This window comes from Roseivirga sp. AWQ4_251 (assembly GCF_056158225.1).
The window spans coordinates 1,207,138-1,264,808 of sequence record NZ_JBSWSW010000001.1 but is presented as its reverse complement, the minus strand read 5'-3'; the positions used below and the strand labels follow the sequence as shown (position 1 = coordinate 1,264,808).

49 protein-coding genes (2 of these 49 only partly in view) are annotated in these 57,671 nt (G+C 39.7%); 24 read left to right on the top strand and 25 right to left on the bottom strand.

What is annotated here, in order from left to right:
- Positions 1 to 272, bottom strand: partial view of an alpha-L-fucosidase gene (locus ACXACJ_RS05680; protein ID WP_475133308.1) — the 5' portion only. The gene continues 1,768 nt to the left of window position 1, outside the view; 272 of the gene's 2,040 nt are visible here — the first part of the coding sequence; the start codon lies at positions 270 to 272; the stop codon falls past the left edge of the window.
- 300 nt (positions 273 to 572) lie between these two features.
- Between ACXACJ_RS05680 and ACXACJ_RS05675 the strand changes: the two genes are divergently transcribed.
- Positions 573 to 1,268 carry a hypothetical protein gene (locus ACXACJ_RS05675; protein WP_475133307.1) on the top strand — a complete coding sequence of 232 codons (696 nt, stop codon included), beginning with the start codon at positions 573 to 575 and terminating at the stop codon, positions 1,266 to 1,268.
- 81 nt (positions 1,269 to 1,349) lie between these two features.
- Here the strand turns inward: ACXACJ_RS05675 and ACXACJ_RS05670 are convergent, their stop codons facing one another.
- From ACXACJ_RS05670 to ACXACJ_RS05630, 9 genes are all read right to left on the bottom strand, one after another.
- Entirely contained in the window at positions 1,350 to 2,501 is a 1,152-nt protein-coding gene (locus ACXACJ_RS05670) for an alpha-hydroxy acid oxidase (protein WP_475133306.1), read from the bottom strand.
- Positions 2,498 to 2,845, bottom strand: coding sequence for an L-rhamnose mutarotase (locus ACXACJ_RS05665; RefSeq protein WP_475133305.1), 348 nt, complete (start codon positions 2,843 to 2,845; stop codon positions 2,498 to 2,500). Before ACXACJ_RS05665 ends, ACXACJ_RS05670 begins: the two co-directional genes overlap by 4 nt.
- Positions 2,846 to 2,858: 13 nt before the next feature.
- A complete protein-coding gene (gene fucP / locus ACXACJ_RS05660; RefSeq protein ID WP_475133304.1) occupies positions 2,859 to 4,166 on the bottom strand; it encodes an L-fucose:H+ symporter permease in 1,308 nt (435 codons plus the stop codon).
- Between the two features lie 9 nt (positions 4,167 to 4,175).
- Complete coding sequence (locus tag ACXACJ_RS05655) at positions 4,176 to 4,955, bottom strand: L-fucose dehydrogenase (protein ID WP_475133303.1); 780 nt, start codon at positions 4,953 to 4,955, stop codon at positions 4,176 to 4,178.
- Between the two features lie 30 nt (positions 4,956 to 4,985).
- Positions 4,986 to 7,340, bottom strand: coding sequence for a glycoside hydrolase family 95 protein (locus ACXACJ_RS05650; protein WP_475133302.1), 2,355 nt, complete (start codon positions 7,338 to 7,340; stop codon positions 4,986 to 4,988).
- Between the two features lie 92 nt (positions 7,341 to 7,432).
- Positions 7,433 to 8,266 carry an amidohydrolase family protein gene (locus ACXACJ_RS05645; protein ID WP_475133301.1) on the bottom strand — a complete coding sequence of 278 codons (834 nt, stop codon included), beginning with the start codon at positions 8,264 to 8,266 and terminating at the stop codon, positions 7,433 to 7,435.
- Complete coding sequence (locus ACXACJ_RS05640; protein ID WP_475133300.1) at positions 8,263 to 9,117, bottom strand: fumarylacetoacetate hydrolase family protein; 855 nt, start codon at positions 9,115 to 9,117, stop codon at positions 8,263 to 8,265. Before ACXACJ_RS05640 ends, ACXACJ_RS05645 begins: the two co-directional genes overlap by 4 nt.
- A 54-nt stretch (positions 9,118 to 9,171) precedes the next feature.
- The gene (locus ACXACJ_RS05635) at positions 9,172 to 9,948 is read right to left on the bottom strand and encodes an SDR family NAD(P)-dependent oxidoreductase (RefSeq protein ID WP_475133299.1); all 777 of its coding nucleotides are present in this window, start codon (positions 9,946 to 9,948) and stop codon (positions 9,172 to 9,174) included.
- Positions 9,945 to 11,255 carry an L-fuconate dehydratase gene (locus tag ACXACJ_RS05630; RefSeq protein WP_475133298.1) on the bottom strand — a complete coding sequence of 437 codons (1,311 nt, stop codon included), beginning with the start codon at positions 11,253 to 11,255 and terminating at the stop codon, positions 9,945 to 9,947. Before ACXACJ_RS05630 ends, ACXACJ_RS05635 begins: the two co-directional genes overlap by 4 nt.
- Positions 11,256 to 11,441: 186 nt before the next feature.
- On the opposite strand from ACXACJ_RS05630, the gene ACXACJ_RS05625 reads away from it, so the two are divergent.
- The 10 genes from ACXACJ_RS05625 (at position 11,442) to ACXACJ_RS05580 (ending at position 18,683) form a co-directional block, all read left to right on the top strand.
- Positions 11,442 to 12,260 (top strand): AraC family transcriptional regulator, encoded by an 819-nt coding sequence (locus tag ACXACJ_RS05625; RefSeq protein ID WP_475133297.1) that lies wholly within the window; start codon positions 11,442 to 11,444, stop codon positions 12,258 to 12,260.
- Between the two features lie 81 nt (positions 12,261 to 12,341).
- Positions 12,342 to 13,916 carry an ArnT family glycosyltransferase gene (locus tag ACXACJ_RS05620; RefSeq protein WP_475133296.1) on the top strand — a complete coding sequence of 525 codons (1,575 nt, stop codon included), beginning with the start codon at positions 12,342 to 12,344 and terminating at the stop codon, positions 13,914 to 13,916.
- A 77-nt stretch (positions 13,917 to 13,993) separates the two neighbouring features.
- Positions 13,994 to 14,905 carry a DMT family transporter gene (locus tag ACXACJ_RS05615; protein ID WP_475133295.1) on the top strand — a complete coding sequence of 304 codons (912 nt, stop codon included), beginning with the start codon at positions 13,994 to 13,996 and terminating at the stop codon, positions 14,903 to 14,905.
- Positions 14,906 to 15,622, top strand: coding sequence for a pseudouridine synthase (locus ACXACJ_RS05610; protein WP_475133294.1), 717 nt, complete (start codon positions 14,906 to 14,908; stop codon positions 15,620 to 15,622).
- Between the two features lie 95 nt (positions 15,623 to 15,717).
- Complete coding sequence (locus ACXACJ_RS05605; RefSeq protein WP_475133293.1) at positions 15,718 to 16,047, top strand: ArsR/SmtB family transcription factor; 330 nt, start codon at positions 15,718 to 15,720, stop codon at positions 16,045 to 16,047.
- Positions 16,048 to 16,051: 4 nt separating this feature from the next.
- Positions 16,052 to 16,498, top strand: a complete 447-nt coding sequence (locus tag ACXACJ_RS05600; RefSeq protein ID WP_475133292.1) for an SRPBCC family protein — start codon at positions 16,052 to 16,054, stop codon at positions 16,496 to 16,498.
- 21 nt (positions 16,499 to 16,519) lie between these two features.
- Positions 16,520 to 16,996 (top strand): SRPBCC domain-containing protein, encoded by a 477-nt coding sequence (locus ACXACJ_RS05595; RefSeq protein ID WP_475133291.1) that lies wholly within the window; start codon positions 16,520 to 16,522, stop codon positions 16,994 to 16,996.
- Positions 16,997 to 17,026: 30 nt separating this feature from the next.
- On the top strand, positions 17,027 to 17,470 hold the full coding sequence (locus ACXACJ_RS05590; protein ID WP_475133290.1) for a VOC family protein: 444 nt from the start codon (positions 17,027 to 17,029) through the stop codon (positions 17,468 to 17,470).
- Positions 17,471 to 17,641: 171 nt separating this feature from the next.
- Entirely contained in the window at positions 17,642 to 17,833 is a 192-nt protein-coding gene (locus tag ACXACJ_RS05585) for a hypothetical protein (protein WP_475133289.1), read from the top strand.
- A 76-nt stretch (positions 17,834 to 17,909) separates the two neighbouring features.
- Positions 17,910 to 18,683: a Tat (twin-arginine translocation) pathway signal sequence containing protein gene (locus ACXACJ_RS05580; RefSeq protein WP_475133288.1), complete on the top strand. Its 774-nt coding sequence runs from the start codon at positions 17,910 to 17,912 to the stop codon at positions 18,681 to 18,683.
- 154 nt (positions 18,684 to 18,837) lie between these two features.
- Here ACXACJ_RS05580 and ACXACJ_RS05575 read toward each other — a convergent pair whose 3' ends face one another.
- Positions 18,838 to 22,278 (bottom strand): amidohydrolase family protein, encoded by a 3,441-nt coding sequence (locus tag ACXACJ_RS05575; RefSeq protein WP_475133287.1) that lies wholly within the window; start codon positions 22,276 to 22,278, stop codon positions 18,838 to 18,840.
- A 479-nt stretch (positions 22,279 to 22,757) separates the two neighbouring features.
- Between ACXACJ_RS05575 and ACXACJ_RS05570 the strand changes: the two genes are divergently transcribed.
- The 8 genes from ACXACJ_RS05570 to dinD all read left to right on the top strand — a co-directional run bounded on the left by ACXACJ_RS05570 (position 22,758) and on the right by dinD (position 28,192).
- Positions 22,758 to 24,020 (top strand): AAA family ATPase, encoded by a 1,263-nt coding sequence (locus ACXACJ_RS05570; protein ID WP_475133286.1) that lies wholly within the window; start codon positions 22,758 to 22,760, stop codon positions 24,018 to 24,020.
- On the top strand, positions 24,017 to 24,250 hold the full coding sequence (locus ACXACJ_RS05565) for a hypothetical protein (RefSeq protein ID WP_475133285.1): 234 nt from the start codon (positions 24,017 to 24,019) through the stop codon (positions 24,248 to 24,250). Before ACXACJ_RS05570 ends, ACXACJ_RS05565 begins: the two co-directional genes overlap by 4 nt.
- A 151-nt stretch (positions 24,251 to 24,401) precedes the next feature.
- Positions 24,402 to 24,983, top strand: coding sequence for a DUF3885 domain-containing protein (locus ACXACJ_RS05560; RefSeq protein ID WP_475133284.1), 582 nt, complete (start codon positions 24,402 to 24,404; stop codon positions 24,981 to 24,983).
- Between the two features lie 167 nt (positions 24,984 to 25,150).
- Positions 25,151 to 25,624, top strand: a complete 474-nt coding sequence (locus ACXACJ_RS05555) for a hypothetical protein (protein WP_475133283.1) — start codon at positions 25,151 to 25,153, stop codon at positions 25,622 to 25,624.
- 140 nt (positions 25,625 to 25,764) lie between these two features.
- Entirely contained in the window at positions 25,765 to 26,289 is a 525-nt protein-coding gene (locus ACXACJ_RS05550) for a hypothetical protein (RefSeq protein ID WP_475133282.1), read from the top strand.
- Between the two features lie 162 nt (positions 26,290 to 26,451).
- Positions 26,452 to 26,925 (top strand): T6SS immunity protein Tdi1 domain-containing protein, encoded by a 474-nt coding sequence (locus ACXACJ_RS05545; RefSeq protein ID WP_475133281.1) that lies wholly within the window; start codon positions 26,452 to 26,454, stop codon positions 26,923 to 26,925.
- A gap of 35 nt (positions 26,926 to 26,960) precedes the next feature.
- Positions 26,961 to 27,176 carry a hypothetical protein gene (locus ACXACJ_RS05540; protein ID WP_475133280.1) on the top strand — a complete coding sequence of 72 codons (216 nt, stop codon included), beginning with the start codon at positions 26,961 to 26,963 and terminating at the stop codon, positions 27,174 to 27,176.
- A 176-nt stretch (positions 27,177 to 27,352) separates the two neighbouring features.
- Positions 27,353 to 28,192: a DNA damage-inducible protein D gene (gene dinD / locus ACXACJ_RS05535; protein ID WP_475133279.1), complete on the top strand. Its 840-nt coding sequence runs from the start codon at positions 27,353 to 27,355 to the stop codon at positions 28,190 to 28,192.
- 165 nt (positions 28,193 to 28,357) lie between these two features.
- Here dinD and ACXACJ_RS05530 read toward each other — a convergent pair whose 3' ends face one another.
- A complete protein-coding gene (locus ACXACJ_RS05530) occupies positions 28,358 to 31,021 on the bottom strand; it encodes an ABC transporter permease (protein WP_475133278.1) in 2,664 nt (887 codons plus the stop codon).
- On the bottom strand, positions 31,018 to 31,347 hold the full coding sequence (locus tag ACXACJ_RS05525) for a PadR family transcriptional regulator (protein WP_475133277.1): 330 nt from the start codon (positions 31,345 to 31,347) through the stop codon (positions 31,018 to 31,020). The genes ACXACJ_RS05530 and ACXACJ_RS05525 overlap by 4 nt, the downstream gene beginning before the upstream one ends.
- 643 nt (positions 31,348 to 31,990) lie before the next feature.
- Between ACXACJ_RS05525 and ACXACJ_RS05520 the strand changes: the two genes are divergently transcribed.
- The 3 genes from ACXACJ_RS05520 to ACXACJ_RS05510 all read left to right on the top strand — a co-directional run bounded on the left by ACXACJ_RS05520 (position 31,991) and on the right by ACXACJ_RS05510 (position 35,337).
- Entirely contained in the window at positions 31,991 to 33,520 is a 1,530-nt protein-coding gene (locus ACXACJ_RS05520) for a reverse transcriptase domain-containing protein (RefSeq protein ID WP_475133276.1), read from the top strand.
- 1,201 nt (positions 33,521 to 34,721) lie between these two features.
- Entirely contained in the window at positions 34,722 to 35,063 is a 342-nt protein-coding gene (locus tag ACXACJ_RS05515) for a hypothetical protein (protein WP_475133275.1), read from the top strand.
- A 13-nt stretch (positions 35,064 to 35,076) separates the two neighbouring features.
- On the top strand, positions 35,077 to 35,337 hold the full coding sequence (locus ACXACJ_RS05510; RefSeq protein WP_475133274.1) for a hypothetical protein: 261 nt from the start codon (positions 35,077 to 35,079) through the stop codon (positions 35,335 to 35,337).
- Between the two features lie 110 nt (positions 35,338 to 35,447).
- Here ACXACJ_RS05510 and ACXACJ_RS05505 read toward each other — a convergent pair whose 3' ends face one another.
- Entirely contained in the window at positions 35,448 to 36,542 is a 1,095-nt protein-coding gene (locus ACXACJ_RS05505; protein ID WP_475133273.1) for a 6-bladed beta-propeller, read from the bottom strand.
- A gap of 12 nt (positions 36,543 to 36,554) precedes the next feature.
- The gene (locus tag ACXACJ_RS05500; protein WP_475133272.1) at positions 36,555 to 37,577 is read right to left on the bottom strand and encodes a 6-bladed beta-propeller; all 1,023 of its coding nucleotides are present in this window, start codon (positions 37,575 to 37,577) and stop codon (positions 36,555 to 36,557) included.
- 547 nt (positions 37,578 to 38,124) lie between these two features.
- On the opposite strand from ACXACJ_RS05500, the gene ACXACJ_RS05495 reads away from it, so the two are divergent.
- Positions 38,125 to 39,165 (top strand): hypothetical protein, encoded by a 1,041-nt coding sequence (locus ACXACJ_RS05495; protein WP_475133271.1) that lies wholly within the window; start codon positions 38,125 to 38,127, stop codon positions 39,163 to 39,165.
- Positions 39,166 to 39,552: 387 nt separating this feature from the next.
- On the opposite strand, the gene ACXACJ_RS05490 is transcribed toward ACXACJ_RS05495, so the two are convergent.
- The 10 genes from ACXACJ_RS05490 to ACXACJ_RS05445 all read right to left on the bottom strand — a co-directional run bounded on the left by ACXACJ_RS05490 (position 39,553) and on the right by ACXACJ_RS05445 (position 56,620).
- Positions 39,553 to 40,314, bottom strand: coding sequence for a GntR family transcriptional regulator (locus tag ACXACJ_RS05490; protein WP_475133270.1), 762 nt, complete (start codon positions 40,312 to 40,314; stop codon positions 39,553 to 39,555).
- Positions 40,315 to 40,427: 113 nt separating this feature from the next.
- The gene (locus ACXACJ_RS05485; protein WP_475133269.1) at positions 40,428 to 42,401 is read right to left on the bottom strand and encodes a sialate O-acetylesterase; all 1,974 of its coding nucleotides are present in this window, start codon (positions 42,399 to 42,401) and stop codon (positions 40,428 to 40,430) included.
- A gap of 130 nt (positions 42,402 to 42,531) precedes the next feature.
- Complete coding sequence (locus ACXACJ_RS05480; protein WP_475133268.1) at positions 42,532 to 44,319, bottom strand: class I mannose-6-phosphate isomerase; 1,788 nt, start codon at positions 44,317 to 44,319, stop codon at positions 42,532 to 42,534.
- Between the two features lie 10 nt (positions 44,320 to 44,329).
- Positions 44,330 to 45,265, bottom strand: coding sequence for an ROK family protein (locus ACXACJ_RS05475; RefSeq protein ID WP_475133267.1), 936 nt, complete (start codon positions 45,263 to 45,265; stop codon positions 44,330 to 44,332).
- Between the two features lie 14 nt (positions 45,266 to 45,279).
- Positions 45,280 to 46,602: a sugar porter family MFS transporter gene (locus ACXACJ_RS05470; protein ID WP_475133266.1), complete on the bottom strand. Its 1,323-nt coding sequence runs from the start codon at positions 46,600 to 46,602 to the stop codon at positions 45,280 to 45,282.
- A 66-nt stretch (positions 46,603 to 46,668) separates the two neighbouring features.
- A complete protein-coding gene (locus tag ACXACJ_RS05465; protein WP_475133265.1) occupies positions 46,669 to 47,871 on the bottom strand; it encodes a DUF4185 domain-containing protein in 1,203 nt (400 codons plus the stop codon).
- A 207-nt stretch (positions 47,872 to 48,078) separates the two neighbouring features.
- Entirely contained in the window at positions 48,079 to 48,930 is an 852-nt protein-coding gene (locus ACXACJ_RS05460) for a hypothetical protein (protein WP_475133264.1), read from the bottom strand.
- A 19-nt stretch (positions 48,931 to 48,949) separates the two neighbouring features.
- Positions 48,950 to 50,416 (bottom strand): RagB/SusD family nutrient uptake outer membrane protein, encoded by a 1,467-nt coding sequence (locus ACXACJ_RS05455; RefSeq protein ID WP_475133263.1) that lies wholly within the window; start codon positions 50,414 to 50,416, stop codon positions 48,950 to 48,952.
- A gap of 18 nt (positions 50,417 to 50,434) precedes the next feature.
- Entirely contained in the window at positions 50,435 to 53,581 is a 3,147-nt protein-coding gene (locus ACXACJ_RS05450) for a SusC/RagA family TonB-linked outer membrane protein (protein WP_475133262.1), read from the bottom strand.
- 276 nt (positions 53,582 to 53,857) lie between these two features.
- The gene (locus ACXACJ_RS05445) at positions 53,858 to 56,620 is read right to left on the bottom strand and encodes a GH92 family glycosyl hydrolase (protein WP_475133261.1); all 2,763 of its coding nucleotides are present in this window, start codon (positions 56,618 to 56,620) and stop codon (positions 53,858 to 53,860) included.
- A 328-nt stretch (positions 56,621 to 56,948) separates the two neighbouring features.
- Between ACXACJ_RS05445 and ACXACJ_RS05440 the strand changes: the two genes are divergently transcribed.
- Positions 56,949 to 57,671 carry the beginning of an AAA family ATPase gene (locus ACXACJ_RS05440; protein WP_475133260.1) on the top strand. The gene runs 1,203 nt beyond the window's last position, so the window shows 723 of its 1,926 coding nt (coding positions 1-723); it begins with the start codon at positions 56,949 to 56,951; its stop codon lies beyond the right edge, outside the window.

Genomic DNA, 57,671 nt, shown 5'->3' with positions numbered 1-57,671 from the left:
AAACTTTGCGGGTTGAAGTCCTGCAAAAACTCATCGTAGGTTTCCAAAGGAATTTGGGCCGTAGTTCGAATCCATTCCGCATGGTTGGTTTCTCCATTCCATTCGCCAGCAGGAATTGCATAAAGCCCCCAGTGAATAAACATCCCAAAGCGGGCATCACGCCACCATTCCATTCGGTCTTCTGGTTCTTGAACTTGCTCCTGTTGCTTAGGTTGACAGGAAAGTATGGTCAATAGAAAAGTAAAAAGCAGTAGAAATGCCGATTTTTTCATGGTGAGTTTTGGATTAAGGTTGAAGGATGAATTTAAGGAAATGAAGTGGGATATCGTTGATAGCCCCACCCTTTTATCCCTCCCCAAGGAGAGGGACAATACTTCATCGCCAGCCCCTTGCAATGGTACATTTAATTGCAGTCACTACCGTCTTCCCCCATGGGGGAAGATAAGAGATGGGGCTCTTGTAATTATTCTTCTAAATGTTTTTCTTAATTGTAGAATGCAAGTGATAATTTTCCATTTCAATTTTATTGTAAATTCAGCAAACTCACGATAGCCAAAACCTAGAGAAATTAAATGTTAGCCAGTCACAAATTCACCATCAAAAAACATATTGAACAATCGAGCTTTGATATTTCGCTTTTCAGGTTCGAAACGGATGATAAATTTAAAATCATTCTTAACAACACCGATTTGAGATTTGAAGTCGAGCAACGTCATAACAATTTTAATCTATTTAATATTTGGCATACTCAATTCAAGCCTGATTACCCGCTTGTTGGCCCACTCGGACAAAACAACAATTTAGAAAATCTGATCAAGCAAATCGACTACTGGCTAAAAACGGTTGTAAAGCCATATATTAACGAAATTGAACTAACTCAAAAGTGGAGAAAGTTTGAGAGCAATATTTTTGATAACTCTTCAGACTGGACGGAAAACTATGAACCCTTGGACTATAATGATATTCATTTCTTGAAACAAGCGGTTGAAAAGATTAAAGCTGACATTCGAACTGAATTTTCGCCATCAATTGAACTTTCGAACGCAATTGATAAGAAACTTGATTATATCATAGAATCGACAAACCGAACAAATAAATTTGATATTAAGGGAATCATTCTGAACACAATACTTTCAATTGGAATTAATCTAGGTGTTGACACAGAATCGGGCAAACAACTTGTTGATATCTTTAGGAATGCATTCGCAGAAATTCCAACACTTTTTGAAATTGCAAAACTCCTACTGACAGAGAATTTCGGAAAATAAAGCACCCCTAACAGACACTTATCCGCCATGTTTCAAAGTGCTTTCTAACTAACTCTAAGTACAGTTCATTGCAGTGACGGGTTAATGGTTATTAAGGTGAGCACGTAAATTCTCTACTCTTTCGCAGCAAACTTGCTCCATTACTTGCTGCAACTGAGTTTTTAATATTGAAATGGTATGGTCTCCTCCTTTGGCTCCCAATGCGCCAACGCCATACATAAAACTTCTTCCCATAAAAGTAAATGCCGCGCCACTAGCCAATGTGCGAGCTACATCTGGCCCAGATCGCATTCCGCTGTCCATCATAACCTTAATTTTATCACCATACTGAGCAGCGATGCGGGTTAAAGGCTTTATAGTCGACTCCCCAGCATCCAACTGACGTCCGCCATGATTTGAAACAATTACACCATCCAAACCCAACTGAATTGCACACTCGGTATCGGCTTCGCTGGCTACTCCTTTCAAAACCAATTTTCCTTTCCAACGGTCCCGGATCTTGCTGATTCTATCATCGTCTAACCTGCCGGAAAACATACGATCCATAAAACCACCCAAGCCTCCTAAGCCCAAATCTTTGGGCATATAAGGTTTTAATGAAGCAAAATTCGGCTGACCGTATTTTAAGGTTTGAAGCCCCCAAGTCGGATGAGTCATTACCTGAATTACGTTATTTAGGGTCAACCTTGGCGGCATTGAAAGTCCATTTCTAATATCTCTTGGACGAAATCCAAAAGTTGGCACATCGCACAAAAGCACCAGCACAGGACATTCGGCAGCTTCGGCCCTAGCAATAAGGTCATCACGGTATTTTTCTTCCGCAGGATGGTAAAGCTGAAACCATGCGCGGCCTTCTGTCAATTCTGAAATTCGTTCTATGCTGCTTGTGGTGACCGTGCTAAGAATAAAAGGTATGTTATGCTGAAACGCTGCCTTTGCAAGTACTTCGGGGGCATTAGGCCACATCAGGCCTTGTAATCCAACTGGAGAAATACCAAAAGGGGCATCGTATTCATGACCAAAAAGTTCGGTCTTCAGTTGGCTTCCATTGTAAGGTTTTATGTACTGCGGAATCAAACTGACTTCTCTTATTTCTGCTGTGTTTCTGTGCAAATTGACATCTTCATTGCAGCCACCATCCAGATATTCAAAGGCGAACTTAGGCATCCGCTTTTGTGCCTTTTTCCTGAGATCGTCAACGGAAGGGTATTTCGGATTATATTTCCATTTCATGATTCAAGAGAATTATTGAGTTCGAAAATCCTTTCCATAAGCATCCACTTTTCTCCCTTTTCAGCCATGGGTAATGCCTGTTGATATTGCCACATCAATTTTTCCCATTCTTGAACTTTGGGGTTATCCTGATCCATTTTTGCCTTTTGCTCAAAAGAGAAACCTTCTTGTACCCACATGATCATAAAAAGCCGATTGCCTAACAGGTAAATTTCCATCTCTGCAATACCCGAGGCCTTAATACTCTGTATAATTTCAGGCCATACCTGCCTATGATGTTCTTTATATGCTTCAATCAGCTTTGGATCATTTTTCAAATCCAAAGTCAGGCAATACTTCTTCATAACTCAATCCTTTTCAAGCATATTTTCTTCCCACCCAGGCGCCATACCAACCGATATAAATGAAGCAAACAAGAGGGAGTACAAATGAAAAATTAACTTCTGATGTCCCTAAAATGGTAGTGTCATTAACGGCCACTCCACCTAAATCAATGATCATTCCTTGCCATTTGGGCATAAGAGCGCCTCCAACAATGGCCATGACCAAACCAGCAGCTCCAATTTTCGATTCTTCTTCATTTAAACCATTGAGCGCCACACCATAAATGGTTGGGAACATAATGGACATAAACAGTGAAATCGCGACTAGCGCGTACAAGCCAAACACACCTTGAACATACATGGTGAGAACGGTGCTTATGCCTGCCAAAAAGGCGAAATATTTGAGTAAATGCCCTGCATTCACAAAACGAAGCAGGTAAGTACCAATGGCTCGGCCAACCAAAAACATAATGAAGGCTCCAAACTGATAATTCGCTGCCATTTCGCTGGAAATGCCAATGGCTTCGGCATATTGATAAATGTAGGTCCAGCACATGATTTGCGCCCCTACATAAAGTACCTGCGCCAAAACACCCATTACATATTTCTTATTTTTTCGTAGTGCTTGAAATGAGGAATTCAAACTTGGGATTGCCCCTTCTCCCCTGCTTTGAGGCATTTTACTCACCGCTATAAGCACAAAAATTCCAATTAAAACCAAGCCTAGAATAACATAGGGATTTCGGATAACCATCAGGTCGGAAGTTCTTATGAGGGTTTTTCTGGCTAAATCAAGAGAGTCAAAATTAGTAATATCATCGGACTGAAGTTTTTTGAGTACAAACTGCTGAGCCACAAGCAAACCACCCAATAGCCCAACAGGGTTAAATGCCTGAGCTAAATTTAATCGCTGAGTAGCCGTTTGGGGAGAACCCATAGCCAGAATATAAGGGTTGGCCGTGGTTTCCAGAAAAGCCAAACCAAATGTGAGAATGTATAAGCCGAGGCAAAAAAACCAGAATTGCTCAGTTATCGCAGCCGGATAAAACAAAAGAGCCCCGAAAGCATAAAGCGCCAATCCAATCAATACGCCAACTTTATAGGAATATTTTCTCACGAAAAGTGCCGCGGGTAAAGCCATACAAAAATAGCCTCCGTAAAAGGCCATTTGTACCCATGCGGCCTGCGAATTGGTGAGTTCCAGAACCTTCTTAAAGGCTTGAACCATGGGATCTGTAACAGCATTTGCAAAACCCCACAAAGCAAAAAGCGAAGTAATGAGAATGAAAGGAATAAGATTCTTCCGTTCTACGATTTTGGATTTATCAGTTGAAAAAGTCATAGGTGAAGTTTAGAGAATTCGGTCTAAATGTGTGTAGCCGCCATCCACATGAATATGCTGGCCAGTAATATGGCTGGCCCTTTCTGAAAGAAGAAATAAAACCATGTCGGCAATTTCTTCGGCTTTGGTCATTCTTTTCCCTAAAGGAATTTTACGGGCAATGGATGCGGCCTTTTCTTCTGGGTTGTCAAAAGATTGAAGCCATTGTTGGTACAAGGGTGTCATCACTTCTGCCGGAATTACTGCGTTTACTCTGATACTATATTTGAGCAATTCTACAGCCCATTCTCGGGTAAGCGCTAATATTGCACCTTTTGAGGCTGCATAACCCGAAGTGCTTCCTTGGCCCGTTATAGCTGTTTTTGAAGCAATATTTACAATCGCGCCTTGAGTTGCCTTTAAATAAGGCAGTGCAAAATGGCTGATATCAAAAAAGTGATTAAGGTTTTTATTTAGTGAAATTCTAAACGATTCTGGAGAGCCATTTTCCAGCCCTACGCCATCGTTTACGCCTGCATTGTTCACCAATCCATGAATGGAACCCAGTTTATGAATCGCTTGATAAACCGCATTTTCACAAGCTTTAGAATCGCATAAATCCGCTTGAACAAAGAGAGCTTTCCCTCCCTTATTTTCAAGTTCTGAAACAAGTTTATTGCCTGCTTCTTCATCTCTGTCTATAATAACAGCTCTTCCAGATTCAGCGCAGATCTGTTGAACAATTGCAGCCCCGATTCCCTTGGCTCCACCCGTTACGAGGTAAACTTTATCTTTCAGATTCAAATCCATTTCAACTCGATTAATTCATCAAAATAGCACTTATTTCTCAACCAGTTGAGCATTGAAAACATAAGCTTCGCCAGCTTTTAATTCCATCGATTTTGCGATACCATCATAAGCAAACTCAAATGTTCCTGATTTCTCAGGGACAACTCTAGCCTGAACTAAAACTCCGTTTTCCCATTTCAAATCAACCGTGAGATTTCCTCTTGCTTTTAATCCCTTCACCTCTCCATTAGCCCAAGCTTTGGGCAAAGCAGGCAAAAAATGAATGGATCCGGCATGCGATTGCAAAAGCGCTTCCGCCACACCCGCAGTAAATCCAAAATTTCCATCAATTTGAAAAGGAGGATGCATATCGAAAAGGTTGGACACTATAGATTTTTGCATGTGCAAGTTCACATGCTTTTCTACTTCCTCTCCTTCCAAAAGCCTGGCAGAAAGATTAATGAGCCAAGCGCGGCTCCAACCTGTTCCCGCTCCTCCGTGATCTAATCTATATTCGGCAGATTTTTTGGCGGCTTCAAATAGTTCCGGAGTCTCTTTTGTAATTGTATTACCCGGATAAATGCCATACAAATGCGACATATGTCTGTGCCCTTTCTCAGGCTCATCATAAGGTCTATCCCATTCCAAAATTCTGCCGTCAGGCCCAATCACGGTTCCTGACCTTAAGCCTTTTAGCTTTTCTTTTACTTCTTCAGTAAAATCATCTTCTATTCCCAACTCCTTAGCTGCCGCCAGAGCATTTGTAAATACTTCAGCTATGATTTGTTGATCTATGGCTGTGCCTAAAACCGTGGCTGCGGACTTTCCATCTTCCGCGATATATGAGTTTTCTGGAGAAGTAGACGGTGCTGAAACCCAAGTGCCATCACGAGGGTCTTTCATCAGCCAATCGAGGTAAAATAGCGCTGATTCTTTGATAGCGGGATAAGCTCTTTCTTTTAGAAAATCTTTGTCTTTAGTGAATTGGTAATGATCCCAAAAGTGCTGCATTAGCCAGCCACCACCACCAACCCACGCTCCCCAATAAGGTTGCTCGGCTCTCATCCAGGCCGGAGCCCAAAAATCCGTGGCCTGATGCGCCACAAAACCTCGCATACCATATTGTTTCTGCGCTGTAATTTTACCTCGCTCAATCAGCCTTTCGGTAAAGTCGAAAAATGGATCGTGTAAGTCGCTCAAATTGGTTACTTCCGCTGGCCAATAATTCATTTGAAGGTTAATATTCAGATGGTAATCCGCATTCCAAGGTGCTGAAAGAGCTTCGTTCCAAATACCTTGTAGATTGGCCGCGCTTGTTCCTTGTCGCGAACTTGAAATCAACAGATATCGCCCGTATTGGAATAATTTTGTCACTAAATCTGGATCCTTTTCTCCTGCCTGAACTCGCTCCAAACGTTGGTCAGTCGGCAAGCTATCTAGCGCATGTCCATCCAAGTTCAAACTCACGCGATTAAATAAATTCTGATAATCTTTTACATGAATTTTTAATATATTTTGAAAAGAAGAACCAGATAGTTTTTCTAAATTGGATTTATTTTTGGACTCAAAATCATCATGGTAGAATGAAGTAGCACAAACCAAATAAACCACCGCGCGCTTCACTCCTTTCAAAATCAGCTGCCCATTTTCTGCACGCACTTCGCCTCCATCATTCTCCACTTTCAGTCGGGTTTGAAACTTCACTCCATAATCAAGCGGAGCTGGCTTGGAATAATGAACAGCCTGATACTGAGTTACCATGCCGTCCATTTGAATTTCATTTTCATTAGGGTTAGAAATGGAAACTGTGGGGTGACCGTCATCTTGTGGCCTGTTCAGTCGCATGGAGAAATTCAATCCATTTTCATCTGTAGTTTTCAACTCCAAAACCAGTGCATTATCTGGCTCGCTGGCAAACATTCGTTCTGTAAATTCTGCACCGTTTGCTGTATACTTTACGGTAACTAATGAGGAATCCATATCCAGCTGACGATGGTAATCTGAAATTTCTCTTTCTTCAAAATCGATGAAAAGATCGCCCATGGTTTGATGAGAACGCAAAATGCTTTTGTGAGAAAATCGGTCTACCCATTCTTTATCAGCTTCATGAACCTTCCCTTGAATCAGCAGATTCCTGACATATTCCAAATCCTTCCAAGTACCTTGTGATTCTCCCCAATCTGGCCCACCAGGCCACATAGAATCTTCATTCAATTGAATTCTTTCATGCAAAGGATCACCAAAAATCATGGCTCCTAAGCGGCCGTTACCAATGGGCAAAGCTTCTTTTGACCAATCCTTTGCTGGAGTTTTATACCAAAGAAGATTATACCTAGGCTGTTCTGGTGCTTGTGAGCAGCCATAAACCAAAATAAGGCAAAGCGAAAGGATCCAAGATTTATTCATAGGTAGTTTGCTTTTAAAAAGTGAATTGAAACCGACTTTAGTGAATCGTTTGCGCAATTGAGCATATTTGAAAAATGAGAGTTCATCATCTTCTAAGGAGTCAACTTGTAAAACTTCGTAGCATTTTCTCCCCAAAACTTTGCCCTATCCTCTCGAGAAAAATTCATTAAGTATTCTTCCATAAGCACGCATGTAGTTGTATAGCTGCCTGCCAACTTACACACGGGCCAATCTGAGCCGAACATCACCCTATCGATACCAAATGCATTAAAAACGACATCGATATACGGTCGGATTTCATCCATTTTCCAACTGTGCCAATTCGCCTCGGTAATCATTCCCGAAACTTTACAGTAAACATTTGGCAACTGAGCAAGCTCTTGAATAGCTTCTTTCCATGAAAAAAGAATCTGGTGTTTAATCAAGGGTTTTGCAAGATGATCGACTACGAAAGGTTGATTAGGAAACTGCTTTACAAGCCCTATAGCAGCCCTTAACTGTTTAGGGTAAATGAGCAAGTCGTAGGTTAATCCAAACGAAGAAAGTGCAGAAATACCGTTTTTAAATTCAGGGTGAAGCAAAAAGTAAGGGTCGGGCTCAGCTTGAACAATGTGCCTTACTCCCTTGAATTTTGAATGAGCAGAAAAATATTCAAGTCTCTCAGAAACATTCTCAGCTCTCAAATCAACCCAACCCACAACGCCTTTGACAAAGGGATTCTGATCGGCCAAGCTCAGCAAAAACTCCGTTTCTTCCTCAGACTGATCGGCCTGAACAGCAACACAGCCATTCATTTCATTCACTTCAATTTCTTGCCTAAGTTCTTCAGGTAAAAAATCGTGCTTCAACACAGCCATGCTATCATCAATCCAAGCGTCTCGCTCGGGATCGTAATGCCAGAAATGTTGATGCGCGTCTATTCTCATTGGTATTTGACTACTTTTTGTTTCGCTACACCTAAGCCATCAATTCCCAATTCCATTTCATCACCTTCAACCAAATATTTCTGGGGATTTAGTCCTAAGCCTACTCCAAAAGGGGTTCCGGTAGAAATAACATCTCCCGGTAGCAAAGTCATGAATTGGCTGATATAACTTATCAACTCTGGAATTTTAAACACCATATCATTCGTATTGCTGTCTTGCATGGTCTTGCCATTCAATTTCAGCCAAAGCGGAAGGTTATGCACATCGGTAATTTCATCGGTTGTTGCCAGCCACGGACCAAGCGGAGCGAATGTATCGTTGCTTTTGCCTTTCACCCACTGGCCCAATCTCTCCAATTGAAATTCACGTTCGCTGATGTCGTTGTGAAGTACATAACCAGCCACATAATCCATGGCTTCAGCCTCTTCTACATAAGAAGCTTTTTTACCAATGACTACTGCCAGCTCTACTTCCCAATCCGTTTTCACACTTCCTTTGGGAATAATCACATCATCGTTTGGACCACAAATGGCAGTTGTGGACTTAAAGAAAAGGACTGGTTCGGTTGGCACTTGAGCGCCACTTTCTTGCGCATGTTTGGCATAATTTAACCCAACACATACAATTTTAGAAGGCCTACTAATCGGACTTCCGAGCCTTTCATCATCAGAAATTCTAGGGCAATTGTCAACGTTTTTAGAAAGCCAACTGATAAGCCTTTCTATGCCGTTAGTTTCAAAGAATTTCTCATTATAATCTTCACCAAAAGCGCTCACATCTACTCTTTGACCACTTTTCATGACGATTCCTGGCCTTTCTTCACCAGCTATTCCGAATCGGATTAATTTCATTTTGATTTATTTTTTCCAGTCTACTTCGACATTATGAAAAGCACAAGCAAACATTTATGTATTCAATTTTATAAAACCACCATCAATAGGATAATCCGTTCCAGTGATGAATGAAGCTTCATCGGAACATAGAAAAAGCGCCAAATTGCCAATTTCTTCCGGCTTACCCATTCGGCCAATAGGTTGTGTGGCTGATAATTTTTCGAACATTTCCTGTTCTTTGCCCGGATAGTTTTGAGCCAAAAATCCATCTACAAATGGTGTATGTACCCTTCCTGGCGAAATACAATTACAGCGAATGCCATAGTTCACATAATCTTTGGCAACGGAAAGTGTCATTGTAAGCACTGCTCCTTTACTCATGGAATAGGCAAATCGATCGGAAATGCCTACGGAAGATGCCACGGAAGCCATATTCAGAATAACTCCGCCCCGCTCCTTCATATGAGGTACACAGGCAAACATGCCATTGTAAACTCCTTTTACATTTACCTTGTAGATTCGATCGAAATCTTCTTCGGAAGTACCTTCAAGATTACCCACATGGGCAATTCCTGCATTATTGACTAGAATATCAATTCGAGTTTCAGATGCAATTTCGTCTACAAGCTTCTGAAATTCGGCTTGATTAGAAACATCGCACAAATGACTTTGCGCTTGGCTTCCAATGGCTTTAATGAGTGCCACCACTTCATCCGCTGCCTGTTGATTCAAATCGATTACATGAACCATGGCGCCAGCTTCGGCAAAAGTCAGCGCAATCGACCTACCGATACCGCTTCCTGCACCGGTTACTATGGCGCATTTTCCTATTAAGCTAAATTTACTCATAACGCTAATTCTTTTGACCAATAAGCTCCATCAGGATAAAGATAAGTTTCTAGCGACACCTTCTTCATAGTAATGCTATAACCCGAATCTTTGGGTGCTTGATAAGCTGCATTCTTTATTATAGTGGGTGATTCAAAATGCTCATGAAGATGATCCACATATTCCACAACTCTACCTTCCATAGTTCCGCTAATGCAGAGGTAATCGATCATAGCCAAATGCTGAACATACTCGCAAAGACCAACGCCACCGGCATGCGGACACACCTTTACCCCGAATTTTGCAGCCATTAAATACACTGCTAAAACCTCATTAACACCTCCCAAACGGCAACTATCTATTTGGCAATAATCCAAAGCCTCAGCTTGCATAAACTGCTTAAACATGATTCTATTCTGGCAGTGTTCTCCTGTGGCTACATGGATTGGAGCGATGGATTCTTTAATGCGTTTATGTCCTAAAACATCATCAGGATTTGTGGGCTCTTCAATCCACAATGGCTTGAATTTCTTCAAAGCATCCATCCATTGAATTGCTTCTTCCACATCCCATTTTTGGTTGGCATCCATCATTAAATGCCTTTCATATCCAATTTCTTCTCTAATGATTGTCGCCCTTCGGATGTCATCTTCCAAATTGCTGCCTACTTTCATTTTAATGTAAGTCCATCCGTCAGCAATGGCCTCTCTACACAGACGTCTGATTTTTTCATCAGAATAGCCCAACCATCCTGCTGAAGTTGTGTAAGCTGGATAACCGTTTTCTTTTAAGAAATTCAGTCTTTCGGGCTTAGATTCTTCCTTTGATTTTAAAAAACTCAAAGCTTCTTCCTTCGAAATGGCATCAGTTATATAAGTAAAGTCAATGCAGTTCAATAGTTGATCTGGACTCATATCACTTACCAATTTCCAAAGTGGTTTTTGCTCCATCTTGGCCCATAGATCCCAAATTGCGTTGATCACGGCTCCCAAAGAAATATGCATAACACCCTTCTCTGGCCCAAGCCAACGCAATTGGCTATCACCATTCAGTTTATGCCAGAATTCACCCATATTGGCAGTGATAACTCCCATCCTTTGACCAACCACCATGGGCATAAAGGCTTTGATGGCCTGTACACAAATATCATTTCCTCGGCCAATTGTAAAGGTCAGTCCATGGCCTTCCAATTCTGGAATGTTGGTTTTTAAGATGAGATAGGCTGCTGAATAATCGGGGTCAGGATTCATGGCATCGGATCCATCTAGCGTTTTGCTGGTCGGGAAACGAATATCCTTCACTTCATAGCCAATGATTTCACAATCCATATAAGGTGTTTTCGCATTTTATAAGAAGCAAGATCAACATCTCCGATTCAAAAATCTACGCAACCATATTCCTTTCCTAACACTATATTTGCATTATTCTATTCAATATGATTTTCATTCGATAACTTACTGTTTGTGAAAGCTACATTACTGCAAAGAGGCTTAGTCCCGAACAAATCTTTTAGCTTGGCAAAGCACGATTTTGATCATTTTCTCAAAATCTGGCATTACCACACTGAACTCGAGTTGGTTTATATTGAAGAAAGCGAAGGCACTCGATTCATTGGGGATAACATTGAACGATTCGATAAAGGAGAGCTAATTCTGATTGGAAGCAACCTGCCTCATATGTTTCAGAATGATACTTCTTATTTTGAGCCTGGTTCTCAACTTCGCGCTAAGGCAGAGGTTATACATTTTTCTCCTGAACTTTTACTTACCGGCTTAGCAAGCATTCCTGAATTATCTTCATTTAACGATTTGATAGAAAGGGCAAAACTAGGCCTAAAGTTTTCTGAGGCTACCAGCCAAAAAGTAAAGCGATTGATTCTTGAGCTGAACCCGCTCAACGAGCTGGATCGCCTTCTCAACTTCTTCCAAATATTGAGTGAATTGGTAAAAGACGAAAATGCTTCTACCCTAGCTTCACCAGGTTTTGTTAATCACTTTGACAAAGCGAATGACAAAAAATTGGACAAGGTTTATGATTATGTAATGCACAATTTTCAGCAACAAATTGAAGTCGAAGAAATGGCCACGTTGGTACATATGAATAAATCTTCCTTTTGTCGCTTCTTTAAAAAAACCACTCAAAAAACTTTTACCGAATTCCTTAATGAAGTACGAATTGGTTTCGCCTGTAAAATGCTTCTGGAAAGGCAAATGAATATTTTGGAAGTCAGCTACCATTGCGGCTACAATAATATTTCGCATTTCAATCGCCAGTTTTTAAAGAAAATGGGCATGCCACCTTCTCTTTATTTGAAGCATCGCACCAATGAATAAAGCCATTTTCTTCCGTTTGAATTTTTAGGTTTTTAAGATTATTCCTGCTTAATCTCTTAGCTTTGTAGCCACTAAAGAAGCATGCAGAAAACCTTTTTTTTAATACTCATTTTGGCCGTAGCAGTATCGTTCGCAAATATCAGCGGGCTCGATGTTTACGCTTTAGACGAAGCCAAAAATGCAGAAGCTGCAAGGGAAATGTTCGAAAGTGGAGATTATGTAGTCCCTCACTACAATTACCAACTCAGAACCGACAAACCACCTTTGCACTACTACTTTATGGCAGCAGGTTACTCCATTTTTGGGGTAAATGCTTTTGGAGCACGGTTCTTCTCTTCTTTAATGGGCGTTTTAACAATTATGATCACCTTTCTTTTTGCCCAAAAGCATTTTGGAGAAAAGGTAGGTCGAAATGCGGCACTGGTTTTAATTGCTTCAATACACTTTGCCTTGCAAATCCACATGGCCGTTCCCGATCCTTATTTGATCTTTTTTCTGACTTGGGCCTTCTTTGCTTTTTACGAAGCTTATGTAGAAAATAACAAATGGCAACTGCTCTGTTTTTACTTTGCTGTGGGCTGTGGATTACTTACCAAAGGCCCTATTGCCATGGGGTTGACAGGCTTAACTTGCCTAATTTTTCTATTTGCCAAAAAGGATTTTAAATGGAAAACCATTTGGAGAATGCAGCCATTTGGAGGGGTTATTCTTTCGTTATTAATCGCCTTACCTTGGTATTGGGCAGTACACAAACAAACCGATGGGCTTTGGACAGAAGAGTTCTTTTTCAAGCATAACTTTTCAAGGTTTTCCGATTCTATGGAAGGCCATAATGGAAGCCCATTTTTGACATTGATTTTCGTTTTTGGCTTGGGTATGTTGGCCTTTCTTCCTTTCAGTTTTCAAGCGCTTGGGAAAGCATGGAAAGATAGAAAATCAAATAGTGCTTTATTATATGTGTTGATTGGAGCGCTCGTAATCATTGTATTTTTCGCCATCAGCAGCACTAAGTTGCCCAATTACACTACGCCTTCTTATCCTCTTTTGGCTATTCTGATCGGGTACTATATCAGCAAAATCGACAACAGCTATTTTCAAACCATAGCCAATAAATTCCGTCTCGGATTTTATGGACTACTTATGGTGGGCTTTCCCATCGCAATATATTTTGGATTGAAGGGAGACAAAAGCTTATCTCACCTAAAGGATTTAGCCTTTTATTTTACTCCGCTTAGTGCCTTGGGCTTATATATTTTAAGGCGAACCATTTTCAAGAATAATATCGAAAAGGTCTTATGGCTGAACATCGCCACATGGACGGTGATCAGTATGTTGTTTTTCTACATCATTTTCCCACAAGTAGATGCTGAAAATCCTGTTCAGAAAACCCTTCCTCAAATGGATACTTCTGCAGAAATCATTGCTTTTAAAAGGCTAAATCCAGCATTTGTTTTCGCTTTGCAGAGAGAGGTTCCCATGTATAATACTAAGGAAGAAATTCTGGATTATATGGCTGCGCATCCTAATGGCTACATTATCTCTAGAACACAATATAAGGAAGAGCTCGAAACTATTCCCGGCCTAACTTTTCAAGCCAAAGCCAGAGACACTTTTGAAAATCCCACGACTCTAATTATGCGCTGGGGAACTCCCTAAAGTCCGGTTAAGTTAAAATGCATGTTCCGGTGATTTAGCTATGCATCCAATGTCTAAATTCGGGGCAGAAATACCCTATGAAAAACTCTAGCAATTTACTTTTATTTGCCATTCCGGCCCTTATTTGGGGTTCAACTTGGTATGCCATCACCTTTCAACTTGGCGCGGTAGATCCACTAATGTCCGTGATGTATCGATTTGCTTTAGCAGGCATTTTATTACTTGCTTATTGTAAGGCTTTGGGTAAACCTCTTCGTTTTCCAGCCAAAGTTCACTTGAGAATTGCACTTCAAGGTATTCTTCTCCATGGCTTTAACTATTGGTTGGTATATCAGTCCGAAGAACATTTAACCAGTGGTTTGGTAGCGGTTGGTTTTTCATTAATTATTTTCTTCAACATTATATTTGGAGCGCTTTTTCTAAAACAGCCTATTACGGCTCGTGTCACTTTGGGAGCTGTCTTTGGGATTCTTGGCACCATGGTCATTTTCAAAAAAGAACTGATGGCATTCCATATGGGAGATGACTCATTCACAGGGCTTATTTTGTGTGTGTCCTCTGTAATGATTGCGAGCTTGGGCAATATTGCTTCAGCTTATAATTCCAAGTTGAAAATACCCGTGATGCAATCCACAGCCTTTGCCATGATTTATGGAGCTTTAGCCATGTTGATTGTTGGCGTTTCTTTAGGTCGTCCGTTTACCATCGATTGGTCAACACCATATGTAATTTCAATGCTTTATTTGGTGGTTTTCGGTTCTGTTATAGCTTTCAGCACATACTTAACTCTTATCGGAAGAATTGGAGCAGGAAAAGCAGCTTATGCCATTGTGGCCGTGCCCTTGGTAGCGGTAACCATTTCCTCCATTTTCGAAGGCTTCGTGATTACAGAATATACCTTTCTTGGCATGTTTATGTTGATTATCGGTAATATTTTCGCTCTTTATAAAAAGCGAGCGCCTAAAGCACAAAGTATCGCAAAAGCATAAATGGAAGAACCAGAGCAGTCGATTCACCTCAATGAACCTTTAGAAATTCTCTATCAGGACGAAGACCTTGTGGCCATTAATAAACCACATGGTCTTTTGGTGCATCGTTCGCCCATTGCCAGAAATACCGATACGTTTGCGGTTCAAGAACTGCGAAACCAAATAGGTTTGCATGTTTCCCCTGCTCACCGATTAGATAGAAAAACCTCGGGAGTTTTGGTTTTTGCGCTCAATTCAGAGGCCCTCACCCATCTTCAACAACAGTTCGAAAATAGAATTCCTAAGAAGATTTATCACAGCATTGTGCGCGGTTATACTGAAGCTGAAGGTATAATAGATTACGCACTCACCAACGACAAGGGAAAAACTCAGGATGCTATTACTCGCTATAAAACTTTAGCGCAAACAGAAATACCTGTGCCGTTTGGCAAGCATCAAACCTCTCGATATTCTTGGGTAGAAGTTTATCCAGAAACCGGACGGATGCATCAAATCAGAAAGCATTTCGCCCATATACTACATCCAATTATTGGTGATAGGCCTCATGGCTGCAACAAACAGAACAAGCTATTTCTAGAAAAATGGAATATGGGAACCATGCTTCTTCACGCCAAACAACTGACTATAAATCATCCCAAATCAGGTGAGCCCTTGATTTTTACAGCCAATCATTCTTCAGAATTTGAAAGAATGCTATCCACTCTTGCTTTCAAATAATTAAAAGAATCACTCTTTTTTTCTATTAAGCTATTGCGTAACCGAATAGTTACATTTAAATTAGTAACCATTCAGTTACAAATTATTTGAGAGAGATGAGAAGAGACGTATTTCAAGCCATTGCCGACCCCACAAGACGCGAAATCATTGGCTTACTAGCCAACAAAACCATGAATTTGAATGCTGTAGCCGAAAATTTTGACATCAGTCGCCCAGCCATTTCAAAACATATAAAAATTCTGACGGAATGCGGTTTGGTCATTATCAATCAAGAAGGCAGAGAGAGATACTGTGAAGCTCAATTAGAACCTTTAGAAGAAGTGACTACTTGGGTGGAGCAGTACAGACAATTCTGGGAATCGAGACTTGATTCTTTAGAAGGTTACTTAAAGAAGATTCAAGCAAAAGATCAAAAACAACCTTAATAAAATGGATACAAAAGATAGAGAACTTATCATTTCTCGCGTGCTGGATGCACCTGTGAAATTGGTTTGGGAAGTATGGAAAAACCCTGATCACATTAAGAATTGGTGGGGACCCGAAGGCTTTACGAACACCATTCATAAAATGGAATTCTGGCCAGGCGGCACTTGGGAATTTGTAATGCATGGCCCAGACGGCACGGATTACAAAAACAAGAGCATTTTCAAAGAGATCATTGAGGGTGAGAAAATTGTGTTCGATCATGTATCTGGCCCAAAATTCACTACCACAGTTATTTTTGAGGCTCAAGGAGAGAAAACGTACATCCACTGGCACATGCTTTTTGAAACCGCGGAGCAATTCCAACAAACGGTTAAAACCTTTAAAGCCGATGAAGGACTTAAACAGAACATTGTCCGTATGAATGCCTACTTGCTCCAAGTTCAATCTTAAAATCTGCCCTAATTTTTGAATATGAAAACAATCACAAACAAAGGTTTCACCATTCATGAAAACCAAATTGAATTCACTCGCCTACTCGATGCGCCAAGAAATTTGGTTTGGGAAGTATGGACAAAACCTGAACACATTTCGGCTTGGTGGGGACCCAACGGCTTTAAGGTCACCAACCAATCTATGAAAGTAGAAGCTGGTCAATTCTGGCTTTTTAAAATGGCCGGTATGGGCTTCGATTTTGACGAAAAAATAGAGTACATAGAAGTTATAAAACCAGAACTTCTTGTTTATAAACATTACGGACACAGTCCTGAATACGACTTTACGGTAAATGTTTCTTTTGAAGAAGTGGAAGGGAAAACCATGCTCACCATGACTTCAGTATTCAAATCGAAAGCCATTTTAGATGAGCTCAATGAGAAAGTTCATGCCAGCGAAGGCGGTACTCAAACTCTCAACAAACTGGAAAACTATTTAAAAGACTATCACAATTAACTTCAAAATAACTTCAAAACCTAGATCATTATGGCTCGCGTAAGCACTTATCTCAATTTTCCAAACAACACCGAAGAAGCCTTCAACTTTTACAAAGCAGTATTTAAAAGCGAATTTGGTGGCCAAGGCATTCTTAGAATGGGTAGTGTACCCGCTCAAGAAGGAATGCCTACCCTTTCGGAAGAAGACAAAAACTTAGTAATGCACGTTGAATTACCCATTACTGGAGGTCACGTACTCATGGCAACCGATGCTCCCGAATGTTTGGGTTTTAATGTGAATTTCGGCAACAACATGCATATTAATCTGGAACCTGATACTAGAGCGGAGAGCAAACGTATATTTGATGAACTTTCTGCAGGCGGCAAAATCTCTATGAATTTGCACGACACCTTTTGGGGCGCTTATCATGGCAGTTTCACCGATAAATTCGGTGTGCAATGGATGATTAATTGTAACGAACCAGCTCAGTAAGTATTCGGCAACACCATATCAGCTGCTTCAAAGATCGCTCTGAAATTTTGAAGCAGCTTCACGCTACCTTCAACCCGATGAAAAACCGATCAGCTTATGAATGGTTGATTCGGCTGCTATCCATTCCTACCTTCTTAGCTCAATCATTCTTTTATTCAAAACAAACACAACATGGGTATATTCTGGGATATAATTCAGCAAGGTCAAATTCACGAGCAAAATAACAGGGCCAATTCATTAGAAGGCAGAGTTGCCTATTTAGAATCAGAGTTGAAAAGAACCCAGGAATTACTGGATAGAACCTTAAGAGTTTTGGAAGAAACCGTTGGCAAAGACATCAACGGAGATGGCAGACTGGGCTAATCCACTCAAAACTTAAGTCACTGGTTTTCAAAATACTGACATCAGCTGTTCACCTATTGTTCACCCTACTATTGAGTTGTCGAACCTATTGTTGACCCGCGCTTCTGCTTTTGTTTTCACTATGACGCTTTATTTGCACCGTGAAAAACTCAAAGTAGCGAATTCGGTGAAAAAGCCAATAGAGTCTTCCAGAAAGCATTTTTTCAATCAAATGGCCCCAGTTGAAAGTTCTTCAGCTGGGCTTTCATCGATTCCACACAGTCTATTTGCCGATTCGGGATATATTGTTGGCCCTGAGACATATCGCGAGGCAGAACAATGGTTTAAACAGATCAAGGGGAGCCATCGCGTGGTTATCGATGCTCCTGAACATCACGATGGGTTTCCGTTTATTCATTCTTGGGTGTTTTATAAAACCAATAATGAATCTGGCTCGGCTGATAATGATTTGACAGCCGTGGTTGTTTTGCGCCATGATGCAATCCCATTTGCTTTCAAAAGCTCAATCTGGGAGAAATATAAATTGGGTGAGAATTACAAAATCACCGATTTGCAAACACATCGCCCTTCGCTTCGCAACCTTTACTTCGAACCTCAAAAAGGAGACTTTCCATTAGAAGCGATTCAAGGCATAAAAGAACAGCAAAATCGTGGGGTTCTTTTTTGTGTTTGTGGCTTGGCCTTAAAAGTAGACAGTGCAGGAATTGCACATAAAATGGGGTTAAAAGCCGAAGAAGTAGAAAAGGAATGGCTAGCAAATCTTCTACCTAATATTCAAGTGGTTCCTTCAGGTGTTTGGGCATTGGGGAGGGCTCAAGAAAACCGTTGCGGCTATATTTTCGCAGGTTAAAATTTCATAAGGCAAAACGGTATCAGTTCTGATTATCTCCAAATAACAGCAACTGATGCACAATGCTTACTCATCGAAATCTTTATAAAGAAAAAGCCAGCATCGAAATGAACTGAAGTTTCGATGCTGGCTTTATTATGAAATCGTTAGAGCTTTACTTTTTCAAGCCTGGTAAGTTCATTGGCTTTTCGGTATGCCAATGGAAAGGTCCAGCTTTTTGCTTTCTCGGGTAAACCTCATCAAGCGTGTTTCCATCGTAAAGTCTACCATTTTTCATCACGAATTTGATGGTGTTGGTATTACGAATATTCTCCAATGGGTTTTTATCCAAAATCACTAAATCGGCCAATTTACCAACTTCAATAGAACCTAAATCTTTATCTAAACCGATAGAAGTTGCTCCTAAAATGGTAGCTACTTTCAGGGCATCCAAGTTTTTCATCCCTCCAGAAGCCACTGACCATAATTCCCAGTGATAGCCCAAACCTTGAAGTTGACCGTGGCTACCAATACCCGCTAAGCCACCCGCTTCAACTACGGCTTTTACACCTTCTGCATGCTTCTTAAATACATGCTCCTCGTCCATAAACCACCCTGGTCTTCTTCGTGATTTAGCAGCCAATTCATTGTAAGGCGTGAAATAGCTAAGCTTTTTATCGTGGTATGGATTCTCTCTTGAGTAATAATAATTTTCAGCCCAAGGCCCACCGTAAGAAACCAAAAGCGTTGGCGTATACGCCATTTTTGACTCCGCTATGGTATAAGTTACATCTCTGTAAAGTGGCGCAATTGGTAAGGAATGCTCGTGACCAGGATAACCGTCAATCATGTTGGCCATATTCAATTTAAAGTCCAAACCACCTTCAGTAGTTGGCATAAGTTCCTGCTCTTTAGCCGCTTGAATTACCCATTGGCGCTGCTTTCTATTTCCTACCAAATACATTTTAATGGTTTTGGTATGGAAATATTCAGAATACTGCTTCAATACTTTTCGGGTATGTTCCAAGCTCTTTAGGTTATAAGACCAATAACCCACGCCAGGCCCTGTAGAGTATACCCTTGGGCCAGGAATAGAACCGGTTTCAACCATATCGGCATAAGTAAGCACATCGGTAGTTGCGGTTTGAGGATCGCGAGTTGCCGTTACACCGTAAGCTAAGTTTGCAGCATAAATCCACACTTCATTCTTTTCAAGCCCCCAAGCAGGCCACATGTGCGCGTGTGTATCTACAAAACCCGGAACGATTGTTTTACCTGAGACATCAATGGTTTCGGTTCCTCTTGGCACAGATAAAGTACCTGAAGCTCCTACCGCTTTAATGCGGGCATTCTCAATTAGAATATCACCATTTTCAATCACCTGATCGCCATTCATGGTCACGATTCTAGCGCCTTTCAATAGTGCACGGCCTTGAGGAATATCCTTTTTAACATGCACTTCTATTTTAAACTCATCGGCTTCGAAAACAGCTTCTTCTTTCTTCTCATCCTTTTTTTCTTCAGCTTTTTCTTCCTCTTCTTTCTTATCTTTTTTAGCCTCAGCTTTCTCCTTTTTAGCCGCAGCTACCGAGTTTGCAAAAGCTTCTCCTTTTGCTAAGTCATAGATAAAATGAGCGTTTCCTAAGCTCCAATGCACCTTTTTAGCATCAGCCGACCAATAAGGAAACTCCCCTCCTAGTTCCGTTAGTTTTTTAGCAGGAAATTGAGCCGACTCTGGATTAGCTACCGAAATGGTTGGTGTTTGACCGATTTTCGGAACGGTAACCACATAAATATCATTGTTGATTTGCGCCATGGCTTTATCTCCTTCTGGCGCCATATAGATTAGTGAAGCTCTTGAAGGTGGGTTGTTTTCTCTCCACATTTCAGCCTCGTTGAGAGCCGTATTGTTTACAGCACTTCCCAAATGATCATCTGCTGGATTTGAACCATACACGGTAATACCGGTAATGTTCACCAAATTCTTCTCATCAGTTCCATCCCAACGCACAGAAGTTAAACCTCTTCCGCTGCTCAAATAAATTCGATCATCACTTTTCACGAAGTGTGGATTGCCACGACCATTTGTTTTCATGATAAAGTTGATGTTTCCGCCATCTGCACTAATCCAGCACAAATCTTCGGCAGCTCTAGGTGCGCTTGGACCTTCAGCATCTTTCAAGTTTTGGGCGCTACCTTTGGTGAAAACGATTTTGCCGTTTTTATTCCAAGCCGGAGTCATGTAAATAGCCGATTCTTGAGTCAGTTTTACTGGCTTTGGACGACCCTCTACATTCACTTTATATAAGTGCCCACCATCAGATTCAGACCAAGTTACAAAAGCAAGTGACTTACCGTCTGGAGACCAAGTTGGCATAGCTTCTGTCATGGCAAAATCAGTAACACGCTTTGGACTTCCTGAAGGAATCTCCATAGTATAAAGTCTATTCAAAGCCGTAAAAGCCAATCTTTTTCCATCAGGCGAAGGAACTGCATCTCTGATTTGAGTTACAATCATGTCTTCATCGTCAGAAATAGGATAGTCAAATTTCAATCTTGGGCCCATATCCAAAGCCACATCTACATCCATTGGAATATGAATCGCGCTTCCGCCAGCCACAGGAATTCTCCATAATTTTCCACCGTAAGAAGCCACTAATTCTTTACTATCTGGGGTGAAGGACATGGCGGGTAAAACCCCTAGAGGCGCGATAGATTCTTGCTCATCGCGCTGAACCGGATAGGCCAACCAGCGCTCATCTCCGCTCTTCAAATCACGCAGTACCAAGCCTGTTTCATCTTCATAGCGAGATCCATACACCATATATTTTCCATCGGGCGAAAGCGTTGGTGTGAAAGCCGAGCCGTATCTTGAAGTAACCGTTGAGTTTTCTCCATTTTCTCGATCATAAACAGCCACCTGATATTGAGGGAATTGCGCATTGTAATTCCAAGCTCCATTTCTTCTAGAATAATAGATATAACGGCCATCAGGGCTGAAAGCTGGTTCAACGGTTTTTAAACCAGAAGGCTCCTTAATAAGCTGAAAACCACCACCACCATCTTTGTGGTACATGTAAAGTTTCATATTTCTTCGGCCACGAGAAACCACCAAATACTCACCATCAGGCGACCATTCAGCCGATTGAAAATTCTCATTGTTGCTCTTTGTGATTTGTTTAGTTTCCTTGGAATCGAGTTCCATAGTCCAGATGTTGTCATTTCCGCTTCTATCGGACGTAAAAACAATACTTTTTCCATCGGGGCTGTAGCGCGGATGGGTATCATAAGCCATTCCATCGGTTATTCGGGTGGCTTTTCCTCCACTGAAAGGCATGGTGTAAAGATCGCCCAACATATCGAAAATGATGGTTTTTCCGTCAGGACTAATATCAATGGAAATCCAAGTCCCTTCTTTCGTATTGAATTCCAGGGTTCTTTCAGCCTTCAAAGGAAGGTCTTTATAAGTGGTTTGGCCGGTGGTATCTTGCTCTTCTTCCTGCCAAGGTGCGGCATTTAAAGAAAAAGAACTTGCCCATACCAACATGGCCAAAACGCTACTTTTAACTCCCAAACGGAGTCGGGTTGTGTTGTTGTAGAGTTTTGATTGTTGCATACCGAATAGGTTTTGATTGTAAACTGTTGGGTAAGATAATGATAAAAGAAAGATTAGACAGAAAAACCTACAGGTATGTAATGACTTACTTAAGAACAAAACAAAGTGGAACCTCCTAGAAGAAGAAGCATCTTATTCTCCCCTTCCATTCTAGAAGAAAGCCCGGCAATGAGAAGGATGGCAGAAATGCACATGGCTAAAGATAGGGATTAGCTTGAAAGGTAAATATGTATTATTGGCCACCCTATTGACTGTATAATGAAACTTTTTTACTATCTATATAGAATATAATGATACAAATTTATGTCATTAGCTAACGTTAGCAAGCATTAAAAAAACGACAAGTTAAGTCTGTGTGAAATTTTCACGTGATATTTTCACGCGAAGGTTTTAATCTTTATCTTTGCACAAAAAACAATATGCTTCTAAAGTTCTATTGCTCGAATTTCAAGTCCCTAAAGGATGAAATTGCTTTTAGCATGTTTGCGGGTTCTTACAAAAGACACGAGAACCACCTTATCACATGGAAAGATAAATCAGTATTAAGGAGCAGTGCAATCTATGGTACTAATGGCTCAGGAAAAACTAATATTTTCCTCGCATTACAGTACGTTCATAGATTGGTTACTAAAGGGACTAGGGACATTGACGAGCGTCTAAACGTTCCTGTATTTAAACTATCCGAGTGTAAGCATCTGCCAACCTACTTCGAAATTGATTTTTTGGTTGAGAACAAACGATTTAGCTATACACTTGAAATCAAAGAAAATAAAATCGTTCGGGAAGACTTATTCGAATATGGTAACGAGAATAAAATAATCCTATTCAAAAGGTCACTCAGCGGTAATACCACAAAACTCACAATACTTCCAAATCGGAATAAGTCACCCAAGGAAAAACTTAGAGAAGAAATTTATGCGGAAGAATTAAGAGACAATCAATCTTTCTTTTATGAAGGAATAAATAAGAAAATAAAAGAATTCAACCAACCTCATTCTTGGTTCAAATCCCTACTGCGCTTCATTTCATTTGATGACCATCAGCCAGGGCTAGCTTCTACTTTCCTAGAAGATGATGAGTTTCTAGAAGCATCAAGGAAATTTATAAAAAGAGCAAAAGTTGGAATTACGGACTTCAATTTAGTAGACTACTCTTTGGACGAGTTAAAAAGCCTAGGTTTCGAGCTCCCTTCACGTATAGAAGAGGACTTATTGGAAAGAGATAACATGGAGATTGAGTTCAATTTTGACGGTGATTTGTACAGCTCTTTCAAAAAAGAAGGTGAAGTGAGATTTGTCAAAATTTCCACGATTCATAAGAACCAAAATAATGAAGATGTAGAGTTTAAATTCGCTGAAGAATCTAAAGGAGTACAAAGACTATTTCAACTTCTACCTGCAATTTATAGATCTATTCATAAGGGTGAAGTTTTTATTGTAGATGAAATTGAAACTAGTTTTCACCCTGTTTTAATAAAGGAAATAATTGAATTGTATTTAGACTCTAAACCCCAGAAATCAGGACAACTGATTTTTACTACACATGAGTCACACTTATTAGACCTAGGTCTATTTCGTCAAGATGAAATTTGGTTTTGTGAAAAAGACCAAGAAGGGTCAACGAAACTGTATTCATTAAGTGAATTTAAACCCCGTTTTGATAAGGACATTCGAAAAGGGTATTTAGAAGGACAATTTGGATACATTCCTTTCTTAGGTCATGAAAAACAATTAACACTATGAGTGAAGAAAGAACAGACAAAAGAATCGAAGGAACCAAAAATCCAAAAATCGACTTGCCAAGTTTCGTTTATTCAAACTACAAGGATATTCTTGCTGTAATAATTTTCATTTTCTGTGTTTTAACTCTAACCTTAAGCGAAAATGCTCGAGAAAGTGAAAAACTTTCTACTGTGCTTATCTCGTCAATATCCGCTTCTTTAGGTTTTTTGTTTGGGAAGAATATTGAATAAAAAAAACGCTTGCCAACAATGGGTAAAAAACATAGGGCGGACAGAGGTTTCCGCAAGTATTCGGCTCTTATCCAAGTTCGTTTTGGGCAGACAATCAATCGCTTCGAAAGCCCTACATTTCTTAGCCGTAGCCGTTGTAGCACATTAAAAAATGACCGAAATCGAATTCATAGACTATTGGAATAAGGAATATCCAGAATCGTTTCCAATCAATCACGAATTGAAATGGATATATCCCGACAGATGGATTAGAATTCATAGCTTGCCTGAATCAAAACGATATGCCGAATCTGCGGACGACTACAAAATCATACTTGACCGACAAAACCAACTCATTAATGACCTGATTGGCGAAGAATCAGAAGTAGCAATTTCCTTCGGACTTTACACAAACGACATAACCCTTGACAATTACAATGAACTGACTGACTTTGGAGAATTTCTAAAAGTCTTGACCATTGACTTACACAAGGAAAGGCCTGAAGAATATGAAGATGAAATGTACTTTGATATTTATGTCAAAACGGAAAATTGGAAAAACGGAAACAGAGATGACATTCTCAAAGCAATTGCTGATGATGAAATAAGAGCAATGTTTATCAGTCCTTCAAAGAAATGTGTTATTGCACCTTATGACGGTGGAATTGATGTGATTGTTGACTCGACTGAAAAAAGAGATAGACTTAAGCATAAATACAAGGATTGGCTTTCTGAAAGAGAAGATGGAATGTAGAACAAAAACGTGCTACAACAATCGCTAAAATTCACACGGGGCAACTCGTAAACCGTTACTTACATAGCCGTAGTTTGCTTTTTCACGGTTGGACAGAAACGCACTTCGTAGATCCGTGTTACTTTAACGGAAACGTTGTGCTTCATGCAAAAAAACGAGATAAATTAATGAACGAGTACCAAGGATATTTTGCGGACTGTTATGTCTTAACTGATAAAAGGACTGAATCTTTTATTGAAGAGTTCCTTAACCATTTCGTTCCTGAAAGAAGAGAGTCGGCAGACGAATATGAAATCCCACAGTATGCTTACAATCACATAGAAAAATTCGGAACAGCTCGAGAAGCAGTTAAATATTTGGTCAACAACAAATTGGTGAAACACACTATATATTGGGAAAATCCAATAAAATCTGAATTACGTGGGGCTGAGATTTTCTTCACGGACGATGGATACGTGATTATGGGACTGTACTGTGAAACAAAATACCCTAATATCGACATAGAAGACAAATATTTCAAGGAAATCAAAGAATTCTGTGGAAGTGATGAAGGTTATATTACCTATGAAGACACGCCACCACATAACAGTGAAGAATTTAGAGAAAGATTAAAAAGAACGAAAGCACAACATCGGCTATAGCAAATGCGGGTTGTTGACTGCTTAAAAATGAAGAGATTACAACTAAACAACATTCAATCTGGTGGGTAAAGATTCGGTTTCAAAATCCCGCGCCTGCTCATAGTCAAACCGTTGTGTACAGTTAAAACTAACCTGAACGAATGGGAATATTTGGTAAATTATTTAATAAGAAAAAGGAAGTAATTGACTTTCCACCAAAACCGAAATGGAAACCGAATCTACCAATTGATTTGAACCAAGTTTTGGAAAAAGCCAAATATTACACAGGAGAAAAACTACAAATAGCAGTATTTGAATTTGGAACAATAGTAATTTTCCCTGAAAGAGTTTCGGACATAAACTCATCCGCTTTAAAAACACTTGACCTGATCTTTAATGCTCATCCTGACTTCAATCCTAGAACAACGAATGATGGAAATTATTTGATTGAATATTCTCAACCTGCATTTACAATAGTATTTAAAGAAGAAATTGAAAGACACTGGAATTATATTGAAGAAAATCATCTGGACGGAATTTGTACGGACGAAGTTCTAATTAACTCAATCGGAGAACAAAACGTATTTAACGAAATCGGAAAAATTTGTCTGTTTGGTCGAAGCAAAATGTTTATGGATGCTCAAAACCCGAAAGTAGTTTTGACATTTGACAATATGAAAAAATAACTGTACCCAACAACGGCTATAAGTAATTGCTTGTTCTCGCCTACTTCTAAAAATCCTCGCGGATTTTCAGTTTGATGCGTACCTGCAAAGTTTCGTGCAAACCCACGCAACTGTTCATAGCCAAACCGTTGGCAATTATGCTATTTCGAACAAAATCACAAAATGGAAATAAGTTGGAACGACCTTATTGTTGACATTAGACATATCGAAAGATCAAGATTGATTGAAGATTGGACTTGGTTTCTTCAAGGCGATATGACACCAATTCTCGTCTCCAGCATAGGTGACATGTTCCTCTCTGATAATGATGGAAAAATTCATTGGCTTGATGTCGGAGGAGGAGAGCTTAAATTCGCTGCATCTGATACTGAGGACCTGAAAGTCAAAATGAAAGACGATGAGATTGCAAATGAATGGTTCATGTTTGACTTGGTGGCTGAAATCAAGAAATCAGGACTTGAACTTCAACCGGGAAAACTTTTTGGATACAAAAAACTTCCAATTATCGGAGGAGAGTACAACGCAACGAACTTTGAGCTAACTGACATTGAGGTCCATTTCTCTATAAGTGGACAAATTCATAAACAGATAAAGAACCTTCCCGATGGAACCAAGGTCAATATAAAGCTGAAATAGACAGTTGTCGAATACATTCCCTAGTTTTATCCCCTATGAACCAATTCGTTACCGAATTTCTTGCTCCGCTCAATCATCCTTTTGCGGCTGAGATTGACACACTTCGCCAGATCATTCTGGATTCTCAGGCTGGCATCGAAGAAAACATCAAATGGAATGGACCTAATTATGTATTTCAGATAGACGAAAAAGGGAATGTATTAAGGAATTCAATTGAATTTAGATTAGTAGTCGACAATAGAAATAAATAAAAAACACCTTACAACAACGCATATAGCTTATGGTGGGTGGACGGCTAAAAGCAAGGTTTTCGCTCCATATTGGGCTTTCTTCTTGGCGGACAAGAAAATGCTCCTAAACCGCCACAAGTTATATGCAAACCGTTATAGCGCATTAAAAAAACAACTGAAAAACATAAATTTACACGATGAAATCCGAAATTATAAAATCCTTATCAAACAACTTTGAAGACCATTCTCAAAGCACAGAAAATGGAATTGAATTTTGGTTTGCTCGAGATATTCAACAGCTATTAGGATATACTGAATGGCGAAATTTTCAAAAAGTAATTGTAAAAGCTAAAACTTCTTGTGAAGCTACTGGAAATCACATTTTAGACCATTTTGTTGACGTCAACAAAATGGTAAAGATTGGTTCTGGAACTGAGCGAGAAATAGAAGATATAATGCTTACTAGATATGCCTGTTATTTGCTAGCACAAAATGGCGACCCACGAAAAGAACAAATTGCTTTTGCTCAAAATTATTTCGCTGTTCAAACCAGAAAACTAGAAGTAATTGAAAAAAGAATTAAGGATTGGGAAAGACTTCAAGCTCGTCAAAAACTCACCTTATCTGAAAAGGAATTATCTGAACTTATTTATGAAAAAACAGGGAATGATAGAGATTTCGGTATAATTAGAAGTAAAGGAGATCAAGCATTATTCGGAAAATCTACACAACAAATGAAAGACCAGCTTGGTGTTCCAAAAGGAAGAGCATTAGCAGACTTTTTACCTACCATTACCATTAAAGCAAAAGACTTCGCTACTGAAATAACTGTATTTAACACAAAAGAAAAGGGTTTATCATCGGAAAGACAAATATCAGCAGAACATATTACTAATAACCGAGGAGTAAGAGACATCTTACTAAAAAGAGGAATAAAACCTGAAGAATTACCTGCGGAAGAAGACATTAAAAAACTTGAAAGAAGAGTAAATTCAGAACCTAAAAAACTCGGAAAAAACCCAGACAAATTAAAATAACGCCTCACAACAATGGCTATAAATAATGCGGGCTTTGGTGATTTAAGTAAACTTTTACTCTACTCATCCGCCAAAAACAAGTTTCAACGGTTTATTTATGCCGCTCTAATTTCTTCTCTTTAAATCCCCTGTCCTGCTTTTAGCCTCTTAACCGCATCGGCAAGACTACTCCGACCTTAACACCTTCACCGGATTACTCACTGCGCCCTTCAAAACCTGTGCGCTGACCGTTAGCAAAGCGATAAGCAGCAGAACCACTAAAGGCAGCAGCAGAAAATCCCATTGCATGCCTATGCTAAAGGCAAAGTCGTTTAACCATTGACTGATGCCATACCAGGCCAAAGGCAATGCGATTAATGACGAAACCAAAACCAGCTTCACAAACCGACCTGATAACAGGTACACAATGCTGTTGACCGAGGCTCCCAGTACTTTGCGAACTCCTATTTCCTTCATTTTTAAAGCTGTGGTGAATAAGGCCAAACCCCAAAGTCCAAGACAAGAGATGACAACCGCCAGACTAGCAAATACCGCGAAAATCTTCCCGAATAGTTGATCTGCTTTGTATTGCGTATTGAATGAATCATCCAGGAAGTAGTAATCGAAAGGCTCATTTTCTACCAATTCAGAATAGATTTCTCCGAGTGCATCGATAGATTCAGGAATCATATTAGCAGTCAGATGAATGGATAGGTTATTAGGAACCACCTCATCAGGCATAAACAGGTAAGGCTGAAATTCCGTGCGTAGCGACTCCCAATTATAGTTCTTCAACACCCCAATAACCGTTGCCGTATCGCTTTCCAAAACCAGTTTCTGTCCAATTGCTTCTTCGGCTGTTCCCAAATCATAAGCCGCCAAAGACGATTCATTGATAATGATGGACTGCATACTAGAAGGGATTTCTGGGTTGAAATTGCCTCCTGCAACAAATGGAATTTCATAGGTAGGAATAAAATCTGGGTCGACATACACCACATAACCCAACTTGATATCGGTTTGTGGAGCACCAGACTTTCTCACATCTGCTCCCCAATTGGCACCAGCACCGGGAATAGAACCAGAAGTTGTTATCGCTTCCACTCCAGGCAACTGCTTCGCTTTCTCTTTGAAAACCTTCATTCTTTGCTGAGCAGTTTCCCAATCTAAAGTACCAGGCCCACGGACAATCAGCATTTGATCCATTGCCAGACCCTTGTCCTGCGACTGCATATAGTTGATTTGTCGGTACACGGCAAAGGTCCCGGCCATCAAAACCAAGGAAGCGGCAAACTGAAAAACTACCAGTGCTTTTCGTAAAGAAATACCTTTTCCATCTTGCTGATTGCCTCCCTTTAAAGCCTTCACCGTCTTGAATGAAGACAGTACAAAAGCGGGATAGACACCCGAAGCCAGCGTACCCAAAACAAACAATCCGACCAGAATAAGCCACAATCGATAATCATCTGAAGCGAATTGAAGATCTTTATCTATCATAGCTCCCATCTTTGGTAATAAGACCGAAGTAAGCACAACGGCCAACACAATGGCAATAAAGTTGATCAAGACAAACTCAGTAAAAAACTGCATCATCAATCCACCTCTGGAAACACCAATGGCCTTTTTAATACCCACCTCACGCGCTCTTTCCATCGCTCTGGCAGTGGATAGATTGATATAGTTGATCCAGGCGATAATGAGGATAAAAACTGCAATCACCCCCAAGGAATAGACAGAACTGCAACTCACGGTTTCCACATTCACCAAAACATTGGTCTGGAGGTGAATCTCTTTTAAAGGTTGAAGATGAAAGCGAATTTTCAATCCATAAGTCTGCCACTGTGGATCTAACTGACGCGCACTGAAATCCGCTAGTTTTGCTTCAGCAGCAGCCAAATCAGCTCCCGGATTCAATTGAATATAGCTGTAGAAGTTGTTCATTCCCCAACCATTTTCACGCGTATACTGCTGGGTTTGTAGCAGATTGTACATCGACACCAGCATCTCGAACTTGAAATTCGAATTCTCAGGAACATCTTCCATCACAGCAGTTACGGTGTAATCACCATGCAGCCGACCTCCTGCCAAAGACAGCTGTTCACCTACCGGATTCTTGTCTCCAAAGTATTTTTTGGCGATAGATTCTGTCAATACAATGGAATTCGGTTGATTGAGCGCAGTGGTCAAATCACCAGAAATTCCTTCAAAAGTGAAGACATCGAACAAAGTGGAGTCTGCTGCCAACATCCGATTCTCATGGAAAACCTTCAATTCACCTTCTTTCGGTTTATAGGTAATGGTTGAGTTGATATCATAAGTCCGCACAAAGTTCTTTACCTCGGGCAGTTCATTGAGCAATGCGGGGCCAAGGCCATAAGTGGTCACGGCCACAAGCGGAACATCAGCCGGTTTGTCGCCATTGCGCTCAATGGTTCTGTAAAGCCGATAGATATTGTCCTTATTGGCATGAAACCCATCATAGCTGAGCTCGAAGTTCATATAATGAAGGATAATGAGGCAGGCGCACAGCCCCAATGCCAAGCCTGAAATGTTGATCAGGGAGAAGGAGGCCCTCTTCTTCATATTTCTGAGGGCGAGAATGAGATAACTTTTTAACATAACCATGTTGTTTGATGAGTTTGACCTTTTGGATTGATGGAAAAATTTGATGTATTCCGGACGAAAATGAGCCAGCACACTTCTGACAAATTTCATTCTGGCTTTTGACTCCGATTTTTCAGCCTCCATCTGGAATAATTCCAGCAGATCCCCTTCTATTTCATCGAGGAAATCGGCTCTGCAAAACCACTGCAGAAAGCGAAAGGCATATTTGGGTGGATTCTTTTTCATCCGTTGAATGAAATGCCGGGAATGAGTTTGTACAGGTTGGTTCTGAGGTTGTATTGATCGTCCAGCACCTTTTTGCCTAAGGCTGTAATCACATAGAATTTCTTGCGTCTGCCTCCCCTTTCATCCGTAATGCCACCAAAATGCGATTTTACGTAACCTTTGTCTTCCATGCGTTTGAGCGTAACGTGAACGGAGCTGATGTTAAAACTCTTTTCGGCATGTTGTTCCAGCGCTTCCAGAATGGTGACACCATAGGCTTGATCGTGGAGAGCGGCAACGGTTAGCAGCACCAATTCCTCAAACTCCCCCATCGACTGATTTTTCATATTGATTTACTTAACAAACCTAAATATAATAGATTAGTTTCAGATTTGTTAAGGAAATTATCCAATAATTCATTTTCGACAATAAAAACCTATCACAATACATTCAGAATGGGCAAGTATAAACTCTGAAGGTTAAAATAAATTAGAAATTTAAAGTATCATTTACGTATATCCCTTCTACCGCTCTTAATCATAAGAATAAACCAACCTATACATAGTGAAGCTCCCAGTAAAAAAATTTTGATTTTTTTACGATAATATATTATCCTTAAATAATAATATAAGTAAATTTATGCACCGGGGACAGATGAGATGGTCGAAACGTTACGTTTAGCTACAATGTGCCACGTCTAGGAAATATGCTAGCTGGAAAGGCAAATACCATTTTCCAAATAGTTCGAAAGAATTAATGAGGAAGCTGTTAACAACAGTGTTAAAACTGTTGCTTGCTTGAAGTTGAATCCCTTTAAAAGCAGTGTAAGCATTCTTGTAATGTTTAAAGTTGTTAATATAAAGGTAACAATTTCTATACCTGAATAGAGTAGCGTTGCCCAACTCTGAAAAGAGGGAAAGCTTCGGAGTTTAAACACTCGAGCATGTACGTTTTAAACCTGCTACGTTACCTGTCCCCGTTACATTATCTATGCAGCAAATTGAAGATTGGTTCAAAATAAAAAGATACCCTCACATAGGCATGCCTGTTAGGGCTAAAGATTACTTTAAAGTAAAAAAATACGTTGAGAACCCAGATAAAATAAGAAAACACAGTTTTCTTCCATTTATCCATAGAACTATCTCAACTAGAAAATTCAGAGCTAACAAAGAAAACCTAAATAAAACTCCAAATGGGAAACGTTTTAGGTTCAAAGACACACCTAAAGAAAGACCCATTTTCTACGCCTCTCACATTGATGCGATGATTTTTTCTAAATACAATTCAATTCTAACATTGGCATATGAGAATCTTCTTAAGACCGAACCTTTCAATGAATCAGTAGTCGCATATCGAAAAATCCCCATTGTAAAAGGACAAAAAGGTAATAAGTGCAATATAGATTTTGCAAAGTCCGCATTTGAATTTATCAAAAAAAATGAAGCAAATCAGTTGACGGTTATTGTAGCGGATATAACCTCCTTTTTTGATAATCTCAATCACAATATATTAAAAAAAAAGTGGGCTGAAGTACTAAATACAACATCCCTGCCAGCTGATCACTATAATATTTTCAAAACCCTCACCAGAATCAAATATGTATATTCAGAACAACTATTTGATGCCTGTAATCAAACGATATTAGCAGAAAGGGGAGTTCCAAACTCTTCAACGAAGAAAGAAATAGTAAAAAGAAAAATTAAAGACATCAAATACTTAAAAGAACGTGATGCTGTAAGTTATTGTGAGAAAGAAGATTTTCTTAGAAATCACCTGAACCTTATAATTTCAAAAAACAACAATAAAGGAATACCACAAGGAAGCCCAATAAGTGCAACACTAGCAAATATTTATCTTCTTGACTTCGATAGAGAAATACACAGTGAGATTGAAAAAATTGAAGGATTCTATCAGAGATATAGTGATGATTTAATTATCATTTGTAAAAGAAATCATGAAGAATCAATCATTAAAATTCTTAAAAATCTGATAGAAGGTGAAAAAGTAAAACTTTCCATTCAGCCAAGAAAGACAAAGCTATATCACTTCGAAAAAATCGATCAAAAACTTCAGTCTATGGGTGTAGATATAGAAACGGGAGAAATATACAATAATAGAGCGCTTGAATATCTAGGGTTTTCGTATGATGGTCAACGTGTGTTGATCAAAACTTCTGGGTTTTCAAAATTTTACAGATCGATGAAAGGTTCCTTTAACAGAGCTATTGCCTATGCATTGTACAGTAAAAACCCTGATAAACGTCTTTTTAAATCTAGATTATATAAACGTTTTACTTATAAGGGAAGAGAAAGAAGACTGATTTATCGGCAATCAAAACATAACCCTGAAACTTATCATCGCACTAAAAAATATGATTGGGGTAATTACATGAGCTATGTCTACAAGGCTAATGATAGTATGAAGACTATCAACCAAAATGATGAAATCAAAAAACAAAGCCGTAGAATCTGGAAACAATTCCACAAACTCATGAAATTTCATGAAAGGAAATTAAAATGAGTTTCAGTTCGATCTCGCTTCTATATAGCCTGTAACTTAGAAATCCTGTTCTACTGTGAGTTTAGCGTCTTGTTAAAACCTTACCCAAAATCCCCCCTACCTCTAGTCATGTCGAGGCATGAGACATCTTATCCATAAGCACAGAAAATCTTTATAACCGAACAAGATTCCTCATGCTTCGGAATGACGGTTTATATAAGCGAACAACTGTCTAAAATACTGAAGTATTGGGCATATAAACTACCCTCTATAATCCCCGTAACTACCTAAAACCTTACTCCAGTTAGTCAAACCTACTCTGCCCTTTGTCATGTCGAGGCACGAGACATCTTATCCATAAACTCAGAAAATCTTTATAACCGAAGAGGGCTTCTTATGCTTCGGAATGACGGTTGATATAAGCGAACAACTGTCCAAAATACTGAACTATTGAAAACATAAACTGCCAACTCTAATCCCCGCACCTACCTAAAATCTTACTCCAGTTAGTCAAACCTCCTCTACCCTTTGTCATATCGAGGCACGAGACATCTTATCCATAAGCACAGAAAATCTTTATAACCGAAGAAGATTCCTCATACTTCGGAATGACGGTTTATTTAAACAGTCTGGCATTAGCGAGACACTAAGATTAGGTGAAATTTCTGAAACACTTATGTTTGAGAAGAAATCAGGAGGAAAAAAAGGACATCTTTATGATATTAGCTAATGTTAGATTACAACTATGTAAGTCAAATAAGTCAAAATGAAATACATAAATATTACCTCAGGTTATCGTTGTTAAACTTGATTCTTGTGCTGACTTTTCTATTTATTTTAACTGAGGAACCCATTTCCGAACGAATAGAAACTGCTGTATCCGTCTACATAGATTTTCACTTATCATATCAAATAATTAGTCGATTTTATATTTGGGCCTATGAAGCGTTTGTTGACGAAGAGGCCAGGAAAAATTATATGATCAAATTCTTCATTGTCTTCTCTTTTGCTATTATTATTCTTCCTTTTTGTACGGCAGCATTAATTTTTTATTCTGCTTTTTTCGAACAGACATATCATTATCTCTTTAATCTTATTTTCCTTTCGGGAATTGTCCTTGGTGGTTTATCAATGAAATCTAAGTTTAAAGCTAAGCTTATACCAACCTAAGTAGTTCTTTTGTCTAGGCGTCTCGCTAAGACCATAACAATCAGCATTAACCATGACTAGAATCACTTCCACAATAGTTATATCCCTATTATTTCTTTTAAACAGCTGCACAGACATACGTTTTGATTCTGATGAATGGAAAAATTGGAAAGAAAATGAATCAAATATGCACATGAGATGGGATATGACCGATGACCTAATCAAGAATTACCATTTAGTTGGTAAAACCCACCAAGAAATTGAAGAACTCTTAGAAAAACCTAGTAATGGGTCAAGTTCAAAGGACTCATTCTACTACAGTCTGGGTCCATGTAGAAGAGGAATTGATTATGGTAGTTTACATTTAAGATTCAAAAATGGTCAAGTTGACCAAGTCAAGAAGTACTGCAACTAAGACTGATTATTGTTTGAACTACCGCCCCACCATATTAAATATCTCGACCGGAATTTCCATAGTGTGGATTTTGGTGTACACAACCCTGAATTTCAAAGTTTTGTCGGCAAATGAAGGATGGGGAATCGTTGCAATGATTGGCCTTTTGGGAGTTTCAATCATAGCAGGATTTACGGATTTAGTCCTTCAAAAATTCATAAAGGATAAAAGAGCACTAAATGTAACAGGATTGATCGTGGTAATGGGATTAGGGGTTTTGGTTCTCATCGGATAATAATTCTGATTCTAAAACCTTACTCCAGTTAATCAAATCTCCTCCTCTATCCTTTGTCATGTCGAGGTACGAGACATCTTATCCATAACACAGAAAATCATGAGGCGATATCAAAAAGAATCTGTTTTCAGTTTTACGATAAATACAAATGGGTTCTCTTCTCCCGTAACCCCATCCACTTTATCAACAAGCTCCATCCCTTCCTTTATAAAATAAAACTCCTCATTATTTAAATCCCAAGGCATAAGTTTTGCTGAACCTGTATTCCAAAAATCATCTTGAAAGTATTCCTTTCCAATATAAGTTCTATTGGTAGACAATTGTACAATAGACATACCTGAATACTTTTCTATGTTAAAATCGATAATAAGATGATTTTCAGTTCTGAGCATACTTTTTACAAAAAGGTGCTCTTTTAATCGATCTTCTATGCCAAAATTGAGTTTTAATGATGCCAATCTCTTTTTGTCTTTAATCTGAAATAAAGTGTCTCTTACAAATGGTTCTTTCATGATTTCAGGGGCATAGACATATAACTTATCCTTTACTTCAGAAAGAAGTTGATCACCTTTCCCATTCGACAGGGTAGCAGTGCCCTTATCCATTTTAACGGATTTAATTAGTATGGTATCACTGAGCAAAAAATCTTGATCAAATTTGACTAAATATGAATCATTAAGCCATTTGGTTTTATCAGCAGTTGGCATTCCATAAGTAGTGAAAACACCATGTAAAACCCCATTAATCATCTTCAAGGCATTTAAACCATTGATTTTTGATTCTTTGATAAACGTGCCTTCAAGATCAAAACATATTATTTTTCTACTTATGCCCGAGGCTAAATAAATATGATTCCTTTTCCTATCTAAGGCAATATCTGTAATGTTCAAATATTCGCCTGGCCCCTGGCCCTTGCTACCAATCTGCTTAATAAATTTTCCATCCTTAGAAAACTTGAAAACCGCGTTAATATCTGCAATGAAAATTGATTGTTCGTTATGCTCAATATCTTGTATTCGGTTAAGCATATTGCTATCCAGCGTTTCAAGGGCAATAGAATCTACTCTTATTGCTACAGAGGAAAGCTTAATTTCTTTTGCCGTTTTTACAGGCACATCAATCAAGGTAAGATTACCATCTTTTTCAGCATCGGAACAGCTCAAAAGAAAGCTGAATAATATATTAGCAACTATGAAATAGCGCATAGAATTAATGATTTATTTGAGTGTAGCAATTATCAAAACCTTAAATCTTGATGGATAATCGCTTTTAATTCTTTCAATGTTTGAGACATCTTTAAGGAAAAAAATTTTATTCTCAACATCGCCATAGATTGGCCTAGATTGGTAAAGTTTGATAAACCCATTATTGCCAAGGTCATCAATAATTCCTGCGTCAAATTCGTCTAAAATAAACAAAGATTCACCCGATTTTAAATTCGTAAACTTGATAATATTTTGTCTCGCTCTTTGATTTCTTGCAGAAAATATGAGCCAATCCTCAATAATTTTGGTAGTCCCCCTTACGGTATATCTTTTGTCTATTTCCAATTGATACTTAACCTCAATGTGGTCATCCTCAATCAAAAGGAAGTTGTGGTCAATATAATTCCATAACAGCAAATCTGATCCTTGTTTAGAAAAATGCATGACTTTACCTACACCAAGATCAGTATAGTCTTTAAATTTCCTTAATGTTTTAATCTTAATACCAGATTCATCACTTTGTATAAGGCTGTATTCAACAGGTTCTCCTAAAGCACTATTGTTAATTTCAACACCATAGTGCATTTCATTATGGACTATCTGATCTTTTTCAATGGCTTTGATTCTCCTAAGCAGGTTGCCTTGAAAATTATACTGAGAGATTGTTTCACCATTATTAATACCTATGATTTCATTTTTCTTATCAAAAAACAGTGAGTTCAATCCTTTAATTTTTTCTCCCACTTGTCGAATGAATTTTCCATTTCTTTGAAACTGTAGAATAGTGGAATTACCTACCACATTGTTGCTAGTGAAATTCAGGGCAAAAATATAATCTTCATTTAGTGCTAAATCAAACAATGATCCGTCTTCCATTTCTGCCGGAATTTCTAAAACGATAGATTCCGAATTAGTCGCAACCTTAGAAAGATTGAATGTCTCTAGTTCACTAGCTTCTACCTTTATTGTATCTTGAAAACCTTGAAGCGAATAATTAACAAACAAGAATCCTATGATTCCATAAAAAATCTTCATATTCCTAAATTCATTTTTTTATCAATCTTAATTTAGGCATGTTATCTAACATTGAAAATAACTATAAATTATTAAAAATTTAACTAGTTAATTCCTGCTAGATTAGACGATTTTTAATATCAATTCCATCGCATCGCGGATGATCCTTACCATAACCCTCTAAGACCACTACAGAGCAAGTTCGAGGCACGAGACATCTTATCCATAAGCACAGAAAATCTTTATAACCGAAGAAGACTTTTTATGCTTCGGAATGACGGTTTGTACAAGCGAGCTACTGTCCAAACCGCAAATTTTAAAATTGTCTCCATTTGGAAAGTCTTCAAGAAAAGACGGAAAACGTCTAATGATTACCAATAATTTGAACAGATTTTCAGCATCAATAATCAATTGAATATTTATAAAAATAGATCTACTTAAAAAATAATTACAACTATAGCACATGTTTAGGCTAAAGTAACACTAACCATTATCGATTTATTCATCTATATTAAAACCACTAACATTACCATTCCTTCATCAGGAAGTATAACTCAATTAATAATAGATGAATAAGACTACATTTATACTCTTGCTTATCACTCACACAGTTTATTCTCAAAATTTCGCTTCAAAAACCTTTAGCAAAAGAATAGAGAAATATGACCTCAAGTGGAATTTTGAAAGAAAATACCAAACAGACCTAGCCCCTCTTGACTCATTCGAAATTAAACCGGGCATATACCTAGAGATGGCTTTATCAGATAATGAATTATGGTTCAAAGACTGGCATAACATGAATTTTCTAGTCCACGATCTCGAAAGTAAAGAAGAAACATCTATTGGAACTTCTGGAGGCGGACCCTTTGATGAAAATGGTCAAATCATGTTTTACACGTTAAGTGATTCAAACGTTCATCTATATGACTTTGACAAAAGATCATTCAAGCAATTCAATCGAACAACATTTGATTTAGTCAGTAACCATCAAATTAAAGATTTTGCCATTTATAGAGGAGCACATCTAGACAAAAGCAAGTATTTAATTAGATATGACAACAGTGCACAAGATAGATCGTTTTCATTTGCCACATATGATGTTGAAAAGAAAAGCTTTATAAAGGAATATTCTATTGCCAATCTACTTGGAATCGAAGAAGCTCCTGATTTAGAAATGGCACTAAGTGGTCGGTTTGTCCCTTCTCAGGACAACAATTACATTGTTTACTTTTGCCACTATGGGGGAAGATTCTTCACTTTTAAAGGTAACGGAGAACTTCTTTATACTTCAAAAACCTTAGATGAAACCCCTCTACCAAAAGTAGAAAAACGCAAGTTTGGAAACAGTGGCTACGCTCCAAGACCTAGCTTAGGAGTCGATTTCTTCTTAGATGCAGCAGTTAACAACAAGTACATAATGCTACTCAACATATTAGAACAAGAAGACGGTCACGCAATCGACTTCTACAATCTTAAAGATGGTTCTTACTCTCACTCCTTTCAAATTGAAAATTATCAAGAGCAGAGAGCAACGCTCATAAGTGCCAGCGACAACGATTTATATGTGATGTTTGAGGAAAACAGTGTCAAAAAGTATCCAATTAATTAAAAAACAAGTCAATTGTTGATCTCGGTGATCTCCTATCATGTCGAGGCACGAGACATATTATCCATAAGCACAGAAAACCTTTATAACAGAAGAAGATTCCTTATGCTTCGGAATGGCGGTTTATATAAGCGAGCTATTGTCCAAAATACTCAACTATTGAACAAATAAACTGTCACCTATAATCCCCGCACCTCACTAAAATCTTACTCCAGTTAACCAAACCTTCTCTGCCCTTTGTCATGTCGAGGTACGAGACATCTTATCCATAAGCACAGAAAATCTTTATAACCGAAGAAGATTCCTTATGCTTCGGAATGGCGGTTTTCGGAAACAATCAACTTGCCAAGAAATGGACATCAACCAAGGCTTTTCCTTTCTGGCTTAATATTATCTTTTGATATCTATTTCATAAGTGAAGCTATCTCCACGATAGTAACCTACATTGTATTCTATCGGGCGATTTCCTGGATCACAAACCAAACGCTGACGATATAAAATCGGAGCACCAACCTTGGTTTCGAGTTTTTCTGCCAAAGTTTTATCCGCTGAAATGGCATTGATACGCTCTTTGGATATGGCTACAATGGTGGAATAATCCTTCTCCAAAATTTCATACAGATGGCGCTGAAAATCTTCGTTGCCCGTTAAACCAACTCTTGGGTGAAAGTAAGAAACGAAATAAACGAAAGGCCCTTTGGTAACTCCTCTCAGCCTTTCGAGTTTTAAAACTTCCCGGCCTTCTTCCAATTGAAGCAATTCAGCCACATGTTTATCGAGCTTACACCAAGAAACCTTAATATCATAATTGATAAACTTCACCCCTTTATTTTCCATTTCCTCACTGAAACTGAGCCAACTGCTCAATTTGGTGCTTACGGGGTTGTTTACCGCTCTTGTCCCCACTCCTTTTTTTCGAACCAAAAGGTTTTCGTGTTCCAATTTGTTGGTGGCTTGGCGAATGGTATTTCGGGAAATGCCTAAAGTTTTGGCCAAGTCAACTTCCTTAGGAAGCAGCTTTCCGTTTTGGTACTGCGGATCCTGAATCAACTTACGCAATAGCTCCTCCACCTGAATATAAAGCGGTATTGGACTATCGTGATCTATCTTGATTTCAATGGGTTGCGGATTCTCAGTAAGGTCTTTAGACATATGGAATATTAAGGTAAGTTCAAATTTAAGGTATAAATCAAAATTATGTTCAAATGTACCTATATACAAAGCAATGAAGAAAATATTGCGGTTTCAAAACCATGAAAAGCGGCTTAAAACCGGGGACCTTCCACAAACACTTTTCCATAGGTAATTCCGTTCCAGTCGTCTGTGCGAAAAGGCACAGCAGGCAAACCTGCTTCATTGTATAAATCAACTTGACCGGGATTGCTAGACCAAGCGTACCGAACGGCAACAGGCTCAGAAACCTTCTCGCTAAACACGATGACTTGATTACCTTCTATACGGGCTTTTGCCCAGTAGAATTTGTGGTCGGCTCCTGCAATTTGGAAACCTCTGATATAACCATACTTGTCTTTAGAGATTAAACCCGCCCCGACATTATCGTAATCAATCACGGCCTTATCACCTTCAAGAGTCATCCTTTTAAATGAAGGCCCAGAAGCCACAATGTGCTTTCCATACACCATTTTCAATGCATTTAAAGCCAACCTTTTCCCTACATCTTCTTTATTTTTTGGGTGAATATCCCCTGCTTCTCCTATATCTATCGCGGTGGCCATTCCAGTATTTGGCAATTCCAAAGCCATCGCTTGGGCTTCGCGAAGTTCAGCCCAATTGTTGTCTTCAGGCTGAGTAACTTCAGGCATATAATTGGCCAATTGCACAAATATGAAAGGGAATTCGTACCCCCACTGCTTTCTCCAATCTTGAATTAAAGCGGGAAAAAGTTCGCGGTATTCGTAAGCACGATCTACGTTCGATTCTCCCTGGTACCAAATCGCTCCCGTAATTGGGAATTTAGTTAATGGCGCTACGTTGGCATTATATAAAACCGCAGGACTCGAAAACGGTGTGATACTTGGAACATTCGGCATTTCGAATTGGCTCGCATCAATTGCTCTTCCTTTTCTGTACTTCCACTCACCCCACAAAATGTCATTTCCCCAGAAAGCACTTGTGGTAAAACCACCAATTCCGCCTGCATCAAAAACTCGAACCACCAAAACATTGCCTTTTGGCCTTAAATATTTTGACGGCACTTTATAACCTCGGTGGTTATGCTTGCCATAAGTTTCGCCCACTTGATGACCATTAACCCAAGTCATGTCATAATCATCAATCTGAGAAAGATTGATTTGGTATTCTTCACCTTTAAAATCTTCTGGTAAATCGAAAGTGGTTCTAAACCAAACCGCCCCATCAAAATCTTTGAGCTCTGGTTCATTTTCCCAAGTATTTCCCGAAGGTGTAATGGATTTCCAATCTGAAATATCAGTTTCAGGCAAGTACCATTTTTCATCCAATCCCTTTCCGAAGTAATAATATTCAGCGAACCACTTTTCCTTTTTAGCTTCAAACGCTTGGTTCAGTTGAGCCACGCTTTTACCTTCTTTTACAATTGGGCTGAGTAACTTTTCAAACTGCGGAAATTCCATCAAAGCCTCATTGCTCATCCATGTTTCTGCTGCAGTTGCTCCCAGGTTATCGCTGATCAAACCAATGGGAACACCAGTTTCCTTAAAGATGGACTTGCCGAAATGATAGGCTACTGCTGAAAATCGATTTATTTCTTCCGTGCTCAAAGTATGCCATCCATCTGTGGTAATATCTTCGCGTGGCATGTAATCAGTTTCTACCCAAACCTTCATCATGCGCACCTGCCCTGTGTTAATAAAACTGGTATCGGTTTCTTGATAGTTGGTTGAGCTAATGGCAAATTCCATGTTCGACTGACCAGAGCAGATCCAAACATCACCCACCAAAACATTGTCTATAGTAAATGTATTTTCTCCTGAAACTTGAAGAACATATGGCCCTCCTGCTTTCATCGCAGGAAATTCCACTAGCCAAGTGCCCTTTCTAGAAGTTTTTACAAGCTCGCTTTGCCCATTGAATGTTACTTTTACCTTCTCTCCAGATTTTGCCCAACCCCAGATTTTGATGGGCTGATTGCGTTGCAAAACCATGTTGTCTCCAAAAACAGATGGAAGTTTTACCTCTGATTTGGCTTGAAAGCAAAGGAGCAATGCTACAGTTGCTATGAAGTTCTTTAGGTTGATCATATCAAATCCATTTTATATCCACAGATCAACTTTCCACAGGTTTGGAACCTTTGGAAAGTTATATCGGTCTTTTTCGGTTTCTCCTTTTGATCTAAACACTCGGAGTGAGGGCCAAAAAAGAAGCTGTCTGTTATTTATCTCTCAAAACCCAGCCTTCATGCCAGTTTCCGGAACGCACAAAGGCCTTGATCGTGGCACATTCCTTACCTTCTGATTCACCAAAAGGCCGAATTGTATATTCGCCAACATGCGCGGGCACAACAAAAGTCTCGGCATAATGCACCACAAATGGCTCAAAGCTTTGGTTTGGGCTTTCCACAATCGCTTCCCTACCTTCTACCAAATTCAAAACATTTACGCCACCATTCGTATGGTGCGTCACTTTTTGACTGAACCAATGCCTTCTGGTTTCTATAAATTCCAATTCGTGCAAACCTGTTCTTTCTTCGCGCCAGCCGTCACCTTCAGCCAAAAGTTCGGTGCGATTCAGAATATTTTTTTCTGTCCAATCTTCTGTTCTACTCCAATCAATTACCTTTTCGCCATGCGAAATATTGATGGGCCTCGGTTTACCATCCAAACCTAAACGCCCCCAATCCCAAAGCTTAAAAGTGAAAATATAAGGTGTAGCGCTAATTTCGAGCACCATACTGTCTCTTCCTGAACAATGGACGGTACCCGCTGGAATCAAAACGTGATCATGCTTTTTCACAGGCCATTTTTTCACGTGTTTATCGGCATCAAAGTCAGAATCGCCAGTTTGTGCTTGTTCCAAATCCTGAATCATGGCTTCAGGTTTAACACCGTCTTTCAAGCCCAAATAAACAAAGGCATCTTCCTTGGCATCGAGCATGTAATAGCTTTCATCTTGGGTATATTCCATACCAAAATGCTGCTTGATATATTCCGTAGTTGGGTGAACTTGCAGGCTCAAATTACCGCCATCCATGGTATCCAAAAAATCGAAACGAATAGGGAATTCCGCACCAAATTTATCGTAGACAAACTCACCTAATAGCGCTTCGGGTTGGTTAAAAACTAAATCTATGGAAGGAATTTCAACAGTCTCTTCTCCAAAAGCCAGCAACAAACTGTTCTCTTCTGGTACACAATCAAAACCCCAAGCAAAGTTGATTTCGGATCGATCCAAATCAACCACTTCTTTCAACCATTGACCACCCCAAGGGCCTGGATCGAAAAACGGAACCAACCTAAATGGCTGATTTACTGCACTTTTCAAACCTTCTAAAAGTAATTTTCCAGAAATCATTTTAGGCTGTGCCTCCTGATTGGTGTCGATTAGATAATTCAATCGATTCAGTAAAGCCTTTTTATGCTCATCAAGTACGCGCCAGTCCACAAAAAAAGACTGCTTATACAATCTGAAAAAATCTATATCGGAATTCTGTACACCCAAATTATCGATTCGGGATTTTCGCATTCTCAATTGAATTTCCCAGCGAGCCATATCAAGATAAACGAGCAGGTCTGGTTGTTCACAAAATAGAGCAGCCCCTTCTCCATAAATAACCGTTACACCCGTTGATTCCGCAACACTCCTTTTAACTTCAGAAAGCTTAGTCTCATTAAAGAAATCAATGAGTTTAAGTTTGGTCATAAAGCCAAAAATGCGATCATCCGTAACATCAGGATAAACCATTTCGCTTATCTCTTCTTCGGCCTTAAAACTATCGGTACTATTGATAAAGGCATCGAATTTCAAACCTTCCTTTAAAGCAGTTTTTACTTCGTGATGCAACACACCTTGATAGCAATCGATAACAACTACAATCCTTTCCTTATCGATTTTAGTGATTTCTGCATTCAATTGGGCTACAATATTTGCCCAGCCTTTTACGCAGTCGCTGGTATTGTTGCTTACTTGAATCGCAGGATATTTATTGAAATTTGAATTCATTGAGTTTATTCTAAATTTGACTGTTTAGCATATGATAAAGCCCTAGAATACCGGCATATTCCAGCTGTTCCGCACTTTTGATTTCAAGCGGATTATCCTTTATCCAAACATTCTTATTGATTAATTCTTCGATTTTGGGAATGATCAAGTCCTTGCTGTGCATCACCCCTCCTCCGATCACGATACACGCTGGATCATAAGCCAAAATCATATTGATAATGCCCAAAGCCCAGGCATAAATAGAGTGATCCCGTACTTTTAGAGCAAGCTGATCACCGTTATCTGCATGTGTAAAAACGCTGGCAAAATCTACTTCCGAAATATTGCTCAGAGAACTTTCAGAGAATTCAGGGTAGTCTTTCACATGGGCCAACATCCAAGTAGAACCTTCAGATTCCACACAACCGATATGGCCACAGTTGCACTCCTTTCCATGCAAATTGATAGTCATATGACCGCCCAAATTACCTGCAATGTGATTTACACCTCGAACCATTTGCCCGTTGATCATCACAGCAGAACCAACACCGGTACCCAATGTGATCATCACCAAATCCTGAAAATTTTGCCCAGCTCCGTATTGCCATTCGCCAAATAAAGCTGCCCGAACATCATTTTCCAGCACCAAAGGCACTCCCCAACGATCTTGAGCCCACTTTTTCAAATCAAGTGTAGTCGCATCGGGGTATTTCACATATTTGGATAGAATTCGGGCTTTATGGACATCCACTATGCCCGGAAAAGCAATGCCGATCCCTTCCAATTGAAGATTTTCCTCTTTTAATGTTTTATCAACTTCTGAGGAAATCACCTCGAGTTGTTTCTCTAAACTATTCTCTGCAGCTGCGGGTAGAATCTTGCCTTCTATAATTTCACCTTCATGAATGAAACCCATCTTTATGCGGGTTCCACCCATATCCACGCCCACTTTAACCTTCCTTGTCATGCCGTTTTCTTTGCTTATTTCGTCCAACTTTGCTCTATTTCTTCTAGCGTACGCTGCTTGGTTTCAGGCACTTTGAGTTTTACAAAAACGAGAAGAATAATGGAATTGAGTAAGAAAATGCCAAAGGTAAATGCACCGCCAACCGACTCTAAAAGCACTGGTGTAAACTGAGTAATGAAAATCACCCCGACCCAAAGAATGAGTGTACAAAATGACATTGCTACTCCTCGGGTTTTGGTTGGGAAAATTTCTGAAATCAAAACCCAAGGAATTGGCCCCAGAGAAGAGGCAAAACAGGCAATGAAACCCAGAATAAATATGAGTAGCCAAGGCCCTGTAATCCCAAAATGGAAGCAGATAATTACGCCAATCAAACTGACAATCATTCCGCTAACTCCGTAAATGAGCAGAGTTCTTCTTCCCAGTTTATCTATAAGCCATATGGCCACAAACGTGAACAGTGTATTGATAACACCTATAGTTATGGTTTGCAAAAAGGCTGATTCTGAACCAAAACCTATGCTTTTGAAAATTTCTGGAGCGTAGTAAATAATGGCATTGATACCCGTAATCTGAGAGAAAAGCGCCAACACCATTCCTACGATCAAAGCCATTCTCAATCCTTTTCCGAAAATATCCTGAATGGTTCCCGACTCATGTTGTAAGGCCGCTTGTATTTCAGACATCAACTCATTGGCCTTTTGCTTTCCATTTACTTTGGTAAGAATATCATTGGCTTCGGCAGTTCTTCCTTTTTTCACCAACCATCGGGGGCTTTCAGGCACTATAAAAAGCAACACCAAGAAAAGCACTGCTGGAATCATTTCTGAACCGAGCATATAGCGCCAACCCATATCGATGTTCCAAGCTTCGTTACCCGATTCTGCAATTTTGAAATTGACGAAATAGATAATGTTAATTCCCAATACAATAGCCAATTGATAAAGGCTTACCAACCTGCCACGAATATGAGAAGGTGCAATTTCAGAAATATACAGGGGGGAGAGCATTGAGGCCGCTCCCACCCCTACGCCCCCAATAAAGCGAGCGATTACAAATTCTGTAAGGTTGCGGGGAATGGCTGCTCCCAATGCCGAAATGAAAAACAAAACGGCTGTTAGAATCAGTACTTTCTTTCTACCAAATTTATCGCTTAAATAGCCAGCAATTAAGGCACCTAATACACAGCCCCAAATGGCGCTGCTCGCAGCCCAACCAACCATAGCCGGTGTAAGCTGAAATTTCTCTTGAAGGTAACCGACAACTCCGGCAATTACAGCCGTATCGTAACCGAAAAGCAAACCACCAAGAGCGGCCACTACAGAAACCTTCAGCACAAAAGCCTAACTCGTTTTGGCAGCGTTCCTATTTTCTATTTCTGAATTCATGAATAGACTAGGCTTTTATTGTTGATTAAATTTTACTCGAATAAAACGGGGGCGATAGAGCTGTGGCAGTTCCAAAACCTGATTGAAAAAATCAGAACTGTTTACATTATAACTCACCAGAAGCTCGCCTTCGCCAGAAATGGCAGGATGGGCTTTGGCATTGTAAGTAAAGAGCCCTTCGGTAGTTACATCCTTTCGGGTATCCCAAAGCTGTTTTCGCGGGCCAAAAGGCCCAACAGGTGAATCGCCAATTTGCATCATGATATTTGGAAGAATACCGCCCAACTGATATACCAAGGCATATTTACCATTGCCGATTTCAGAAATGCTCATTTCGTTAGAAACACTGTCGGAAAGGGCTACAGCTGATTTTGGATCGGACGACCAATCACTTCCGTTGAAGAATTTCCAAGTGGAAAAATCTTCGACACTAGATGCTGGAACTCGAGCAGAAACCAACTCTTTTGTCCAACCTCTTAATCCATAGATATAAATAAAGCCATCGGGACTTGAAACGCCTGCTTCTTTGGTGTTTTCGAACACGCCAACTCCATATGAAGTACTACCCGAACCCAAATCTTCTGAAAAAGGAATTACGGTTTGCGTCTGATCTACATAAGGAAATTCGCTTCCTTTTGGAATCTTAATTAAGTCCGTTCCTAGCTCCACAAACGGGAAAGCGGACGCATCATGTGTATCGCGAATGCGATGCCCAAACAAGTACATGGCATGATCATCTGCGGCATTCACGAAGCCATCTCCTAACCAATAATAGTCGTGCCCCTCTGGCCCCTGATGTTCCGGAACAAACAAAGTTGCCGGTGTTTCACCATCCATTTTTACTTGAAACGAAACATTGGAATCGGAAACTCCCAAACCATCATAACTCATAACTGAATTATGAACCATGCTAAATCCTTTCTGCAATTCACCTTCTTTAATGGTGCCGAACATGGTGTCGCTAAACAAAAAAGTAGCGCCTTTGGAAAGGTCATGGTCATTGCCGGAATGTGGGATGGCAAAAATTCCATCACCACCAAACCAGCCATTCTCGCGCTTAAAAATTTCTGTCCACTCTGGAACGCGCTCCACTGTGTAGGTCAGTTCCGTCTTAACTTCTTCTGGCTCCTTCTGCCCACAAGAATTAAGAAAAACAGAACCTGCTAAAAGCACGAGTAAGGCAGGTTTGAATCTATTTCTGGTTTGAGTTGAGTTCATATGACAAATCTAAAATTTAAAATTCAATATGTATGAACATTTGAACAAAAAATCCATATGTTTTCAATTACACATTGAGACGCTAACTGATAGAGACGGGGCCAGATGCATCACGAAATGTTTTACATCACCTTTATTGAAAAATTGACTTTCCAGCCCCAGATCTTTCGATTGCACTTTCCCTATCAGCATATACACGCACTTATTTTACTTCGGTCTGGCAGAATATTCGTACAGAAAAGTTTCTTCTGAAGAAAGGCCAAACACACTTAAATCGAGATCGATAGACATTTTGATTACTTCCGTATCAAATTCTTCTACTCTATAAGTTTCAACCACAGGAGTTGGATCGAACAAACCATGAGATTCGATCACGAAGAACTGCTCATCTTCAGTCAAATACCATTTGTCGTAAACCGTAAAGCCATCAAACACACAATCGCCAGCAGCGGTATTAGGTCCGTAATCGATGGTAATTGTGCTATCTGCATTAAAATAGAAGTAGTTGTCCTTTTCACAATCTTTCAAATCAGGAGCGTTACCACCATCAACCCAAACCTTAGAAGTCCAAGCCCATTTTTTACGTGGGATATTGTCTCGTGGAGAAACGGTAACAATCAAAGTCAAATCACTAGAAATCTCTGTTCCATTCTGCCCCACTGCCGTGAAAGTAAGCCCGATCAGCTGATCAACATCTTCTACCAATGAGGTATAAGTATACTGACCCATATTGCCGCTCGCACTCAATTCCAAAGTACCTCCGTTGCCAAATGAATCGTCTATTTCGGCATTTACCGTTTTGGTCACTTTCAAAGAACTTACACTACTCAAACCGCTCAAGTCTAAGCCAATGTTTACTTCCGTTCCTGAAAGCACACGCACTTTATATTGGCCATACCCTGGCGCTTGCACAGAAGTATCGGCCACTGTAAGTGGTAAAGCCATATTTCCTGCATCTGATGCGTAATCGTTGTCGTCACAGGCCAAAACCCCAAAGAGAGCAACCAATGCCACTAAAATCAGACTGCCTATTTTCTTATTTAAATTGTTTTTCTTCATAACCTTAAAGTTTAGCTGATCAATAGCCATCATTCTGTTTTAGGTTGGGATTGAAATCTCGTTCTCTCTGTGGAATCGGAAACAAGTAGTGCTTTGCCTCCACATTTACTGTTGGCTTAGCCGCTTCAACCGCAGATTCCAAACGGCCAGTTCGAACCAAATCGAACCATCTATGACCTTCAGCGGCAAACTCTAATTTTCTTTCATTAAGAATGGCATCGCGCAATTCGCTTTGATTCAAACCATCGAAATCGGCCAAATTTGCTCTTTCTCTCACCTTATTTGCTTCATCCATAGCAGCATCGGTTTGGCCATCTTCATTTAAAGCTTCGGCATGCATTAAGAGCACATCCGCATATCTGATTACAGGGAAATCATTCTTTCCCGTAGTTGCGCCAAACTCTGATGGATCGGTCACATCCCAGTATTTTCTGAAATAGTATCTGCTGAAAGGAATATTATAGTCGGTGCCGTTTACGGTTTCATTGAACCTGTTGAAAACCGTAGCATCCCTTCTTTCATCGGCCATATCGTAGGCATTTACCAAGTTTTCGGTTGGCCCTGACCAGCCCAAAGTATTGTTGGTAACACCAGCGGACTGCAATTCCGGAGGCAATAATCTTACATGCATTTGAGAAGCTTCCCAGAAAATGATGCTTCCATCATTGGTTCCGAAACCCACTGAAAAAATGGCTTCCTTCTGACCTCTATTGGCGATTTTGTAAATATCGCTGAAGTCATCATAAAGGTCGTAAATACCCAAATCTTCAACTTCTTCGCACTTGGCAATGCATTCTGTGTACATACCCAAAGTGAGATATACTTTCGCCAAAATAGCTTTTGCAGCACCAGCCGTTGCTTTACCACGGCCTAAAGTTTGTTCGGTTGGCAAATCTTCAGCGGCTTGTAAGTCGGCCATAATTTGCGTGTAAATTTCGTCTACACTATTGGCAGCAGGATCAACAGGAACTACTTCTTCAACCAGTAAAGGCACCTCACCAAACATTCTTACCAAATTGAAGTAGAGCAAACCTCTCAAAAAACGGGCTTCATTCACTAAATTCTCTCTTCTGGTCGCATTCATATCAATAGAAGGAATTCTAGCAATGGCAACATTCGCTAAAGAAATGGCCTTATAATGCTGCTTCCAGATTTCGTATAACATTCCATTTTGAGGCGTCATAGAAAATGTGGCCAGCTGATCTTGATCTGGGCTACCAGCTTGCAGATTCACCATTTCATCGGAAGCTAAACCCGGAGCTACCCAAACACCACCAAAATAAACACCACCAAAAGTATCGCCCGACTGAGAATTTAAATGGGCATAAATGGAGTTTACGGCAGAAACGGCAGCTTCTTCAGTAGTGTAGAAATTGTCTACCGTGGTTCTATCTTGTGGATCTTCTTCTAAAAAATCCTTACAAGAACTGAGCATGGTTAACAACCCAAAACAGCCTATGATTAAATATGTATTTAAGCTTTTCATAATTTATTTAGTAATGAATTATAACCCTAGATTTAACCCAACCATGTACACTTTCGCAAGCGGATATCTACCTTGATCCACCCCTGGATAAGCGGTTTGCGTACCGTAGCTACTTCCTTCAGGATCGAAACCAGAATAATTGGTGAAGGTCAAAAGGTTGGTGGCGCTCACATAAATTCGCATACTGCGCATGCCCCAACTTTGCATCAGGTTCGAAGGGAGATTGTAACCCAGGGTCACGTTTTTCAACCTTAGGTAAGAAGCATCTTCAATGAATTTTGAAGAAATTGTATTTACATCCGTTGTTCTATTGGCCAAAACTCTCGGATATTCCGTGCTCGGATTGGTTGGTGTCCATCGGTTGTTCCAAGCCTCAGCCGAAACATTGTGAGTACCATCCATGTCCTCCAAGAACATGCGGTTCAAGTTGATCATGTCGTTGCCGAATGAACCTTGAAAGAAGAAACTCAATGTGAAATCTTTATATGAAAGATTGTTGGTAAGACCTAAAGTGAAATCAGGCAATGCGCTACCAATTACAGTTCGGTCATTTTCATTAATCACACCATCCGAATTGATATCCTTATATTTTCTATCACCCGCTTTGGCCTGCCCAGCTCCACTTACTTGGTTGGCAAAAACTGCACTTGAATTGGCTTCATCATCCGACTGAAAAATTCCATCGAAAACGTAGCCATAGAATGTACCGATAGGCTCACCAGTTCTAAGCATTAAACCCGACCCCAATAGCACATCATCGTCAGTGGCCAATTCGGTTACTTCATTGCTGTATTTCGAAAAGTTGAATGAAGTGTTCCACTGCAAAGGACTTGAAGCGCTTGTGTTTGCTGTATGAAGTTCAAAATCGAAACCTCTATTTTTAACATTTCCTACATTAAGCAGTGTGTTTTCAAAACCTGTGGTGCTGGCTATTGGTGTGGAAAGCAACAAATCATAAGTGTATTTCTGATAGTATTCAGCAGAAACTGCGATACGCCCTTCCATGAATTCAGCATCGAAACCTGCGTTGATTGTACGGGTGGTTTCCCACTTCAAATCAGGATTGTTATAAGCCTGAATCTGGCTACTATTATACGAAACCACATTCAACCCATTGTTGAAAACGCCTTGGCCGTATGAAGCCACCAAAGGAAGTGATGCATATGGGCCAATGGCTTGGTTACCAATAACACCAACAGAAGCTTTCAATTTCAACTGTGATAACCAGCTGATTCCCTGCATAAAGGATTCGTCACTGATTCTCCAAGCTGCTGCTGCAGAAGGGAAGAATGAATATTTGTTGTTTTTGGCAAATTTTGAAGAACCATCTACCCTTCCTGTCACGGTGAACAAATACTTGTCTTGAATATTATATTGAGCTCTTCCCAAGTAAGAAATCATATTCCACTGCGTTTGTCCGTTGCTTGGCGCTTGTGGATCTGAAGCAATTCCCAATCGATGGTAACCCAGTTGATCGCTTACTCCAAAAGCTACGTTGGTTACGAATTCATTTTTAAATTCTTGGGCCGTAAAACCAACCACCGCATTTAAGTCATGACCATTTTTGAAATGCTTGTTATAGGTCAGCGTATTTTCGTTCAACCAAGTGAAAGCTTCCAAAGTGGCTATTTGAGCGATTCCGTCTACAGGACGAGCAGCCCTTAGCCACGAAGGCTGAAAATTTCGATCAATCGAAGAAGTCGCATCAATACCAATAGAGGTTTTGAAAACCAAATCATCGGTGAGTTTCAATTGAGCTTCGGCATTTCCAATCACCCTTTTATTTGTACTCAAATTTTGGATGTCGTTCAACTCTGCAACTGGGTTTCCCGCCACGTAGCCAATCACCGTACTGGCCCCACCAATTATGTTCTGGAAAGTATAACCTCCCCTTTCATTTGGATCGTAAACTGGCAGAATTGGGTTCATTGCCAGCGCACCGCCCAAAACTCCAGGGACAAAATTCTGCAAACCTGTATTGGCGGTAGTTCCTTTCACATTGGCATATGAAATGTTTGTATTGATTTGAAGTCTTTCATTCACCTTGGCATTCACCTTAGAACGGACAGTGTAGCGTGTAAAGTCGGTGTTTTCAATAACTCCATCTTGATCGAAAAGACCACCCGATAAAGCATATTGAACCTGCTCTGAACCTCCTGAAAAACTCAATTGATAGTTTTGAATAGGCGCTGTAGTAAAAATCTCCTTTTGCCAATCGGTTCCTTGCCCCAAGTTGGAAGGATTTACATAAGCAGGCTGTTGCCCCGCATTGGTTCTAGCTTCATTCACAAAAGACCCAAATTGGCTAGCATTCAACAAATCCATTTGCTTGGTTACTTGCTGAACCCCATAATAGCTTTCAAAATCAATGGTAGAAACCCCAGCTTTTCCACTTTTAGTGGTGATAAGCACAACTCCATTTGCACCTCTGGAACCATAAATGGCAGTGGCCGAAGCATCTTTTAGAATTTCGATAAACTCAATGTCGTTTGGGTTGATGGCCGAAAGCGGATTGATTTTTGGCCCAGCACTGGCAGTTGCACTGGCATCGGAACTGTTGATCAACATGCCATCAATCACATAAAGTGGTTCGTTAGAAGCCGAAATAGAACTCACCCCGCGAATACGAATAGAAGCTGGCGCTCCTGGCTGCCCTGATGTTTGCGAAACCTGAACACCAGACGCCCTTCCTTGCAAAGTTTGTTCAAAAGAAGTAGCTGGAACTGCTTTGATTTCATCAGACTTTACTGAAGAAATAGAACCTGTAATATCAGACTTTTCAACCTGACCATAACCGATAACCACTACTTCGGAAAGATCTTCGACCAACACTTGGAGCGTTATGTCAATTGTGGTTCTATTGCCTACAACTACTTCTTGCTTTTCGTAGCCCAAGTAGCTAAAAACAAGTACAGAGTTTGGGCCTTGAACTTCAATGCTGTAATTACCATCAGCATCGGCAATCATTCCTTTGCCTGTACCTTTAATGCTGATACTGGCACCGAACAAAGGCCCAACATCACTCCCGGAAACCTTTCCCTTGACCGTATAGCCCGGGGACTGCAATCGTTTGCCCATTAAGGCATGATTTGATAGAGCTTGATTGCTACACAATAAAAAGCTGAGCAACAATACTAAACTCCCTAAGTAATACTTTTTAATCATAAAAAATCCATTTAGATAGAGTCTCACTATTTTTCTTTATGTATGAACATATGGACAAATCAAACTTCACAAAAAAAATGCGCTAATCAAAATGACAACTGACATTTTTCTGTGAACACCTTGATTACCATTGTGAAAGGTGAATTCATCGATGTTTGCACTTTTTGTTTCATCCAATTCTGTTATTATAAATAAGCGTATGTTCAGTAGATCGATATCATCTTTACGTTCCTGATTGAAGAAAGAAATATGAGCTACGGAATTAGAACATCTGCGTTATTTCTGGTTTAACTTGATTTTCCTCAACTCCTCCATTCCTTCTAGCCCCCAAGATTTATTGGGTTCTGAACCTAGCCAAAGCTCCAGCTCTCCCCCATTTTTAAACTCTTCATGGGTAATCCAAAAACGATTAAGCGTTTTGCCATTCAAGCTGGCTTTTTGGATGTATACATTCTCTTTAGAGTTATTGTGAGTTTTAATGTTGAAGGAATTTCCTTGATAATAGGGATTGTCTAGAGAAATGCTGACTTGATCGAAAATTGGGCTTGTGATTTCGTATATCGGTTGGGTATTCACATTTCCATCAATACTGAACAATCCGATTGACATGAGTGCACTTACGCCTCCCATTTGTCCCTGGTCTTCATCGTGACCGCCATAACCTACATCTGGTGTTGTTCCTCCGTAAGTTTTCTCCCTTACTTTTCTTACCCAATATTGCGTGAGCCAAGGCTGGCCCGCATAATTAAAAACATGGGCATTGGAGCAGCCAGGTTGGTTTGCATAGCTCACGTAACCTTCGTTATAGGCAAAAACAAAATCGCTTGGTTCGGCCTTTTGGAAAGCGAAGTTCAGCTTTTCTGCCATCGCATCACCACCTCCCATCATATCCGCCAATTCGAAAAGCCCGTGGGAAATTCCCCAAGTGCCCTGCCATGCGTTTGCTTCAATCCACCCTTCTCCTGAAAGTGCATTATCATGAAGAAAATCCCCTTCACTATTTTTCGGGAAGAGCAAACCAGAAGTCGGTTCAAACAACTTCTTCCAACCATTGGCTCGCTGTGCAAATGTTTTATAATCACGCTTTTTCCCCAACTTCAATGCCATTTGAGCTACAGCCCAATCTTGCGTGGCCGCTTCAATCGTAATTCCAGCATTGCTCTTCCAATAACCATGCTTCTGATAAAATTTGATATCGTCCGCATCGCCCAACATTCCTCCCGGAAGTTGATTTCTTTTTAAAATTTCGAAGGCCTTTTCTGAATCAAACTTGGTCAACAGGCCTTTCATATAGGAGCTTACAATCAACATGGTTGAAGGATTTCCCGTCATGATGTAGGAATAACCGCCTCCACTAGGACCGCGCGGCAACATGTATCCATTTTCAGCATATTGCAACTGCGAAGCCGACATTTCATCCATAACTTCAGGCCAAGCCAATCCCCACAAAACATTTAAGTTCCATTGCGTTAGCCAAAAGGCATCTGAATTGTACATACTGTGAATCGGTTTACCATTGGCATCTTTTGGCAATGTTTTCACCTTAAAAATGGCATCGGTAAATGTACCTTCCCGTTTTCCAGTAGTTCTATCAGGATAATCCCCAGAAAGGTCATCAATCTTATGGCGCCCCAAAAGGCCATGCCATATATCGGTGTAGAACTTTACTCTTTGATCTACTTCACCGCCTTCAACCTTGATTTTGCCCAACCACTTGTTCCAAATATCTTGAGATTCCTTTTTTACGGTTTCAAAATTCCATGATGGAATTTCAGTCATGTTGTTTTTTGCGTTTTCCAAATTGGTATATGAAATCGCAATTTTCATTTGTACCACGTCTCCTGCTTTGTGATTATAGAAAGCAGAAACGCCAACACTATCGCCTTGAACGGTTTCAATATCTTCAAAATGATCTTGGGCTTTCCAGCCATTTAACTGATCAAAAGGCTTATCGAAAGTGGCTACAAAATAGACTTTCACATCTTTAGGGCCGCCCCAAAAGCGATTAACCGTACTGATTGAGCCCTCAAAAGTGTGATCGTTAATTTTCTTTACATCGGCATTCGTCATGTCGCTATTCCCTAAATGGCCGCCCAAATTGGTAAGAAGCTGAGAGGTTCCGTCTTCCGTAAACCTGAACTTGTAAAAGCTCACACGGTCACTGGTTGTGTATTCAACCCAAGTGGCAGGATCGTGCAAATAAACGCGCTGGTATCCAGGCTGAACAATTTCGTCTTGGTGTGTGAAAAAAGATTTCCAACCTGCTTCGCCTTCAGAAGGATTAACTGAGGAACGGGCAGGCATAATTTCCACTCCGGCCATCATCCAATTGTGGATTTGGCCAAAGCCTAAAATATGGTCTTCATTATAATTGTAGCCTCCCCCATTTTGGTTCTTATTTCTTGTGTGAGGCGCAGCTCCAACCATACCAAACGGCCTGTTTCCCGGAATGAAAAATATGTAGCGACCACGGCTAGTTTCAATATAAGGATCTACCATGCTCACGAAATCTGCAGATTCTTCTGGCGCTGCAAAAACTTCAAATTCTGAAAGACCAACGTCTTTTCCTGTTCCGTCAGTAATTTCAAAACGAACCCATTCTACATGTTTAGTTTCGAAACGAACTTCTTTTCCCGTTCCGTTATTGGGGATTTGGCGAACATAAACCGTAGAGCCATCGCTAAAAATCAATCGCCCGCCCGCAGTATGTTCAGTCATATCTGGCCGATCGTAGAGTACAATTCGATTTATAGCATGACTTTTAGACCAGTTTAATTGAATCCACGGATAACGTACATTGCCCCAACTGGTCGTTTCTCCCACACAAGCCCACTCGCCTAGGTTCTGCACACGAATAACACCATCAATTACATGTTCGGCCTTAAATGTTGAATTCAGTTCAGTTGAAGCAGACACTTTGGCCAAAGGCGCAATATTTCCTCCACCAGAAAATGCCTGTAAGGACAACAACATCATTGCTGCTACCCACCAAAATCTAGAATTTCTATCAACCCTCAACTTCTCAAAAAATGTTGTCATCGAACTAAAATTGAATCTCGTAATGCAATCGTTTTCGATGGTAATTTAGATATGTTTGTCCATATGTTCAAACATATGAAAGAAAAATATTTGAAAACACTACTCACCCCCTATATTCACGACTGGTAATCTTTTAGCTTTTCAAACAAAGACTGTAAAGTGAATAGTACGGTTATTAGTAAATTTCACTAAACTTATAAATATTTAAAAGCTGCATATAACACACCATATTTGGTTGCTAATGCTCACTTTTTGTGAATTATTGGGAATATAACGCTCATAGAAGTGGGAAATACATAACGTTATGGCTTATTAAAAACTCGAAAAGATGAAATTAAGAACCGCCAGAGTTACCAAGTTTAGAAATATAATTGATTCCACTGAAGTAAGTATTCAAGATGACGTAACATGCTTTGTAGGGAAAAACGAAAGTGGAAAGACATCCTTCTTGCATGCTTTGTATAGGTTAAATCCAGCCAGAAAGAATGTTCATTTTTCGATTGAAGATCATTACCCAGCATGGCTACAAAAAAAGGACAAATTAAAAGGAATTGACCTTGATACTGTAACGCCAATAATTGTAACATTCGAGCTTGACAATAGTGATATAGATGAAATTGAAAATTTATTCGGTTCTGGGGTGTTAAAAAATAACATGTTTGTCGCCAGCCGGAACTATAAAGGAGATCTTAGTTCTAGCATTGAAGTTGATGAAAAGTCATTTTCAAAGAATTTATTTTCTAACCTGAGTTTCTCTCAAGAAGTGAGAAATAAGGTCACTGGGTTTAAATATCTAAGCGACCTAAGAAAGTTTTTGGAAGAATATGACTTTTCTGACTCCTCTGAAAAGGAAGAGGAGTCAATTGATAAACTTAAGGAGAGGATGGCAAGTATCCCTAGAACAGCTATTAAGCCAGAATGGGCTGTTACTCAGACTCTAGAAAAAAGAATACCAAAGTTTATATATTTTGATAAGTATAGTTCTCTGCCATATTCTGTGCAAATAGAAGATATCTTAAATTCTAATGAAGAAGATTTGGACGATAGCGAA

Coding starts and splice junctions, on each gene's coding strand:
- ACXACJ_RS05565 (WP_475133285.1), top strand. CDS start 24,017: ATGAGTGAAGAAAGAACAGACAAAAGAATCGAAGGAACCAAAAATCCA.
- ACXACJ_RS05530 (WP_475133278.1), bottom strand. CDS start 31,021: ATGAAAAAGAATCCACCCAAATATGCCTTTCGCTTTCTGCAGTGGTTT.
- ACXACJ_RS05515 (WP_475133275.1), top strand. CDS start 34,722: ATGACTAGAATCACTTCCACAATAGTTATATCCCTATTATTTCTTTTA.
- ACXACJ_RS05670 (WP_475133306.1), bottom strand. CDS start 2,501: ATGAAATGGAAATATAATCCGAAATACCCTTCCGTTGACGATCTCAGG.
- ACXACJ_RS05445 (WP_475133261.1), bottom strand. CDS start 56,620: ATGACAACATTTTTTGAGAAGTTGAGGGTTGATAGAAATTCTAGATTT.
- ACXACJ_RS05600 (WP_475133292.1), top strand. CDS start 16,052: ATGGATACAAAAGATAGAGAACTTATCATTTCTCGCGTGCTGGATGCA.
- ACXACJ_RS05490 (WP_475133270.1), bottom strand. CDS start 40,314: ATGTCTAAAGACCTTACTGAGAATCCGCAACCCATTGAAATCAAGATA.
- ACXACJ_RS05555 (WP_475133283.1), top strand. CDS start 25,151: ATGAACGAGTACCAAGGATATTTTGCGGACTGTTATGTCTTAACTGAT.
- ACXACJ_RS05480 (WP_475133268.1), bottom strand. CDS start 44,319: ATGAATTCAAATTTCAATAAATATCCTGCGATTCAAGTAAGCAACAAT.
- ACXACJ_RS05570 (WP_475133286.1), top strand. CDS start 22,758: ATGTTTGCGGGTTCTTACAAAAGACACGAGAACCACCTTATCACATGG.
- ACXACJ_RS05610 (WP_475133294.1), top strand. CDS start 14,906: ATGGAAGAACCAGAGCAGTCGATTCACCTCAATGAACCTTTAGAAATT.
- ACXACJ_RS05550 (WP_475133282.1), top strand. CDS start 25,765: ATGGGAATATTTGGTAAATTATTTAATAAGAAAAAGGAAGTAATTGAC.
- ACXACJ_RS05500 (WP_475133272.1), bottom strand. CDS start 37,577: ATGAAGATTTTTTATGGAATCATAGGATTCTTGTTTGTTAATTATTCG.
- ACXACJ_RS05505 (WP_475133273.1), bottom strand. CDS start 36,542: ATGCGCTATTTCATAGTTGCTAATATATTATTCAGCTTTCTTTTGAGC.
- ACXACJ_RS05620 (WP_475133296.1), top strand. CDS start 12,342: ATGCAGAAAACCTTTTTTTTAATACTCATTTTGGCCGTAGCAGTATCG.
- ACXACJ_RS05590 (WP_475133290.1), top strand. CDS start 17,027: ATGGCTCGCGTAAGCACTTATCTCAATTTTCCAAACAACACCGAAGAA.
- ACXACJ_RS05485 (WP_475133269.1), bottom strand. CDS start 42,401: ATGATCAACCTAAAGAACTTCATAGCAACTGTAGCATTGCTCCTTTGC.
- ACXACJ_RS05675 (WP_475133307.1), top strand. CDS start 573: ATGTTAGCCAGTCACAAATTCACCATCAAAAAACATATTGAACAATCG.
- ACXACJ_RS05640 (WP_475133300.1), bottom strand. CDS start 9,117: ATGAAATTAATCCGATTCGGAATAGCTGGTGAAGAAAGGCCAGGAATC.
- ACXACJ_RS05545 (WP_475133281.1), top strand. CDS start 26,452: ATGGAAATAAGTTGGAACGACCTTATTGTTGACATTAGACATATCGAA.
- ACXACJ_RS05475 (WP_475133267.1), bottom strand. CDS start 45,265: ATGACAAGGAAGGTTAAAGTGGGCGTGGATATGGGTGGAACCCGCATA.
- ACXACJ_RS05495 (WP_475133271.1), top strand. CDS start 38,125: ATGAATAAGACTACATTTATACTCTTGCTTATCACTCACACAGTTTAT.
- ACXACJ_RS05615 (WP_475133295.1), top strand. CDS start 13,994: ATGAAAAACTCTAGCAATTTACTTTTATTTGCCATTCCGGCCCTTATT.
- ACXACJ_RS05540 (WP_475133280.1), top strand. CDS start 26,961: ATGAACCAATTCGTTACCGAATTTCTTGCTCCGCTCAATCATCCTTTT.
- ACXACJ_RS05645 (WP_475133301.1), bottom strand. CDS start 8,266: ATGAGAATAGACGCGCATCAACATTTCTGGCATTACGATCCCGAGCGA.
- ACXACJ_RS05560 (WP_475133284.1), top strand. CDS start 24,402: ATGACCGAAATCGAATTCATAGACTATTGGAATAAGGAATATCCAGAA.
- ACXACJ_RS05520 (WP_475133276.1), top strand. CDS start 31,991: ATGCAGCAAATTGAAGATTGGTTCAAAATAAAAAGATACCCTCACATA.
- dinD (WP_475133279.1), top strand. CDS start 27,353: ATGAAATCCGAAATTATAAAATCCTTATCAAACAACTTTGAAGACCAT.
- ACXACJ_RS05575 (WP_475133287.1), bottom strand. CDS start 22,278: ATGCAACAATCAAAACTCTACAACAACACAACCCGACTCCGTTTGGGA.
- ACXACJ_RS05655 (WP_475133303.1), bottom strand. CDS start 4,955: ATGGATTTGAATCTGAAAGATAAAGTTTACCTCGTAACGGGTGGAGCC.
- fucP (WP_475133304.1), bottom strand. CDS start 4,166: ATGACTTTTTCAACTGATAAATCCAAAATCGTAGAACGGAAGAATCTT.
- ACXACJ_RS05455 (WP_475133263.1), bottom strand. CDS start 50,416: ATGAAAAGCTTAAATACATATTTAATCATAGGCTGTTTTGGGTTGTTA.
- ACXACJ_RS05525 (WP_475133277.1), bottom strand. CDS start 31,347: ATGAAAAATCAGTCGATGGGGGAGTTTGAGGAATTGGTGCTGCTAACC.
- ACXACJ_RS05465 (WP_475133265.1), bottom strand. CDS start 47,871: ATGAACTCAACTCAAACCAGAAATAGATTCAAACCTGCCTTACTCGTG.
- ACXACJ_RS05635 (WP_475133299.1), bottom strand. CDS start 9,948: ATGAGTAAATTTAGCTTAATAGGAAAATGCGCCATAGTAACCGGTGCA.
- ACXACJ_RS05650 (WP_475133302.1), bottom strand. CDS start 7,340: ATGAATAAATCTTGGATCCTTTCGCTTTGCCTTATTTTGGTTTATGGC.
- ACXACJ_RS05585 (WP_475133289.1), top strand. CDS start 17,642: ATGGGTATATTCTGGGATATAATTCAGCAAGGTCAAATTCACGAGCAA.
- ACXACJ_RS05460 (WP_475133264.1), bottom strand. CDS start 48,930: ATGAAGAAAAACAATTTAAATAAGAAAATAGGCAGTCTGATTTTAGTG.
- ACXACJ_RS05665 (WP_475133305.1), bottom strand. CDS start 2,845: ATGAAGAAGTATTGCCTGACTTTGGATTTGAAAAATGATCCAAAGCTG.
- ACXACJ_RS05450 (WP_475133262.1), bottom strand. CDS start 53,581: ATGATTAAAAAGTATTACTTAGGGAGTTTAGTATTGTTGCTCAGCTTT.
- ACXACJ_RS05630 (WP_475133298.1), bottom strand. CDS start 11,255: ATGGATTGTGAAATCATTGGCTATGAAGTGAAGGATATTCGTTTCCCG.
- ACXACJ_RS05595 (WP_475133291.1), top strand. CDS start 16,520: ATGAAAACAATCACAAACAAAGGTTTCACCATTCATGAAAACCAAATT.
- ACXACJ_RS05605 (WP_475133293.1), top strand. CDS start 15,718: ATGAGAAGAGACGTATTTCAAGCCATTGCCGACCCCACAAGACGCGAA.